Genomic DNA, 57671 nt, shown 5'->3' with positions numbered 1-57671 from the left:
GCTTTCCGTCCCCGGCCGCGCCGAGGACAACAAGGATTGCCTGATCACCCGCCTGCAGGAAAACGGCTACCCGGAAGCCCGCATCGTCCATCGTCTGGACTGGGAAACCTCCGGGATCATTCTGCTGGCCCGCGACCCGGATACACATCGCGAGCTGTCCAGACAGTTTCATGACCGGGAAACCGAAAAAGCCTACACCGCGCTGTGCTGGGGCGAACCGACGCTGGACAGCGGCAGCATCGACCTCCCCTTGCGTTACGACCCGCCTACCAAGCCCCGGCATGTGGTGGATCACGAAGCAGGCAAGCATGCGCAGACGTTCTGGAAGGTACTGGAGCGTTGCGGTCATTACAGCCGTGTCGAACTGACGCCGATTACCGGGCGCTCGCATCAGTTGCGGGTTCATATGTTGTCGATCGGGCATCCGTTGCTGGGCGATGGTCTGTATGCACATCCGGAAGCCCTGGCGGCGTATCCGCGCCTGTGCCTGCATGCGAGCATGTTGAGCTTTACCCATCCGCAGAGCGGCGAGCGGTTGCGGTTTGAGTGTCCTGCGCCGTTTTGATTACCTGAAGCGAGCTTCATATTTGCGGCGCCTGAATCGCGAGCAAGCTCGGCTCCCACATGAGATCGAATTCTCCCTGTGGGAGCCGAGCTTGCTCGCGATAAGGTCACACTGCCTTCAATGACTTGCCAACATCGCCCCGCCAATACGGTAAACTCCCGCCATTGCTGTCTGGAGTGACTTATGCGCGATGAGCTGAACAAAGGCCTGATTGATTTCCTCAAGGCCTCTCCTACCCCTTTCCATGCAACCGCTACCCTCGTCCAACACCTTGAAGCTGCTGGCTTCCAGCGCCTGGACGAGCGCGAAACCTGGGCCACCGAAACCGGTGGCCGGTATTACGTCACCCGCAATGACTCGTCTATCGTGGCGTTCCGCATGGGTCGTCAGTCGCCTTTGACCGGCGGCATCCGCATGGTCGGCGCTCATACCGACAGCCCATGCCTACGGGTCAAGCCACAACCTGAATTGCAGCGCCAGGGCTTCTGGCAACTGGGCGTCGAAGTCTACGGCGGTGCCCTGCTAGCGCCATGGTTCGACCGTGACTTGTCCCTGGCTGGCCGCGTTACTTTCCGCCGCGATGGCAAGGTCGAAAGCCAGCTTATCGACTTCAAGCAGCCGATTGCCGTGATCCCCAACCTGGCGATCCATCTTAACCGTACTGCAAACGAAGGCTGGACGATCAACCCACAAACCGAGCTACCGCCGATTCTGGCTCAGGTAGCCGGTGATGAGCGGGCCGATTTCCGCGCCCTGCTCACCGACCAACTGGCACGCGAACATGGTCTGAATGCTGATGTGGTGCTTGATTACGAGCTGAGTTTCTACGACACGCAAAGCGCCGCAGTGGTGGGGTTGAACGCCGACTTCATCGCGGGTGCACGTCTGGACAATCTGCTGTCTTGCTACGCCGGCCTGCAAGCGCTGCTCGGCACAGACACTGATGAGACCTGCCTGCTGGTTTGCACCGATCATGAAGAAGTGGGCTCGTCGTCGACCTGTGGTGCGGACGGGCCGATGCTGGAGCAGATCATTCAGCGCCTGCTGCCGGACGGAGCAGATTACGTGCGTACGATCCAGAAATCGTTGCTGGTCTCCGCCGACAACGCTCACGGCATTCACCCCAACTACGCCGAGAAACACGACGCCAACCACGGCCCGAAACTCAATGCAGGCCCGGTGATCAAGGTCAACAGCAACCAGCGCTACGCCACCAACAGCGAAACCGCAGGGTTCTTCCGCCATCTGTGCATGGCTGAAGAAGTACCGGTGCAGAGCTTCGTGGTGCGCAGCGACATGGCCTGCGGTTCAACCATCGGCCCGATCACCGCCAGCCACCTGGGCGTGCGCACCGTGGACATCGGCTTGCCGACGTTTGCCATGCACTCGATCCGGGAATTGGCGGGCAGTCAGGACCTGGCGCATCTGGTTAAGGTGTTGACTGCGTTTTATGCGAGTCATGAGTTGCCATAATTAAATATCGGGGCAGGCACGCGTTCTGTGCCTGCTTACCAAGGCCTGCCTTATATCAACGCGATAACGTCCAAACCCGCCTGGACTGAATCCATCAGTCTCTGAAAGTGGGACGTCATCGACGCCTTTTTCTCGACTCTGCTACCGATTCTCGCGGGTATGCTGCTGTTATGCATTGGTTACAGCTACCAGGAGCGCAACAGCGGCGTGTTCATGATCTGGCTGGGGATGATCGGGATTCTGGGCACTGTCGTTTTCAAGATTCTGGAGAAGCTTAGTTAAGAGGACGAACTCTGAGGAATATCTCAGCGAAACCAAGACCTGCTGGGGCGGTCCCGATGTCCGTGATCCCTCGTTAACTCGCGGCAAACAGCGACCTGTTGGAGCGAGGCTTGCCCGCGAAGAGCAACAACGCGGTGTGTCTGCGATACCGCGCCTTCTGTTTCGCGGGCAAGCCTCGCTCCAACAAAAAATCGATTTGATCAGGTAAGAATGCGTCGCTAGTGAGCTGCTACAGGTCCGGTTGAATGAGATTTACTATTTGGCAATCCCTCGATATCCCGCACCACCGCACTCACGTGTATCGCGTCATGTCGCCAATACTCCAGATCACAGTCAATCAAGCGCTCGTTCTGATCGAAGTTGACTCTCGCGATACGCAATCCAGGGCTGCCCAGTGAAACCTTGAGCGCCGCAGAGGCTTCGGCGTGCAAGGCGGTGGGAACCATTTCGAAGCGAACCTGACCGTAACGCAACTCATAGCGGCTGGCGTACAGCTCGGTCAGTGACTGATTGAGGTCGTAATCGAGGATGCCGGGGAAGTATTCGGGATTAAGGTAATGCTCAACGTACAACACCAGACGCCGATCAATGCGTCGCGCACGGCAAATCTGGATCACGCTGGACAGCGCAGGCAATTGAAGCATTTCGCAGATCTTCGCCGAGGCCGGTTGCAGACGCGCAGAGATAACCTGAGTGTCAGCGACTCGCCCCTGAGCACTGACCATTGCGTGAAAGTGGCTACGGCGCATCAAGTCGTATGCCAAGCGTGGCGGTGAAATAAACCACCCGCGCCGTTCCTCTCTATAGATAAGCCCCAACGCTTCGAGCTGTACCAATGCCTCACGCAAGGTGATGCGCGTGGTATCGAACACCTCACTCAATTTACGCTCGGCAGGCAACTTGCTGCCAGGCGGCAAAAGACCATGCTCGATCTGCTCTTGCAGGGCATTACAGATCGTTGTGACCGCACGGGGCACTTCTTCGCGCATCAGGCTTCCTTTCTGGACTAGACCAGCGCCAAAACAGCGCGCTGTTTATTCTCGTTGCACACGATGGTGCATGGAAACAGCCTACGGAGTGTAGATGACTGCTCCATGACAACGCCCATCACAAACCATGCCAGCCTCACGTAAAAAACCGCTGAAGGCCTTTCAGATCAAGGCTTGCATCTTGGTCTACGCTTACCCCGCGCAACGCTGACTGACCGCGCGCCAAGCGACCAATGCGCGTCGCCAACATAAAAATGTCATCGAAAAAGCTTAACTTGGCTCAGGTATTGCTGACCTAGACCAACCAACCCGCAACGATCACTTCTAAAAAGATCTTTCAGAAGTGCACAAGGAGCTTCGAATGAAACACCTTTTGCTGGCATCACTCCTCGGTTCCGCTATCGCTCTCAGCACGTCCGTCATGGCGGCAGACGCTGACCTGAAAACCCTTGAAGCAGCCGCGAAGGTTGAAGGCGCAGTCAACAGTGTTGGCATGCCGGACGACTGGGCGAACTGGAAAGACACCTGGGCTGACTTGCAGACCAAATACGGCCTCAAGCACATGGACACGGACATGAGCTCGGCCCAGGAAATCGCCAAGTTCGACGCGGAAAAAGACAACGCCAGCGCTGACATCGGTGACGTCGGCGCGGCCTTCGGCCCTATCGCAGCGGCTAAAGGCGTGACCCAACCGTACAAGCCAAGCACCTGGGATCAGGTCCCGGACTGGGCCAAAGACAAAGACGGTCACTGGGCACTGGCCTACACCGGCACCATCGCTTTTGTAGTCAACAAAAAACTGCTGCACGGTTCTGAAGTACCCACCAAGTGGGCTGACCTGAAGAACGGCAAGTACAAGGTTACTGTGGGTGACGTGAGCACCGCAGCCCAGGCCGCCAACGGCGTTCTGGCCGCTGCGATTGCCATGAAAGGCGACGAAAGCAATATCGCGCCAGGCCTGCAATTGTTCACTGAACTGGCCAAGCAGAAGCGTCTGGCCCTCAACAACCCGAACATCCAGAGCATGGAAAAAGGCGAAGTTGAAGTGGGCATCGTCTGGGACTTCAACGGCCTGAGCTACAAGGCCAAGATGACCAACCCGGATGACTACGTGGTGCTGATCCCGTCCGATGGTTCGGTGATTTCCGGCTACACCACCATCATCAACAAATACGCGAAAAACCCTAACGCCGCCAAACTGGCTCGAGAGTACATCTTCAGTGATGCTGGTCAGATCAACCTGGCCAAGGGCAACGCACGCCCGATCCGTGCTGAGCACATCAAACTGCCAGCAGACGTTCAGGCCAAACTGCTGCCAAACGAACAGTACAAAGGCGTGACGCCGATCAAAAACGCAGCAGCATGGGAGAAGACCTCCAAGGCGCTGCCACAGATGTGGAACGAGCAAGTCATCGTCGAAATGAACTGATGCACCAAAGGCCTCAAGGATGAGGCCATTTTTTTATCTTTACGCCCAAGTATCAGCCTGTGACACACCCTGCCGGAGCGATTGGCTCATGAAACACAATGTCATCCTCATCGTGCTCGACGGCCTTAACTACGAAGTGGCCCGACACGCGATGGGCCATCTGCAGGCTTACGCCAACGCAGGTCGAGCTTCGCTTTACAAGCTGGAATGCGAATTGCCGGCACTCTCGCGCCCGCTGTACGAATGCATCCTGACGGGCGTACCGCCGATTGAAAGCGGCATCGTCCACAACCAGGTTTCCCGGTTATCGAACCAACGCAGCATGTTCCACTACGCCACCGATGCCGGGCTCAGTACCGCCGCGGCGGCCTATCACTGGGTCAGTGAACTGTACAATCGCACGCCGTTCGATGCCGCCCGTGATCGCCACACGGATGACGTGAAATTACCGATTCAGCACGGACACTTTTATTACGCTGACCATTACCCCGATTCGCACCTGTTTGCCGACGCAGAGAGTCTGCGCGTCAGGCACACGCCGAATCTGCTGTTGATTCACCCCATGAACATCGACGACGCCGGGCACAAACACGGCCTCGACAGCCCGCAATACCGCAACAGCGCACGCAGCGTTGACATCATCATCGCGGATTACCTGCAAGGCTGGCTCGACGCCGGTTATCAGGTATTGATCACCGCCGATCACGGCATGAACAACGACCGCTCCCACAACGGCCTGCTGCCCGAAGAACGCGAAGTCCCACTGTTCGTGCTGGGCGATGCGTTCAACCTGAACCCTGAGGCGACGCCAAGGCAAACCGAGTTGTGCGGCACTGTCTGCGAACTGCTCGGTGTGCCCCACGACAAACCGTTATGCCGGGAGATTCTCAAGTGAGCACCCAAAATCGCGGTAAATGGCTCGGGCTTCTCTGCCTGCTGCCGTTTGCACTGTTCTTCTTCGTGTTTCAGATCGCGCCGCTCGGCTGGGTAGCGATCAACAGCCTGCATTCCGAAGCAGGCTGGGGCCTCGAAAACTTCATCAAGGCTTTCGACTCGCGGTTCTACCGTCAGGCCATGCAGTTCAGCCTGGAGATCAGCTTCTGGTCCAGCCTGTTCGGCATCATCATTGCGGTGCTGGGCAGTTACTCGCTGCGCAACGTGGACTCTCGCCTGCGGGACTTCGTCAATTCGTTCGCCAACATGACCAGCAACTTCTCCGGCGTCCCTCTGGCCTTTGCGTTCATCATTCTGCTGGGCTTCAACGGCGCTGTAACCTTGATGCTCAAGCAGGCGGGGATCATCGAAGACTTCAACCTGTATTCGAAAACCGGGCTGATCATCCTCTACACCTACTTCCAGATCCCCCTTGGCGTGTTGCTGCTTTACCCGGCCTTCGACGCGTTGCGTCAGGACTGGCGTGATTCGGCGTCGTTGCTCGGCGCCAGCAGCTTTCAATTCTGGCGTTACATCGGTTTGCCGGTACTGACTCCCGCCCTGCTCGGCACCTTCGTGATTTTGCTGGCCAACGCGCTGGGCGCTTACGCCACGGTGTACGCCTTGACTACCGGCAACTTCAACGTGCTGCCGATCCGCATTGCAGCCATGGTCGCAGGCGATATCAGTCTTGATCCGAACATGGCCAGCGCTTTGGCAATGATTCTGGTCGGCCTGATGACACTGGTCACCGTCGTTCATCAGTGGTTGCTTAAGAGGAGCTACCATGTCTCGCGCTGAAAGAGGCCCGGCACGGTTTTATCACCGGGCGGTCGTTTATCTATTGTTCTTCATCCTGCTGCTGCCGCTGGCCGGTACGCTGCTTTACTCACTGGCCACCAGTTGGTCGGCAAGCATTCTGCCCAGTGGCCTGACCTTCAAATGGTACATCGCGCTGTGGAGCGACCCGCGCTTCCTCGCTGCGTTTGGTCAATCGCTGCTGGTCTGTGTGGGCGCGCTGATTCTCTCGGTGGTGCTGATCCTGCCGCTGCTGTTCGTGGTGCATTACCACTTCCCGCGGCTTGATGCGTTGATGAACATCCTGATCCTGCTGCCCTTCGCGGTACCCCCGGTAGCGTCGTCCGTGGGCCTGCTGCAGCTGTATGGTTCCGGGCCGTTCGCGATGGTTGGCACGCCGTGGATTCTGATCGGCTGCTATTTCACCGTTGCCCTGCCGTTCATGTACCGGGCGATCAGTAACAACCTGCAAGCGATCAATCTGACCGACCTGATGGACGCGGCGCAGTTACTCGGTGCCAATACCTGGCAAGCAGCGTTTCTGGTGGTACTGCCCAACCTGCGCAAAGGTTTGATGGTCGCCCTGCTGCTGTCGTTTTCCTTCCTGTTCGGCGAGTTCGTGTTCGCCAACCTGCTGGTCGGCACACGCTACGAAACCTTACAGGTGTACCTGAACAATATGCGTAACAGCAGCGGTCACTTCAACAGTGCGCTGGTGATTTCCTACTTCCTCTTCGTGTTGCTGCTGACCCTGGCCGCCAATCGCCTGAATAAGGACAAAGACTGATATGAGTTTTGTCAGCGTCGAAAACCTGCAAAAAAATTACGGCAGCACAGCGGTGTTCAGTGACATCAACTGCACCATCGAGCGCGGTGAGTTCGTCACCCTGCTCGGCCCGTCCGGTTGTGGCAAGTCAACTTTGCTGCGCTGCATCGCGGGGCTGACCTCGGTCAACAGCGGGCGCATTCTGCTGGACGGTGTCGATCTGGTCCCAGTCACCCCACAGAAGCGCAACATCGGCATGGTGTTCCAGAGCTACGCGCTGTTCCCAAACATGACTGTGGAGCAGAACGTCGCCTTCGGCCTGCGTATGCAGAAGGTCAATGCCGACGACACCCACAAGCGGGTTGCCGAGGTGTTGAAGCTGGTTGAACTGACCGATTTCGCCAGCCGCTATCCGCATCAGATGTCCGGCGGCCAGTGCCAACGCGTGGCCCTCGCCCGCTCGCTGGTGACTCGCCCGCGTCTGTTGCTGCTGGATGAACCGTTGTCGGCGCTGGATGCACGGATTCGCAAGCACTTGCGCGAGCAGATTCGTGCCATTCAGCGTGAGCTGGGGCTGACCACGATCTTCGTGACCCACGATCAGGAAGAAGCGCTGACCATGTCCGATCGCATCTTCCTGATGAATCAGGGTCGTATCGTGCAGAGCGGCGATGCCGAAACCCTTTACACTGCCCCGGTGGATGTTTTCGCGGCAGGCTTCATTGGCAACTACAACCTGCTCGAAGCCGAAGACGCCAGCCGGTTGATGCAACGGCCGATCAACAGCCGTATCGCGATTCGTCCGGAGTCCATTCAACTGAGCCTGACCGGCGAACTTGAAGGGCAAATCCGCAGCCACAGCCTGCTGGGCAACGTGATCCGCTATCGGGTCGAGGCCCGCGGTGTGGAGTTGGTGGTGGACGTGCTCAATCGCTCGGCAGAGGATTTGCTCGCTGACGGGACGCGAGTGACGTTGAGGATTGATGCCTCGGCACTCTGCGAGGTGGCTTAGCAGCTACACCGCTCATATCAAACAAAACATAACAATCTGATTTGAAATGAGGTCTCTGTAGGAGTGAGCTTGCTCGCGATAGCGTCAGTTCAGGCAATATGTTCTCCAATTAACGAACCAAATCGCGAGCAAGCTCACTCCTACAGGTCCCCGTTTGCTGCGCAACAGCGCGGTGTCAGGGATACCAAGAGATCTTCTACGGAATAACCTGCACTTACTGAGGACAGCTTTAAATGGCTTTAGCAATTTTTGACCTGGATGAAACCCTGATCGCCGGTGACTGCGCCAGCCTGTGGAGCGAGCAGATGGCCAGGCTTGGCTGGGTTGACTCAGCGTCATTCATCAAACGCGACCACGAATTGATGCAGGCCTACAGCGAAGGCAAACTGGCGATGGAGGACTACATGGCCTTCAGCCTGGAGCCCATGCTGGGACGTACCCCGGAAGAAGTGGATCATCTGGTCGGGCCATGGGTCGAGGATTACATCGAGCCGATCATTTTCAGCGAAGCGACCAAGTGCATCGCCGAACACCGCGCTGCAGGTGACCGAATTCTGGTGATCTCAGCGTCCGGGGTTCATCTGGTGAAACCGATCGCGGAACGCATCGGCATTGATGAAGTGCTGGCCATTGAACTGGATGTGGCGCACGGCGTTTACAACGGCAAGACCGTGGGCACCCTGACCTACCGCGAAGGCAAGATTACCCGCCTCATGGAATGGCTGGACGCAGAAGGTGAAAACCTTGAAGGTGCGAGCTTCTACTCTGATTCACGCAATGATCTGCCGCTGCTGCTCAAGGTGGATCACCCGCATGTGGTGAATCCGGACCCGACCTTGCTGGAGCATGCGCAGAAAGCCGGTTGGCCGGTGCATAGCTGGAAGTAGCGCCTTTCACTGACGACCTCGCGGATAAATCCGGCCCTACGGATTCAATCGAATCCGGTAGGAGCGAACTTGTTCGCGAAGCGTCGGTTCAGACACAAAAGTGTTTGCTGACACACCGCCTCGCCAACAAGTTGGCTCCTACCGGTTCTGTGCACTGGCTTTAAACCAGGCTCTCGTCAATCACCAGCACCAGCTTGCCATTGACCTTGTTGCCTGCCAGCTCGGCATAAGCCGCTTCAGCGTCGTTGATCGGATAGCTGCGGGCCAGTTGGGGCTTGAGGCGGCCTTCGGTGAACAGTGGCCAGACGTGCTGCCCGAGATCATGCAAAAGATCAGCCTTGAATGTGTCGTCACGGCTGCGCAACGTCGAACCCAGTAACTGGATGCGTTTACCCAGAACCTGTGCCATGTCCAGTTGTGCCTCGCGGCCACCCATCAAACCAATCAGCACCCAGCGACCATCGACACTGAGCAGTTTGACGTTGAGCTCGGCATAGTTGGCGCCCACTGGATCAAGAATCACATCGAACGGCGCGAAATCCTTGAGGCTGTCCAGGCTTTCATTGCGCACGACGCCGCCCTGCGCGCCCAACTCGATGCAGTACTCCAGACGATCTGCCGACCCCACGCTGACCCAGACAGGGTTGCCAAACGCCTTGCAAAGCTGAATACCAGCTGAACCAACTCCACTTGCCCCTGCATGTAACAACACTTTCTCGCCGGGTTTGAGACCCGCGAGCTGAAACAGGTTGAGCCATGCGGTGGCATAAACTTCCGGAATGGCGGCGGCCTCGGCCAGTGACAACCCTTCAGGAACCGGCAGGACATGCCGCCCATCAACCACAGCTTCTTCGGCCATCGCCCCGCCAGCCAGCAGCGCACAGACTCTGTCGCCCACTTGCCAGGACGCGCCGGGACCGACTTCGGCGATCACCCCAGAACACTCCATTCCGAGAATTTCACTCGCCCCGGGAGGCGGCGGATAGAGCCCCGCACGCTGTAATAAATCGGCCCGATTCAAACCTGCAGCGGCAACTTTGATACGAACTTGCCCCACATCCAGAGCCGGACTTGGCTCATCGACCCATTCCACACGACCTTCAACGCCTTGCAATGCCTTCACAGTGCCTCCATAGTGAGTCTGGACTGAGCCCGAAGCTGAAACAGCACGGGCTTTCTTGCATTATGCGACCGGATCCGACGGAACCGGCGACTTCCAAAGACGGCCTAATATGCGTTATCAATTGTCCCCGCGTCGAATCAGCATGAAGCATTTCTTACCAAGTACCGCCCTCGCGCTGGTTGTGGGTCTCAGCATTTTGCCGATGTCCGCCAGCTCCTTCGCCGCCAACAGCTGGGATAACCTCCAGCCTGATCGCGACGAAGTGATTGCCAGTCTCAACGTGGTTGAGCTGCTCAAACGGCACCATTACAGCAAGCCGCCACTGGACGATAAACGTTCGGTCATCATCTATGAAAGCTACCTCAAGCTTCTGGACCCGGCGCGCAGCTATTTTCTCGCCAGCGATATCGCAGAATTCGACAAGTGGCGTACCCAGTTCGACGACTTCCTGAAAAGCGGCGATCTGAATCCTGGCTTCACCATCTACAAGCGCTATCTGGACCGCATCAAGTCGCGTCTGGATTTCGCCCTGGCTGAATTGAATAAAGGCGTCGACAAGCTTGATTTCACTGCCAAGGAAAGCTTGCTGGTGGATCGCAAGGACGCCGCCTGGCCGAAGAACGAAGCCGAGCTGGATGACCTGTGGCGCAAGCGTGTCAAAGATGAAGTCCTGCGCCTGAAGATAGCCGGTAAAGACCCGGCGAAGATTCAGGAAACGCTGACCAAGCGTTACAAGAATCAGCTGGCACGTCTGGGCCAGACCCGTGCTGAAGATATCTTCCAGGCGTACATCAACACCTTCGCCATGTCTTACGATCCGCACACCAACTACCTGTCTCCGGACAGCGCGGAAAACTTCGACATCAACATGAGCCTGTCGCTGGAAGGCATTGGCGCCGTGTTGCAGAGCGACAACGACAACGTGAAGATCGTCCGTCTGGTACCGGCCGGCCCTGCCGCCAAAACCAAGCAAGTCGCACCGGCCGACAAGATTGTCGCCGTCGCTCAGGGCGACAAAGAGATGGTCGACGTAATCGGCTGGCGTCTGGATGAAGTCGTCAAACTGATTCGTGGTCCGAAGGGCTCTGTTGTGCGCCTGGAAGTGATTCCGGCCAGCAATGCGCCGAATGACCAGACCAGCAAAATCGTTGCTATCACTCGCGAAGCGGTGAAGCTGGAAGAACAGGCTGCGAAGAAATCTATCCTGCACCTGAAACAGGATGGCCGCGACTACAAGCTCGGCGTGATCGACATTCCGGCTTTCTATCTGGACTTCAAGGCGTATCGCGCTGGCGACCCACAGTACAAGAGCACCACCCGCGACGTGAAGAAACTGCTGACCGAACTGCAGGCCGAAAAGGTCGACGGTGTGGTGCTGGATCTGCGTAACAACGGTGGCGGCTCGCTGCAGGAAGCGACCGAACTGACCAGCCTGTTCATTGACAAAGGCCCGACCGTTCTGGTGCGTAATGCCGACGGCAAGGTCGATGTACTTGAAGACGAAGACACCGGCGCCTTCTACAAAGGCCCGATGGCACTGTTGGTCAACCGCCTGTCAGCCTCGGCTTCGGAGATTTTCGCCGGCGCCATGCAGGACTACCACCGCGCGCTGATCATCGGTGGCCAGACCTTCGGTAAAGGCACCGTGCAGACCATTCAGCCGCTCAATCACGGCGAGCTGAAACTCACGCTGGCCAAGTTCTACCGGGTTTCCGGGCAGAGCACCCAGCATCAGGGCGTCGTGCCGGATATCACCTATCCATCGATCATCGACACCAAGGAAATCGGCGAGAGTGCGCTGCCTGAGGCAATGCCATGGGACAGCATCAAACCGGCGATCAAACCGGCTGTTGACCCGTTCAAGCCGTTCCTGGCCCAGCTTCAGTCGCGACATGAGACCCGTTCGGCCAAAGATGCAGAGTTTGTGTTCATCGAAAATCGTCTGGCCCTGGCCAAGCAATTGATGAATGAAAAAACGGTCAGCCTGAACGAAGCCGACCGTCGCGCCGAGCACGCCTCCATCGAAGGCAAGCAACTGGCACTGGAAAACGCCCGTCGCAAAGCCAAAGGTGAAGAGCCGCTGAAAGAGCTGAAGAAAGAAGACGAAGATGCGTTGCCAGTAGAAGACGAGAACGCCAAGCCGGAGGACGACGCGTATCTGTCCGAAACCGGTCGTATCCTGATCGACTATCTGGGCTTGAGTGCTTCGGTTGCCAAGAAGTAGACAGCCCGGTGATATAGGGCATGCAGTGTGGGAGCGAATTCATTCGCGAATTGGCAGAGCAGGCAAACCATCATTGCCTTGCAGGACGCTTTCTCGAATGAATTCGCTCCCACGGGAAGTCACGGTTCGAAATGGCTATTTGATGGCAATCGTCATCAAACAGTCATGAAGCTGTCGTGAAATAGGGGGCTCAAGCGTACCGTCGCTTGGCCCCCTTTTTCTTGCCTCGAGATTGCCATGACCATGACAGAACAGCTGAGCGCACTGAGCTCGATTCTCGCTCATAGCGATCTGCACAGCCTGTTCCAGCCAATCGTGTCGCTGACCGAACGACGAATTCTGGGTTATGAAGCCCTGACGCGCGGCCCTTCCAACAGCGCCCTGCACTCCCCTGTCAACCTGTTCGCGGTGGCCCGTCATGCCGGACGCCTGAGCGAGCTGGAAATGGCCTGTCGCGAAAGTGCATGCCGTCGGTTCAGCGAACAGCAACTTGAAGGCAAGCTGTTTCTCAATATCTCGCCGGAATCCCTGCTGGAGTCCTCACACCCACCCGGCCGCACGCTGGAGTTGCTGCAACGCTACGGCATTGCGCCTAACAAGGTGGTGATCGAGTTGACCGAGCAAACCCCCACGGAAGATTTCGAGCTGCTGTATACCGCTCTGCATCACTACCGGGACATGGGGTTTTCCATCGCCATGGACGATCTCGGGGCTGGGTATTCCAGCCTGCGTCTATGGTCAGAGTTGCGCCCCGAGTACGTGAAGATCGACCGTCACTTCATCGACGGCATTCATCAGGATGCGGTCAAGCGTGAATTCGTCGGTTCCATGCTGCAAATGGCCAAGGCCTCACGCGCTTCGGTCATCGCAGAAGGTATCGAGCTGCCGGAAGAACTCGCGGTATTGAGCGAAATGGGTGTAGATCTGGTGCAGGGTTATCTGCTGTGCCGGCCGCAGGAACAACCTCCCCGCGACACCCGCAAGCTGCTGCCAAAACTGGACGCTGTGGCGATGCCCACGTTGAACGACGAAGGCAGCGACCTGAGCGCTTTACTCAATGAGCAACCGGCCGTCGAGCAAAGCACTCCGACCGCTTCGGTGCTCGAAGCCTTTCGCAAGCAGGCGGCCTTGAACTCCATGGCCGTACTGGATGACCAGGGTCGACCGTGTGGCATCGTGCACCGGCATTCGCTGTCCGAAGTGTTGCTCAAACCCTTCGGCACCGAGCTGTTCGCGCGCAAGCCGATCAGCCGTTTGATGAGCGATGACTTCCTCGCGGTTGAACTGAACCAGTCACTGCAAAAAGTCAGTCGTTTATTGACCAGCCGCGCCCGACAGCGCATCGAGGAGGACTTCATCATCACCCTGAACGGCAGCTATCTGGGGCTTGGCCGGGTGATCGATGTGCTCAAGCTGATTACCGAGCTGAAGATCCAGCAGGCCCGTTATGCCAATCCGCTGACACTGCTGCCAGGCAACGTCCCGATCCAGCAATGCCTGACTCGCCTGCTACAGCAAGGGCGCGAGTCGATGATTTGTTACGTGGACATCGACAGCTTCAAACCTTTCAACGATATCTACGGTTACGGGCGTGGTGATGAGGTATTGCTGTGCCTGGCGCAGTGCCTGAATGACCGCATCGACCCTAGCCAGGACTTCGTGGGCCACATCGGCGGCGACGACTTCCTGATGGTCCTGGGCTCCGAGGACTGGCGCAAGCGCCTGAATTTGCTGCTGGAAGACTTTCAGAATCAGTGCCGCCGCTTCTATCGCGCCGAGCACCTGGAAGCGGGCTGCTTCATTGCCTCCAATCGCCAGGGCCAGCGCCAGGAGTTTCCCCTGCTGTCGCTGTCCATCGGCGTGATTCATTTACACAGCGAATCCTGCAGTGAACTCGATGCAAGCCAGTTGGCGGAGCTGGCTTCAGAAGCCAAGCATCACGCCAAAGACATTGTCGGGGCAAGCGTGCATGTGATTGATACGCGGGAATTGGGTTTGGCTCAGGTGGGCTGATGGGCTGATGGGCTGATGGGCTGCGCAAAATGCCCTGCGGAGGCGGTGCTTACATGGACCTACGCTATCCAGTGGGACCGAATTTATTCGGGAAGGCGACACTCCAGGCGATACACAGGCTGCGGATGTTCCGGCCTCTTCGCGAATGAATTCGCTCCCACAAGAACTGTATTTTCAGGCCAATACAGAATTCCCCACAGATGGATCTCATTCCAGCGTGGCAAATCCAGATCGCTACTCGGGATAACTGAACTCAAACACCCGAACCACTTCCGAAGCATGCCACGACGCGGCAGCAACGCCATCCGAAGGCCCTGAAAAACGCCCCAGACGCTCAACGCACTCAAAGAAACCGGTACGCGGCAACCGGCTCGCGCCCTGGCTGATCACCAGCGAACTGCGCAACGGCTGCTCGGCCTTGGCGTCGATAGCCGCGAGGTGTTCCAGCGCAGCGGTCAGGGTCTGCATGGCCGGGCTTGGCAACTGCAAGCGCTCCAGCAATGCACGATAGGTCAACAGATGACGCTGGCGGCGCGCTTGATCAAGCTCGGCCAGCAACCCGTCCCAATGCTGACGGCTGATGCGCACACTCATTGCTCACCTCGCCAGCCCGTCAAACCCATTTCCCACGCCAGGCTGCGAAGAATCGCGGCGTCAGGTATACGCTCGCCACGTTCGATCATTTCCAGATACGACGGGCTGATGCCGACGGTTCTCGCCAATTGCGCGACTTCAAGCCCTTTGGCGGCACGTAACACCGCTAACTGATCAAGACCCGGCAGTTCGGCAACCTCGCCAACAGAAACGGCCGGGGCGGGATTTGGCTGAGCCTGCGAGTGACCGGAAATACCGGCGGCCTTGAGCAACGCTTGATACTGAGCCCACGGCAGAACAGCGTACTCCGGCTCACCATCGCGAGAAATAACCTGCAAATCCATACAACCCCCATGTAGGACAACTACACACATCGAGTAGGTTTATTCCCATGGCCGCAGTTTAACAGCGGTCATAGGCGACTTGCCCACCCCGAATGTGCCCCCCAGCATCTGATCGGGTTGAGAGGACTGATCGGTCAATCCTTGGCTTTTTCCTGTTCAAGCAAAGCAGCAGTGGCAGGCAGACGCTCGACCACAATCAGCTTCTCCGGTGATTGACGTGCACGCCACTCGCGGAACGCATTCAACTCGCCATCAAGACTTTTCATGATCCAGGCCAGAACGGCAATGTCATCGAACATGCCCAGCCCGGGGATCCAGTCAGGTATCGCATCAAGCGGGCTCAGGAAGTACATCAGCCCTGCCACGATGGACAGGAGCGCTTTGGGGCTGATAGATCGATACTCGCCGCGCCAGTACGCCAGACACAGAGCCTGCAGCAGACGCAGGTCATCTTTTATCTTGCCAAGGCGACTGCCTTCAGCAGAGCCCTTGCGTGCAACGGCGAATAGCAAGGCCGGCAAGCGTCCGGCAGCGATCAATCGTCGCGCCATAGGTAGATATCGAAGCAAATTCCACGGTGCTTTCATGTCCACTCCCGTTGAACGACGTTTGTCGCCGATAAACACCGTCCCTACAAAAGTCGGTGCCTGATACTCAAAAAGGTTATCCACACATCTTGTGGATAACCTTGTGAACAGAGGCGTTTTTTCTGGCCACAACCCTTGTTTTACGGGGTCCGGAGTCAAATCGGGCGTTTTTTAGTCACATAAAAAAAGCTATAAAAATCGTTGACTTAAGCCTGCCCAGAAGTTACCCACAGCCACTGTCACAAAAATGTTGGATCGTCAGACAAAGCACTCGGCTTCTACAGCCCGTTCATCTTACTCGGACTGCGCTCATCCGAATCCGTTCGACCAGAAACGACAACGCCCCGTCGAAACGGGGCGTTGTGGTCAAACCGGTGCGTCGCTTACTTGGAAGCGGGAGCCGCCGGCTCTTCTTCGGCGTCAGGTGCACCTGCAGCAGCAGGGTCCTTGATGCCCAGCAGTTCCAGATCGAAAACCAGAACCGAGTTGGCAGGGATTGTCGGGCTTGGGCTCTGTGCGCCGTAGGCCAGATCGCTCGGGATGTAGAGCTTGATCTTCTCGCCAACGTGCATCAGTTGCAGACCTTCGACCCAACCCGGGATCACGCCGCTAACCGGCAGATCAATCGGGCTGCCACGCTCAACAGAGCTGTCGAAAACCTTGCCATCAGTCAGCTTGCCTTCGTAGTGAACAGTCACTACGTCAGTTGGCTTAGGCTGAGGGCCATCGGCTTTCTTGACGATTTCGTACTGCAGGCCAGAAGCGGTAGTTACTACACCTGCCTTCTTGCCGTTTTCTTCGAGGAATTTCTTGCCGGCTGCTGCCGACTCTTCACTCATTTTGGCCATCCGCTCTTCGGCACGCTTTTGCAGCGCTGCGAAGGCTTCAACCAATTCTTCGTCCTTCAGTTTCTGGTCTTTCTTGCCGACGGCATCTTCGATACCGAGGGCTACTGCTTTGGAGTCAAGGTCATCCATGCCTTCCTGAGCCAGGCTCTTGCCCATGTTCAGACCAATGCCGTAAGACGCTTTTTGTGCCGGGGTTTTCAGCTCAACAGTGCTGGCTTGCTTATCACAACCTGCGAGTACCAGACCGACCAGGGCAATCGCCGCTGCCAACCGATGCTGTTTCATTCTGATTCCTTGTTCATGCGCCAATAGGGCAAACGAGTAAAGCCGCGAGCTTATCAGGGTGCCGCGATCAATGGCTACCGGCATGAGAGGCAGAAAATGCAGATAAGTTCAGGTATCCAAAGGTTTTCTTGGCAAGAGCGTGGGATGTTCAGTTGGGGTTCAGGTCTGGGCGGCAATCTGGCTGGCAGAGGCCTCACGTTCGGATAGTGCATTTTGGTGTACAGATCCGTTTTGGGGTAACGGCTTAATATTGGTTGCGCTTCTTCAGCGCCTCACTTTTGATGGAGCCGGAAGCCGGCCCAGCCAAAAGTAAGCAAAACGCCCTTGCCCCACCACTGGGTGCCTCATTGTCGCTCGGCATACCCGACTCCCATTTTCAACATTGATTCTCATTAGCATTAAAACCTATACTCCTCCCCCCGCGATTCAATCGGTCTCAGGGTGACTTAATGTTCGATCTGGAAAACGTCAGCCTCGACGTCACCGAGCGCACTCTGCTCCAACCCCTCAGCATGCAACTGCCCCATGGCCAGATGATCGGCCTGATCGGTCACAACGGCTCGGGCAAATCGACCCTGCTCAAACTGTTGGCCCGTCAGCTACAACCTTCCTCAGGAACGATCAGCCTGGACGGCAAGCCGCTGAGCAGCTGGAACAGTCGCGATTTCGCCCGTCAGGTCGCTTACCTGCCCCAACAATTGCCGCAAACCGACAGCTTGAATGTCCGCGAATTGGTCGCTTTTGGGCGTTACCCCTGGCATGGGGCGCTGGGTCGCGTGACGCGCGAAGACAACATGCACATTGATCGCGCGCTGGAATTGACCGACACCGACACCTTTGCCGAACGGATGGTCGACCAGTTGTCCGGTGGCGAGCGCCAACGGGTCTGGTTGGCCATGTTGCTGTCGCAAAACAGCCGTTTCCTGCTGCTCGACGAGCCGACGTCTGCGCTGGACATCGCCCATCAGGTGGAAGTGCTCGGCAGGGTCAAGACCCTTAGCCGCGAACTCAACCTTGGGGTGCTGGTGGTCTTGCATGACGTCAATATGGCAGCTCGTTATTGCGACCATCTGCTGGCACTGCACGGTGGACGTTTGCTGGCCCAGGGCAGTCCGGGCCAACTGATGCGCAGTGAAATCCTGCAAGACATTTATGGCATTGCGATGGGCGTGCTGCCCAACCCTGTCGACGGCTCACCGATCAGCTACCCGATCTGACCGATTGAGGTGACTGATTGACGTGAACAACTGAGCGCTGCGGGGTGGTTTACCGCCCGGCAGCGCCAAGGGCGGCTAGAGGGTGATCATTTCCGGCGGCGGCTCGTCGATCAAAGGACAGTTATCACAATGAGCCAGCGTGTCCAGACGATAGCGAATGCAACAGACTCGCCGTTGACGCCAGCGTCCGTCGGCGCGCAGGTCACAGGACACAGGTTCGTAGCGAATCGGTAAAAACAGCGGATTGCGTGAGCCGTCAGGGCGCCATTCGGTTTCCAACAGTGCCTTGCCATCCGCCAATAGATGCGGCGGCAGCGGCACTCGCGCCATTTCACCGATAAACCACTCGAAATAGTTACCGGCGTTGCTCCACAGCACTTTGGGTGAGAGCTTGACCTCACTGGCCAGGCCCTGCACAAAAGGCTGCAAATGGGCGTCGATCAGGTTACTGAAACGTTGGAACGGATCGCTCGGCGGGCTACCGAACACCTCGCCGTCGCCCGTCAGCTTGAAGGCTTCAGGCAAGCCCTGTGCATCAAGCACCACCTCGACGTCAGCAAAGTCCAACGGCAGGCGACGGCCAAGTACCAGAGCAGCAGCCACCACCGGTGGAATCAGTTTGACCAGATAATACTTCGACCATTGTGACGCCAGGGCGCGACGATCCTGGCCCGCGTTTTCCGGTGAAAAACGCTGCAGCACAGGCTCCAGATACTCAGGCTGCAACAGCCGCGTGGAAGCAATCGAGGGCCGAGGGTCATCACGCGTTACCAGCACGTCGCGATAGCTTGCGAACGGCCCCATGAACAGCGGCGCGAGGGCAGCAATCATAAGTGCGCCCCGCGCTGCCTGGAGTCGGGAGTGATCACGGCCGGGGGAAATAACGTCAACATAACCGGCATTGCTCGAAGAACACTTCGCGGCTCTGCACCATCAGCGCAGCCAATGCCCACAGTGCGAAATCAAGCTGTGACGGCTCGCGATCATGCGGCACCCGCCAGACATCGCCGCCACGCGCCACTTCAAGCAGCGGCTTATCGTCGACCAGCAACATAAGGAAGCGCTCGCCTGCATCGGCGAACAGCCGGCGCCCGTCGGGCAGTAACAACGTTCCGTTGGTAGAGTTGCAAGACATGGCAGAACCACCTCGGGCCGCGAAGTAATGCGCATTGAAAAACAGCGCCCCCGGTTCGTATAACGCTCAGGGGCGCTGAGGATTTAGTCCGGATGTAAATCACACCTCAGTCACAGTCGCTCAGGCACTTTGTGCCGCCCGGCTCGTCGTATCGCGATTGATGCTTTTGCCACCCTGTGGCTGGTCGAAAATCGACGCAGCGATTTCCGCAGCACGCATCGGCAACACCGACAGCAGCGTGTCACTAAGGCCGTGGCTGTCCTGGCTGAAGCCCTGCATGTAGATGCCCGCACGCAAACGCGGATCGGTTTGCAAACGGTAATCGCGACCCACTTCATAGTCGCCAAGGTAATCCTTGAGCGGCGCGAGCAGCTCGCGATGGGAGCTGCGCTGATAACCGGTAGCGAGAATCACCACGTCATAACGGCGTTGCTCGGTCGCGCCGGTGGCGCTATCGCGCAGGGTCAGTTCGATGCCATTGCTGTCGGCACCGGCCAACTCGACAGTGCGCCGGCTAAGAAACGCATGACGCTGCTGATTGGCAACTTTCTGTCGGTAAAAAATCGAATAGATCGACTCGATCAGGTTGAGGTCCACCACTGAATAGTTGGTGTTGTGGTATTCCCGAATCAACTTTTCACGCTCTGCCTGCGGCTCGTTGAACACCAGATCGGTATAGCTCGGCGCGAAGATTTCGTTGACGAAAGGGCTGTCATCCGCCGGTTTTAGCACCGCTGCACGCAGAATCATGTCGACCTGCGCCGACGGGTAGCTGTCATTCAGGTCAATGAACGCCTCGGCCGCACTCTGCCCGCCGCCAATTACCGCAATGCGCATCGACGGGCTCTTCAGGCATGGCTGTTTGGCGATACTTTCCAGGTAGCGCGAGTGGTGGAACACGCGCGCGTCGTTACGCAAATGACTGAACGCCGCCGGGATGCGTGGCGTCCCACCGGTACTGACGACCACGGAGCGCGTCAGACGGAAACGCTCCTGACCCCGCACATCGGTGGACAGCACTTTGAGCAGTTCTATGCCATCAGGACCTTGCACGGGCTCAACGCGGGAAACTTCTTCGCCATAGGCGCACTGCTCGGAAAATTGTCGGGCTACCCAGCACAGATAGTCGTTGTATTCCATACGGCACGGATAAAGTGTGCCCAGGTTTATGAAGTCGATCAGTCGGTCGTGTTTGTGCAGGTAATTCACGAAACTGAAAGGGCTGGTCGGGTTACGCAAGGTGACCAGATCCTTGAGGTAGGAAATCTGTAACTCGCTCTGGGTGACGAGGGTGTTGCCATGCCAGCGGTAGTCGTGCTGCTTGTCGAGGAACAGCGCCTGATAATTGCGCCCCTGCTGCAGAGCCTGTTCCTGCAAAGCAATCGCCAGCGCCAGATTGGACGGACCAAAGCCAATGCCAAGTACGTCGTAGGTCGGTGAGATCAACTGAGTCATGATGCCAGTGTCCTGTTTCACGGTAGCTGTGGAGCACGACGCGGGCCGGAATAAATCTTCCTCACCCTGAGGGTGGCGTTACTCCGCCTTCACGGCGCAGCCTGCCTTTTCCAACACCTGCGCATCGGCCAGAAGAAGCGCTTTCAAAAGTGCATTCAAAGGTAGTGACGAGAGCGCTCAGAAAAACTTTAGTAATGTTTCTCATTTGCGTATCTGACCGCAGAAGTGAAGCGCTCAACCAAAGCGCAGTCGACCCGCCCTCGCAGGCAGTATCGGAAAGTGATTCGCTTTATCACTGGAAATGCCGACTTCCCGGATGAATTCGGTCCCGGTCAGGGCAGTGCCGGCTGCGCAACAGCGCGGAGTCAAAGACGCCGCTGCCCCGCTTATCAAACACAGCATAAGCCTTTGAATTAATGCTGTTTTCTTGCAGCAGCGAGACTGCTCATGACAGGGCTGGCTCAGACGAAGAATCCCGCACCAAAAAAGGCTAATTGCCAGTATGCAATTTTTCTTAAATTTTCCTTCGCTCACTCGTCTTAACAAAAATGATTCGGATTGGCTTTGCCTCTCAGGGCCAAAGCACCGATCAGCCCTTGAATTCCAGCGTGCCCGACGGTGGCCGCAGAGCCTAGGAAAAAATGATGCAGACTCCCCCACAAAGCACCCTTGGTGAGCTTTTCAAGCTACTGCGGCCGTTCTGGCCACAGTTGCTGATGGCGACGGTCCTCGGCATCATCGGCGGCGCCAGCATCACTGCGCTACTTGCCACCATCAACCACAGCCTGAATGCCGAAGGTGGCATGCAATCAGGCTTGCTGGCAGGGTTTGCCGGCCTCTGCGTGCTGGCGCTGGTGGGATCGATCATTTCTGACATCGGCACCAACTATGTCGGGCAGCACTCCATTGCACGGTTACGTAAAGAGCTGGGCAGCAAGATCATCTCCGCCCCTATCGAGCAGATCGAGCGCTATCGCAGTCATCGCCTGATCCCGGTACTGACGCACGACATCGATACCATCAGCGACTTTGTGTTCGCCTTTGCACCGCTGGCGGTATCGCTGACGGTCTGCCTGAGCTGCCTGGGCTACCTGGCGGTCTTGTCTCTGCCGATGTTCCTCACCACGGCGGTCGCCATCATCATTGGCAGCGCCATCCAGTTTCTGGTGCGCAGCCGTGGTATCCGTGGGTTCTTTCAGGCCCGCGAAGAAGAAGACGAACTGCAAAAGCACTACCGTGCCCTGGCTGAAGGCGCCAAGGAGCTGCGTATCAGCCGCCCGCGCCGCTTCCAGCACTACAACGAGCGCCTGCAAGGCACCATTGATCGCATCTGCGATATCCAGGTTCGTTCGATCAACCTGTTTGTGGTCGCCAAAGGCTTCGGCTCCACCCTGTTCTTCATCGTCATAGGCTTGGCTCTGGCCTATGAGTCAATCTGGCCGAGCACCGATAGAGCCACCCTCAGCGGCTTTATTCTGGTGTTGCTGTACATGAAAGGTCCGCTCGAGCATCTGGTCGGCAACCTGCCCATCGTCAGTCGTGCCCAAGTGGCTTTCCGGCGCATTGCCGAGCTGTCGATTCGCTTCTCTTCTCCGGAGCCCAACCTGCTGTTGCGCGACGATGAGCGCAAGACCCTGGACATTGAGCAGATCGAACTGCGTGACCTGAGCTACCACTACCCTACCGAAGACGGCAGCACTGGTTTTGGTGTCGGTCCGCTCAACCTGACCATCCAGCGCGGTGAGATTCTGTTTATTGCGGGCGAAAACGGCTGCGGTAAAACCAGCATGATCAAATTGCTATTGGGCCTTTATGTGCCACAGAGCGGCCAGGTATTGATTGATGGCAAACCTGTCGACGACAGCAACCGCGACGACTATCGCCAGCTGTTCACGACTATTTTTGCCGACTACTTCCTGTTCGAAGACCTGCTCAAGGACAGCGCTGAAATCCCCGCCGAAGCCAACCGCTATCTGGAACGACTGGAAATTGCCCACAAGGTCTCACTGAACGACCACAGCTACTCCACCACCGACCTGTCCACCGGGCAGCGCAAACGTCTGGCTTTGGTTCAAGCCTGGCTCGAGAAGCGCCCGGTGCTGGTATTCGATGAATGGGCCGCAGACCAGGACCCTGAGTTCCGGCGCATTTTCTACACCGAGTTGCTGCCGGAGCTGCGCGCCCAGGGTAAGACCTTGATCGTGATTTCTCACGACGATCGCTACTTCGATGTCGCCGACCGATTACTGCGGATGAGCGCAGGAAAAATCGTCGAGGTCCAGCGCAAGAACAAGGACACCTCGTCAACCAGCCCCGACGTCGCACTCACCTGATCCGTCACGGCGCCCCTGATTACAGTGGCGCCGTAGTTGTAAAAAAGCTGTCTGTCATCGCCAACACAAAAAACTAAAAAAACTAAAAAAGTTTTATTAAAAACCAGTATTCAGGAGCGCAAAATTTGATTGGTAAAAGCAAGACCCCAACCCTCAAACACCCGACCAGCCATCTGGCAATGTTGATCAGCAGCGCCGCCCTGGGTCTGGCGCTGACCGCCACCAACGCAATTGCCGCGCCGGTGCGCATCGATATTCCGGCACAACCTCTGGGTTCGGCGCTGATCAGTCTCGGTACACAGTCTGACTTGCAGATCGTGTTCAACCCGGATCAATTGCAAAACCTGCGCAGCCCCGAGCTGCACGGCGAAATTGAACCAACGCAAGCACTGAACTCGCTGCTCCGTGGGACGGGCATCCAGTATCAGATAGAAGGCAGCCGGGTCACTTTGCTTGCCGCGGCACCGACCAGCGGCCCACTGACCATGCCCGACCAGATCATTTCCGGTCGCGCGGCGGTGCCAGAGGGTTACGAGAGCTACGTTCCGAAAACCAGCAACAGCGCCAGCAAGACCAATACGCCGCTGATCGAGATCCCGCAGTCCATCTCCGTGGTCACCCGCAAGCAGATGGAAGACCAGGGAGCGCAAACCGTCACGGATGCGTTGCGTTACGTCCCGGGCGTCAAAGTCGAAGCTTATGGTCTGGATCCGAAAGGTTTCGACTGGCTGTACATTCGCGGTTTCAACGGTCAGTCCACCAGCGATTACCTCAATGGCCTGCGTCAGCAGAACAACAGCTATGCGTTCTTCCGCAGCGAACCTTATGCGTTTGACCGTATCGACGTGGTAAAAGGCCCCTCTTCGACCCTGTTCGGCCAAGGTGACGCTGGCGGCATCATCAACCGCGTCAGCAAGAAACCCGAAGTCAACCATGTCAACGAAGTACAGCTTTCAGTCGGCAACTATGACCGCCGACAAGGCCAGTTCGACCTCGGTGGCGCACTGGACGATCAGCAACACTTCCTCTATCGCGTCGTCGGTTCGGTACGGGACTCCAACACGCAGGTGGACTACGACGATGGCCACGAAGTCAAAGACGACCGCCTGTACATCGCGCCATCCTTCACCTGGGCACCGGACGAAGACACCAGCCTGACGTTCCTCAGCGACTTCCTGCGTGACCGTAACGGCGGCTCGCTGTTTGCTTACAGCACGCCAAACGGGCACACCACCGATACGCTGATGGGTGATCACAGCTTCAACCACCTGAATCAGGATCAGTACAGCTTCGGTTATGAGTTCCGTCATCGTTTCGACGACACCTGGGAATTCCGCCAGAACGCCCGCTATGGTCAGGTAGACGTGATCTTCCAGAACCTGCTGCCGTTCAGTGTTGATACCAGCACCGGAAACACCATTCGTGGCGCAGACCGTTTTGATCAGCACATGAACACTTTTGCGCTGGACAACCAGTTGCAGGCTGACTTCCAGACCGGCCCGTTCACGCACAAGCTGCTGACCGGCGTGGATTACACCTGGCAGGACGCCGACGTCACTCGCTGGCGCGTTCGCGGCCCGGACCTGAACGTCTACAACCCGGTCTACGGCCAGCCGGTGCCCCGCCCAACCCAGGCCAACAGCATCGGCTCGATCAACTATGACCAGAGCATCGAGCAGATCGGTGGCTACATTCAGGACCAGATCAAGTTCGACGATCACTGGATCCTGACCGCAGGCGGTCGCTACGACTATGTGCGCAATGACCTGGACAACTACGTCGGCGCCTCGTCGAACCAGAAAGACAATGCTTTCACTGGCCGTCTGGGCCTGACCTACCTGACCGAGTTCGGCCTGGCGCCGTACGTCAGCTATTCCGAGTCCTTTGCGCCTAATACTGGCCTGGACCGCGGCGGTAACGCCTTTGATTCGAGCGAAGCGCACCAGTGGGAAGCGGGTGTCAAATACCAGCCTACCGACGCTATCCTGATGACCCTGGCAGCCTACGACCTGACCAAGACCAACGTACTGACCCCGGAGCTGGTCAATGGCGTGAGCACCGGTTTCTCGGTGTCCAATGGCGAGCAGCAGTCGCGCGGTATCGAAGCCGAGGTCAAGGCCAAACTGGACCAGAACTGGGACCTGATTGCGTCCTACACCTACACCAAGGCCGAGATCACCAAGAGCAACCGTGGCGACGAGGGTAATCGTCCGGCCAACGTGCCCAAGCACATGGCTTCAGCATGGCTGAACTACACCTTCAACGACACGATCCTTAATGGCCTCAGCCTGGGTGGCGGCGCACGTTATACCGGCGTGCTCTACGGCGATAACGCCAACACCTTCCACATCGACAACTACACCCTGTTCGACGCGGGCGCGAGCTACCCGCTCAACAAGAGCGTGACTGTCTCGGTCAATGCCCAAAACCTGCTGGACGAGAAATACTCAGCCACTTGCGATGACTCGTACGAGTGCTACCCGGGCATGCGCCGCACCTTGCTGACCAGCGTGAAATACAAATGGTGATCAACGCCTGATCTTTCAGGGGTATGCGTCTGTCCGCGCAGCACAATGCTGCGTCGGGCAGGCAGCGCCTGTCAGTGCGTTGCTGAACCCTCAGCCGGGCTCCTTTGATCAAGGGGCCCGGTGTCGTTTTTGGAGGATCACGATGAGCCGTTACCACCGAGGAGGACGAACATGCCTCTGACCCGCCGTCACCTGATTCAGCGATTTGCCGTGGGCGGCCTTGCGCTGACCAGCGGTCTGCCCACCATGAGCCTTTTCGCCGCCCCGCTGCAACGTATCATCGCCATCAACTGGGCTGCCGCCGAAACGCTGTTGACGCTGGGAGTCACGCCACTGGCGATCTCCGACGGCAGTTATTACAGCCGACGCATGCCCACTGCGCCACTGCCTCCCGAAGTCCTCGACGTGGGCCCTTACTGGGAACCCAATCTTGAATTGATCAAAGAACTCTCCCCGCAATTGATCCTCAGCGATCAAATGCCGCCTGCCATCGCCCGCTCGCTGCAGGGCATTGCGCCCACCGAAGTGGTCGATGTCTACCCCAGCGCCCTTAGCGTCTGGACCAGCGCCACGGGCTTCATGACCCGGCTGGCAGCCCGTATCGACCGCCAGCAACAGGCCGCAAGCTGGATCGCGGCAGGTGAAACCCGTCTCGCTCAACTGCGCGCACAACTGGCGCAAAGCCCTCAGCCGCCGATCTGTGTGGCAGTGCTCAATCAGGACGGTCGCCATGCGACGGTCTACGGCAAGAACAGCATGATTCAGGACGTGCTCGACCGGCTTGGTCTCGTCAATGCCTGGCAAGGCCCAAGCAGCGCCATGGGCATTTCCCTGATTGGCGTCGAACGACTCGCCGAAACCCCGGACGCGCACCTGCTGTACATCGAAATTCCGACGACGTCGGCGCGCCTGCAGAGCCTGCGCCAGACCAACGCGCTGTGGGAAAACCTGCCCGCAGTACGACGTGGCAACACCCTTGCGCTGGGTAAATTCTTCCCTTACGGCGCGGCTGCCTCGGCACTCAACCTGGCCGAATTGATCGGCACGTACCTGAGCCATCGCGGAGAACAAGAGCATGCTTGAACCGGCTATCGGCCTGGCGGCCCCTCGCCCTGCGCTGTTCCAGGGACCTCTGCCCTGGGTTCTGGTGCTGACCTTGCTGGCGATGCTGATCGCGGTGCATGGCTTACAGGCCCTGCTGCCCAGCGCGCTGTGGTGGCAGGCACTGTGGACCCCAGACCTGGACGACGGCCGTCAGGTCCTGTTGCATTTCAGCTTCGCACCACGCCTGCTGGTCAGCCTGATGGTAGGGGCTGCGCTAGGGCTGGCGGGGACGCTGTTTCAGCAGATTCTGCGCAACCCGCTTGCCGAGCCGGTCACGCTCGGCGTGGCGGCCGGAGCCAATCTGGCATTGTCGATTGCCACTATCGCCGCACCTGCCCTGCTGCTGCATGGCCTGGAGGGAGTGACCCTGGTCGGTGCCGGGCTGGCCACGCTGGCGCTGTTCGCCTTCGCCTGGAGCCGCACGATGTCTTCGCTGCGCTTTATCCTCGCGGGCATGGTGATCAGCCTGTATTGCAACGCCATCAATTCACTGCTGGTGTTGTTCAACCATGACTACCTCGTCGACCTGCTGCTCTGGCAAGCCGGTTCACTCAACCAGAGTGGCTGGGAAGGCGTGACTTATCTGGCGCCTCGTCTGGCAGTCGCCGCACTGATTGCCGGTTTGCTCGCCAGGCCTCTGGCCGTGCTGGGGCTTGAAGACCAGAGCGCGGCCAGCCTTGGGGTTTCTCTGCGGACCACGCGCACCCTGGGGCTAGTAGTCGCCGTGGCACTCAGCGCCTTCGTTACCAGTGCCGTCGGCATCATCGGTTTTGTCGGCCTCGCAGCGCCAGCCATCGCCCGCCTCAGCGGGGCGCGCACGTTGCGCCAACGGCTGATATGGGCACCGTTGATGGGCGCAGCGCTGTTGTGCCTGGTGGACCAGTGCGCGCGTGAGCTTTCACGATTTGTCGGTGAAGTGCCGGCCGGCATTCTCACCGCCGTGTTTAGCGTGCCGCTGTTGCTTTGGCTGCTCAAGCGTCAGCGCAACGGCGGCATCGTCGCGCAGCAGGGCAGCACGTGGCGCAGGCTTCCCAACCCTGGCCGGTACATCAGCGTCGGTGCAGTACTGCTCTTGTTGCTGGTCATACCGGCAATCAGCCTGGGCATCGGCTTGCACGGCTGGAACTGGAGCGGCCCGGAGCAATTCGACGGCGCGTTGCAATGGCGATTGCCACGGGTAATGGGTTCGCTCAGCGCCGGAGTCATGTTGGCGGTGGCTGGTTTGCTGATCCAGCGCCTGACCGGCAACCCGATGGCCAGCCCGGAAGTACTGGGTGCCAGCTCCGGTGCAGCGTTGGGGGTGATGGTGCTGTTCCTGTTGGTGCCACAGCCACAGGCTTTGATGGTGCCAGCAGCCTGCGCCGGTACCCTGCTCACACTCGGCGCACTGTTCTGGTTCAACTGGCGCAGCGCCTTGAGCCCGGAGCGCCTGTTACTGACCGGGGTCTGCCTGACCACGCTGATGGGAGCATTGAGCACGCTGCTGATGGCCAGCGGAGACCCGCGCATGACCTTGCTGTTGAGCTGGATGACCGGTTCGACCTATCACGTCGACGGTCCGGCCGCGCTGACGGCGCTGGTGATCGCTGGCGTCATGCTGCTGGTCAGCCTGTTGCTTTCGCGGCCGCTGGACTTGCTGACCCTGGGTAGCGGCACGGCCTCGGCCCTCGGTTTGCCGTTGCGTCTCAGCCACCTGGCGATTCTCGGCGTGGCAGCAGTGCTGACCGCGACCGCCACGCTGATCGTCGGCCCGCTGAGCTTCGTCGGTTTGATCGCGCCGCACATCGCCCGCCAGCTCGGCGTGCACCGTACTGCGCCGCAGATCTTGCTGAGTGCAATCATCGGCGGCCTGATCATGCTCGTAGCCGACTGGCTGGGACGTAATATCGCTTACCCGTGGCCGGTTTCTGCAGGGTTGCTGGCAGCCTTTATCGGTTGCCCGTACTTCCTCTGGCTCATGCACCGCCAGCGGCGCTGACCGGTTGCGCTGCCAATCGTGGTGAAGCCTGAACAGAGGCCTGTTCAGGCTTCACTCGATGTTTACCAGTGACGCGAGAGAAACTGCGCCGCTTGCCGGAAGTAGCTGTCCACATCGGACACCAGCCCGCCCATCCTCAAAAAGTCATGGGTCATGCCATGACACAGCTGCGCGTGCACCGAGACGCCCTGTTCACGTAACGCCTCGGCATAGGCCAGGCCCTCGTCCAGCAGCGGGTCGTATTCCGCGGCATACAGCAAGGCAGGCGCACTGCCGCGCAATGCATCAGCCGCATACAGCGGTGAACAACGCCAGTCATGACGCTGTGCCAGATCCGCTGCGTAGTGGTGATAGAACCAGTCCAGGCTGGCGGTTTCCAGCAAATAACCTTCCGCAAACAGCTCTTGAGATTCGCTACGCCGGGTTGCGTCAGTTGCCGGGTAGAACAGCAACTGCGCTCGCGGCTGCGGCCCACCCTCGCTGGCCAATTGGGCGGCCAGCACACTGGCTAGAGTGGCCCCGGCACTGTCACCGGCGACAGCAATGCGCTGCACGTCGAGGCCGTAAGACGCGGCATTCTTTTGCAGCCAGTCCCAGGCGTCGCGGGTGTCATCCAGCGCTGCCGGGAATGGCGCTTGAGGCGCCAGCCGGTAACCCAGTGCAAGCACCGCACAGCCACAGGCCTGGGCCAGCGAACGGCACAGACCGTCGTGAGAATCCAGACTGCCCACCGTGTAACCGCCCCCATGCAGATACAGCAACACCGGCCTGAGTGCCGACGCGTCGGATACCGGTTGGTACAGACGCGCTGGCAATTCATGCCCTTGCCGCCCAGGCAACAGCAAACTCTCGACCGGCATCAGCGGCGCACTGGCCTTGAGCGCCTGCGAAGAGGCTTCGAACTCTTCCCGCGCCTGCGCGACGCTCAGCTCATGAAGCGCCGGACGTCCGGCCTGGCGGCCGTCGTCAACCATATCGAGAAAGGCAGAAATATCCGGGTGCAACATACTCACCTCATTAACTAGTGTCCGGCTCATACAGGCATCTGCTCGCGTTCAGCGACCTGTGCGCAACAGTGCTGGATCAGGCCTTGCAGTTCCTGGCGGTACATCGCCATCAGTTGTTCGACGGTCGTGGTGCGGAATACCCGACTACTGAACAGACAACGTAATGCCAGCTCACCGTCGTAAACCTGACCGATGATCTCCAGCCAGTTGTTCAGCGGTGCACTGGCGGCATACGCATCGCCGGGGCGCTCTTGCAGCGGCGCAAACAGCGCCTTGTCATCAAAGCTCTGGTCGAATTGCCCCAAGTAGTTGAAGGTCACACGCGGTTGCACCCTGCCGGCCAGCAAGCGGCGCGTCTGGGCATCACCCAGGTAGCGCAGCACGCCATGCCCGATACCTTTATCAGGCACCGCACGCAGTTGCTCGCGAGTGGCAACAACCGACTCGGCATAACCGCCCTGCCCCGGCGTCAGGCGCAACGGGAACAGACTGGTGAACCAGCCAAGCGTGCGACTGTGATCCAGGCCTTCGAAAATGTCCTCGCGGCCGTGACCCTCAAGACCGAGCAACACCGACTCGCTGTCACTGAAACGACACAGCACGCGGCCCAGCGCCGTGAGCAGCAAATCGTTGATCTGGGTGCGGTACGCCTCGGGTGCAACTTTCAGCAATTGCCCCGTCAAGTCGCGGTCAAGGCGTAACTGCACCTGTTGCATATGCGCTACACGCTGGCTGCCACGCGGGTTGTCCTGCGGCGGCTCGCCCAGGCCTGCAGGCTCGGTTTGCTGCAACCAGTACGGCAGCTCGGCCAGCAGACGCGGATGCGCGGCATACTCGCGCAAACTTTGCGCCCAGGCCCGATAGCTGCTGGTGCGCGCACTGAAGCGCGGCACCTGGCCGTTGCACAGCTGTGTGTAAGCCTGTTGCAGGTCTTCAAGCAGGATCCGCCACGAGACACCGTCGATACCCAAGTGGTGAGCCACCAGCAACAGCCGTTGACTGCCGTCGGCCAACTCACTGTAAACCGCCCGCAGCAAACGTCCGTTGGTAATGTCCAGACTGCGCTGGGCCTGGTTGGCAATCGCAAGCGCGGCCTCGCTGTCCAGTGCGTCACGCAGCCACAACACCGGGTCGGCGCGCAGTCCGTCCTGCAGTTCGCTCAGCTCGCAATAGCGCTGGCGCCACTGGCCATCGTTGCCGCGAACAAACGCCAGGCGCAGGCTGGCGTGCTCGCTGAGCACCGCTTGCAACGCCGCAGCCAGATGCACCACGTCCAGCGGTTCGCGGCACTGCAAGAGGATCGCCTGGTTGAAGTGCTCAGGTGCTTGCAGGTCCTGCTCGAACAACCATTGCTGAATCGGGATCAGCCCGAACGCTTCATCACCGACACTTTCGGCCACCGCCTGTGGCTCGGCAGCATCCGCTTCGGTGCTCCCTTGGGCGCGCTCCAACAGACCGGCAATGGTCTGGTATTGCAGAAGATCACGCAGACGGATATCAAGCCCAAGGTCTTCGGCCTGACGCACCCGGGAAATCACTTGCAGACTGAGAATCGAGTCGCCACCCAGATCGAAGAAATTATCGTGAATGCCGACTTGCTCAACCTGCAGCACTTCTTGCCAGATCGCGGCCAGAACATGCTCGGTGGCATTACGCGGTGCAACATACGAGCTGCCGCTGTTCCACTGCGGCTCCGGAAGCGCTTTGCGGTCGAGCTTGCCGGCAGGCGACAACGGCATGCGCTCCAGCAGCATGACCTGCACCGGCACCATGTAGTCCGGCAGCCGTGCGCGCAGGTAACTGCGCAAGTCGTCGCCACTCAACGCAACGCCTGGGTGGTTGACCACATAGCCGATCAGTTGCTTGCCGCTATGGCCGTCGCGGGCGACGACCAGCGCTTCACGAACCTGCGGGTGCTCCTGCAAACGCGCTTCGATTTCCCCGAGTTCGATACGGAAGCCGCGAATTTTCACCTGATGATCGATGCGCCCGACATAGTCGATCACGCCATCGACGCGGCCACGCACCAGATCGCCTGTGCGGTACAAGCGGCCGCCGTCTGTGCTGAACGGGTCAGCCACGAAACGCTCGGCAGTCAAGTCAGGACGCTGATGGTAACCGCGAGCAAGACCTTCGCCACCGATGTACAGCTCACCCGCCACACCTAATGGCACCGGGCGCAGGTCCGGATCGAGGATATGCAGTTGACGTGCACCTACGCCTTTACCAATCGGCGCATACGCCGCATCGCAAGCCGTGTTTGCGTCGGCTTTCCAGAGCAGCGGGGTCACCACCGTTTCGGTTGGCCCGTAACCGTTGGTGATGCACTGTGGACGCAGCGCCTTCTTGGCCAGTTCAAAGCTCGCGTTTGGCACAGCATCACCACCGAAGCAGTAGATCCGCACCGGCGGCGGATTACCGTCACGCAGGGCGTGCTCGGCCAGTTGTTGCAGATAGGCCGGAGGGAAGGCAGCCACATCAATGCGCTGTTCGTGCAAGACCGTGTAGACCTGCTCCGGTGTCCACAATTCTTCACCACGCAGCACCAGACTGCCCCCGTGTACCAGCGTGGTCAGCCAGCGCTCGTGAGCACCGTCGAACGCAAACGACATGAAGTGCAGCTCGCGCGTCGAGCAGTCCATTTCGTATAGCTCGCCAATCGCGGCACAATGCATCGCTAACGGTCCGTGGGCCACGCTGACGCCCTTCGGCTGCCCCGTGGAGCCTGAGGTGTAAATGATGTAAGCGAGGTTTTCAGGCTCCAGTTTTACCGACGGCACATCGCTGCGTTCGGTGCTCAGATCCAGCGTGTCGAGCTCCAGACACAGCACGCCGTCGGGCAGCGGCAAGCGCTCACGCAGTCGGCTGTCGGTAATCAGCAACGCAATTCCGGCATCGGCCATCTGGAACGCCAGACGCTCACGCGGGTAGTCCGCGTCTAGCGGCACGTAAGCCCCGCCCGATTTGAGCACCGCCAGCAGTGCCAACGGAATCGCAACCCCGCGAGGCAACACCACACCAACCCGCACTTCAGGCCCGATACCCAGGCTGATCAAATGATGCGCCAATCGATTGGAGCCAAACTCCAGCGCAGCGTAATCAAGCTGTTCGGTGCCGCACAGCAAGGCAGTTGACGACGGACGCAGGCGCGCCTGATCTGCAATCGCCAGATGCACAGGCGGCGCTGGCAAGCGAGCCTGATGCGGGCCACGGCAATTGCTCAAGGCACTGCGGTCAGCCTCGGACAGGCATTGCAGATCGCCAATAAAGCGCGCCTGACCAGCGACCATGGCGTCGAGTATCTGCTCCATGTTGCCGCGAATACGCTCGACCGCCACCGCGTCGAAATGGCTGCGCAGGTACTGGTACTCAATCTCCAGGCCTTCACCCACACGTATAGCCAGGTCCATCGGCACGTTGGTCACGTCTTTCAGGCTCAGCTCGCCAAAGCGCGGGCCGTTACCGGTATCACGGCGCAGAGCCTCGTCTACCGGGTAGTTCTCGAACACGATGATGCTGTCGAACAAGGCCTGACCGCTGTGCCCGGCCCAACGCTGAATGTCATACAGCGGCGTGTGTTCAAACTCGCGTACTTCGGCGTTGTAAGCCTGCAACTGACGCAGCCATTCGCCCAAATCATCCTGAGCCTGGGGTGCCTGGGCAATCGGCAAGGTATTGATGAACAGCCCGAGCAGGCTGTCGATACCCGGCAGTTGTGCCGGACGCCCTGCCACCGTGGCACCGAACACTACCTGTTGCTGCCCGGTGTAACGCTGCAAAAGCAACAGCCAGGCACTTTGCAGCAAGGTATTGAGGGTGATGCGCTGGCTGCGCGCATAGGTTTTCAGGCGTTCGGTAGCGGTCGCATCGTAGTGGCTGTAACTCAGGCCGTGACCCTCACCTTCTGCCGGGCGCGAGAGGCTGTCGGCGAGTAGTGTCGGCTGCTGCACCTGGGCCAGATGAGCACGCCAGAACGCTTCGGCGGCCACACCATCCTGGCGTTGCAGCCAGCCGATGTAGTCCGCATAACGCGCACTGACCGCTGGCAATTCAGCGCCTGCATACAGTTGCAGCACCTCTTTGATCAGTTGCGCGCCGCTCCAGCCGTCCATCAGCAAGTGATGAGTGGTCCAGATCAGATGCTGGCGACCCTCACCCAGATCGATCAGCGTCAGGCGTTGCAGTGGCGGCCGGGCCAGGTCGAAACCTTCCAGACGATCCGCTTCTGCGAAGGCGACGATATCCTGCACATCGTCACGCAGGCGCAACTGCGCCGGGGCAGTGGCATACACCACCTGCAACGGTTCACGCAGGCCGCTCTGCCAGATGAAACCACTGCGCAGCGTGTCGTGGCGAGCTACGGCGCGGCGCCAGGCCTGGGCGAAGCGCGTGCTGTAGAGGCCTTCTACCGGCACGCTGATCTGATTGACGTACAGACCGGACCCCGGATTGTCCAGCGCATGGAACAACATGCCCTGCTGCATCGGTGACAGCGGGTAAAGGTTCTCGACCTGATTCAGGTCCAGTCCCAGCTTCTCGATCTGCCCGGCGTCCAGACGCGCCAGCGGGAAATGCCCAGTGTGTGCAGGCGTCGAGTCGCTGACACTATTCCCTGCAGGCGCGCCCACAGCAGTGATCACCTGTGCCAGCTGGGCGACGGTGGGGTGCTCAAACAGTTGTCGCGGGCTGAGTTGCAGCCCGGCCTGGCGTGCGCGGCCAGCCAACTGGATAGACACGATGGAGTCGCCACCCAGCTCGAAGAAGTTGTCGTCGATGCCAACCTGTTTTAGACCCAGTACCTGTTGCCACAGCTCAGCCAAACGCAGTTCCAGCTCGCTGCGCGGCGCCTGATAACGCTGTTGCAAACTGCTGAAATCCGGGTCTGGCAAGGCCTTGCGGTCGAGCTTGCCATTCGGCGTCAGTGGCATGCGTGTCAACACCATCACCTGTGCAGGCACCATGTAGTCCGGCAATTGGGCCTGCAACGCAGCGCGCAGCTCTTCGGGCCCGATAGCGGCCTCGCCGTCAGCGACGACGTAGCCCAGCAGTTGCTTGCCCAATGGAGTTTCGCGGGCAATCACTACCGCTTCACGCACCCCGTCGCACGCCAGCAGGCACGACTCGATTTCGCCCAGTTCGATACGGAAACCACGCACTTTGACCTGATGGTCGATACGCCCGAAATACTCCAGCACACCGTCCTGACTCCAGCGCGCCAGATCACCGGTGCGGTACATACAACCGCCCTGCGCGTTGAACGGATCTGCTACAAAGCGCTCGGCAGTCAGCCCCGGCCGTGCGTGATAACCACGTGCCAGGCCGTCACCGGCGATATAAAGCTCCCCGGCGACACCTGCTGGCAGCGGGTGCAGTGCCGCATCCAGAACGTACAGTTGGGTGTTGGCAATCGGCTTGCCGAGCAACGCCCGACCGCCACGAGGGATACGCCAGGCCGCTGACCAGATGGTGGTTTCGGTCGGACCATAGAGGTTCCACAGCTCATCCGCCTGGGCACTGAGCACCGCCGCCAACTCGACTGACAGCGCCTCACCACCGCAGAAGAAACGGCAGCCCTGCAGGCGCGTGAAATCCTCATGGGCGCTGAGCAGCGTCCAGGTCGACGGCGTCGCCTGAATCACTGTCACACCTTTTTCCAGCACGGTGGCCAGCAGCCGCGTCGGGTCACGGGCGCAATCACGGTCCACCAGTTGCACGCTGCCACCCACCAGCAACGGCAGGTACAGTTCCAGGGCGAAAATATCGAAGGACAGCGAAGTCAGCGCCAGCACCCGGTCGCGGCCTGTCAGGCCCGGTTCCCGAGCCATGCTTGACATGAAGTTGACCACCCCGCCATGACGCACGGCCACGCCTTTGGGCTTGCCCGTGGAACCGGAGGTGTAGATCACATACGCCAGGTCGTCGATGTTCACTGGCCGTTGCAATTCGTCCGGGCGCAGGTCGTGCTCGGCCAGACTGTCCAGTTGCGACCAGTCGCGGTCAAGGCAGAATACCTGCGCCTGGCTGTCCGGCAGTTCGCTCAATAAATGCTCTTGGGTCAACAGCAAGCGCACTTCGCTGTCGGCCAGCATGTGCGCCAGACGCTCAGCAGGGAACTCAGGGTCCAGCGGCACATACGCAGCGCCAGCCTTGAGCACCGCCAGCAACGCCACAGGCAACTGCACAGTACGTTCCAGTGCAACACCGACCGCACAATCCGGGCCTGCACCCTGAGCACGCAACCAGCGGGCCAGACGATTGGCCCGCGCATTCAACTGCGCGTGGCTGAGCCGGGCACTGCCGTCGTCCAGGGCCAGCGCCTGGGGATTGAGCGCAGCCTGTTGCTCGATCAAATGATGCAGGCAGGCCTGACGCGGATAGTCCATGGCGCTGGCGTTGAAATCACGCAGCACGCGCTGACGTGCGCTGCTGTCCAGCAAGCCGATTTCCCCCAGCGGCTGGCGACCGTCGGCACAGAACTGCCAAAGCAGGTGCAACAGTTGGTCGCCGATGCTCTGCACGGTGTCCCCGTGGAAATGGCTGCAACGGTAGTCAAAGTTCAAGCGCAGTCGCTCGCCCTGAGCAACCATCAGCGTCAACGGGTAGTTAGTATTTTCCTGCGCCTGCATGCCGGAAAAACTCAAACCGCCCGGAGCCTGACGCAAGGCCTCGGCAACCGGGTAGTTTTCGAACACCAGCAGGCTGTCGAACAGCGCCTCGCCGCCCTGTGCAAAGGCTCGCTGGATGTTGCTCAGCGGGGTGTGTTCGTGTTCACGCAGTTGCAGGTTCTGTACCTGCAAAGCTTGCAGGTAATCTGCCAATGGCTGTTCGGCACGCGGGCTGACCACCACTGGCAGGCTGTTGATGAACAGGCCCAATTGTTGCTCGATCCCGGCCAGCTCAGCCGGACGCCCGGCCACGGTCGCGCCAAAGACCACAGTGGACTGGCCACTGTAGCGCTGTAGCAGCAACGCCCAGGCCGCCTGCAACACGGTGTTGACGGTGACTTTGTGCTGACGGGCAAACGCACTCAGGCGTGCGCCCTGCTCAACGGTCAACAAGCGTTGTACCTGGCCAAAACCGTCCTGCGCAGTGCTCTGCGGCACACATTCTGCCAAGCGGGTCGGCGCGTCCAGCACCGCCAGTTGCGTCTGCCAGAAAGCCTCGCTGGCGGACGCATCACGGCCCTGCAGCCACTGAATGTAATCGCGGTAATGACCACTGGCTACGACGGCTTGCCCGGCGTAGCGCTGCAACACTTCGGCAAACAGCTGCGCGTTGCTCCAGCCGTCCATGAGGATGTGGTGATGGGTATAGATCAACTGGTAACGCTGCTCGTCACACCGCACCAGCACCAGCCGTAGCAATGGCGGCTGATCAAGGGCAAAACCTGCGGCGCGTTGCGCCTGGGCCAGCGCCTCAAGGGCGATGGCCTGATCGTCGCGATGGCGCCAGTCGAGCACTTCCAGCGGCAGTTTGAGTTGCCGATGAATCAATTGCAGCGGTTGCGCCAGACCTTCCCAAAGGAAGCTCGCGCGCAAATTGTCGTGGCTGTCCAGCGCAGCCTGCCACGCCGTACGGAAGCGCTCGGCATCAACACCGTCGATGTCGACGCGTAACTGGTTGACATAAACCCCACCCTCGTTTTCATACAAGGCATGGAACAGCATGCCCTGTTGCATTGGTGCCAGTGGGTAAAGGTCTTCGATTTGCCGAGCGGCCAGCGGCAAGGCATCAAGCTGCGTTTGCTCCACGCCTGCCAACGGGAAGTCAGACGGTGTGACACCGCCCGCGCCTTCCTCCAGGCACAGTGCAATCAAACCCTGCAATTGCTCGAGATAAGACTGAGCCAGCGCCTCGATAGCTGTGTCATCGAACATCGCTGTGCTGTACGTCCAGCGCAGGCTCAACTTGCCGCCAAAGACCTGGCCATCGACGCTCAGCCAGTTGCTCAGCGCACCCTCGGCATCACGGTTGGCGCCCGATTTTTCGCTGGCAGGCTGGAACAAAGCATCGCTGCCAAAACTGTGGTCAAACTGCCCCAGATAGTTAAACGTGACCCGCGCCTGCGGCAGTGCGGCCAGGCTTTGCCCTTCGCCACCCAAGTAACGCAGCAGACCATAACCCACGCCACGCTGCGGTACGCCACGCAGTTGTTCCTTGACCGACTTCAGCGTTGCTATCGGCTCACCTCCGTCGTGCAGGCGCAGGGCAAACAGGCTGGTGAACCAGCCGACCGTACGGCTTAGATCGAGGTCGTCGAACAGTGCTTCGCGGCCATGTCCTTCGAGCTGCACCAGCGCCGAGGTTTCGCCCGTCCAGGCGCACAGACTGCGGGTCAGGGCGGTGAGCAGCAGGTCGTTGACCTGCGTGCGGAACACCGCAGGGGCCTGCTGCAACAAGGCGGCGGTGGTCGCGGCATCCAGCTCAACACGGTGCGTGCGCGCATGGCGTCCGCTCAGGCTGGCCTGTGGGTCACGCGCTGGTAAATCACCGCTCGGACCTTGCAGGCTGGTCTGCCAGTATTTCAGTTCGGCGCTCATTTCGGCGCTGTGGGCATGGGCCGCCAGCCGCTCGGCCCATTGCTGGAACGAGCTGCTGCGCGGTGGCAGTTGCACGCTGACTCCGCTCGCCAGTTGCCGGTAAGCCGTCTGCAGGTCTTCCAGCAGTACTCGCCAGGAAACGCCATCTACCACCAAGTGATGAATCACCAACAGCAAGCGCTGGCTGCCATCAGCCAATTCCACCAGCAGCGCACGCAACAGTGAGCCCTGGCTTAAATCCAGGCTGCGCTGGGCCGCCTCGCAGTGCATCAGCAATTCGTCGGCATCTGCGGCCTGACGAATCCACAGCAGCTCGGGATCGTGTTCGTAGACGGCATATTCGGCACTGCTCGGCTCAGTGCCGAAACGCAGGCGCAAACCATCATGCAGTTGGCAGACGTGCCCGAGGGCGCGCTCCAGCACGGCGCTGTCCAGTGTTTGCTGGCAACCAAGCAATACCGACTGGTTCCAGTGTGCGCGATGTGGCAGTTGCTGTTCGAAGAACCAGTGCTGGATCGGCAGTAACGGCGTGCGGCCGCTGGCAGGTGCGTTGACCACGGCCACACTGTCACCCTGACGCGCAACGGCGGCCAGGGCTTTGAGGGTCTGGTGCAGGAACAGGTCTTTCGGGCTCAGTTGCAGACCAGCCTGACGGGCACGGCTGACCACCTGAATCGAGACAATGGAATCGCCGCCCAACTCGAAGAAATTGTCGTCGATACCGACCCGCTCAATGCCCAGAACCGACTGCCAGATCTCTGCCAGCAGGGTCTCGCGCTCATCACGCGGCGCCTGGTATTGCTTCTGTTGCTGGCTGAGGTCAGGCTCCGGCAAGGCCTTGCGGTCCAGCTTGCCGTTAGGCGACAGCGGCATGGCGGGCAGCACTAGAATCTGCGCAGGCACCATGTATTCCGGCAGGTGCTCCAGCAGTTCACGGCGCAGGCTCTCGCTGTCGTTGCCTTCAGTGCCATGAACCACCACATAGCCCACCAGTTGCTTGCCTTGCGGCGTGTCGCGGGCAATCACCACGGCCTCTTCGACCGATTCCAGCCCTTGCAGGCGGGCTTCGATTTCACCCAGTTCGATACGCAATCCGCGGATCTTCACTTGATGATCGATACGCCCGACGTATTCGATGGCGCCGTCTGCGCGCCAGCGAGCCAGGTCGCCGGTGCGATACAGCCGTTCGCCCGCAGTGAAGGGGTCGGCCACGAAGCGCTCGGCGGTCAGCCCCGGCCGCAGGTGGTAACCCCGCGCCAGGCCCACGCCGCCGATGTACAACTCGCCTGCCACGCCTTGCGGCACGGGTTCCAGGAACGCATCAAGGATGTACAGCCGCAGGTTGTCGATAGGTCGGCCAATCGGTACCTGATGCCGATCATTTTCTTCATCGCAGGCCCAGTAACTGACGTCGATGGCCGCTTCGGTCGGGCCATAAAGATTGTGCAGGTGTGCTCTGTGGCGCTGGCGGAACTGCTGTTGCAGCTCGTAAGGCAGCGCTTCGCCGCTGCACATCACCTGTTTCAGTGACGGGCAGTGTTCCAGCTCGCCGGAGATGACAAAGGCTTGCAGCATCGACGGCACAAAGTGCAGCACGCTGACCTGACCTTCGTTGATCACACGACGCAATTCCAGCGGGTCGCGATGCGCACCCGGTTCTGCCACCACCAGCGCAGCGCCGGTCAGCAACGGCCAGAAGAACTCCCAGACCGACACGTCGAAACTGAACGGAGTCTTTTGCAGGATGCGGTCGGTGTGATCCAGCTGATACGCCTTCTGCATCCAGTGCAGACGGTTGATCAGCGCCGCATGGCTGTTGCCTGCACCCTTGGGTTTGCCGGTGGAGCCGGAGGTGTAAATCAGATACGCCAGGTTTTGCGGGCTGCCGAGGGTTGGCAGGTCGCCGGGATCCAGCGCCTGCAACTCAGGCCACTGGCTGTCCAGGCAGAAGGTCTGCGCGGCACTGGTGGGCAGTTGCTCAAGCAAGTGCTGCTGGGTCAGCAACAGTTGCACACCGCTGTCGCCGAGCATGTGTTCCAGACGTTCACGCGGATAGTCCGGGTCCATCGGCACGTAAGCACCACCCGCCTTGACGATGGCCAACAAGGCCAGCACCAGTTCCAGCGAACGCTCGGCGCACACACCGACCAGCACGTCCGGGCCTACACCCTGCTCGCGCAGCCAGAGAGCCAGTTGGTTGGCGCGTGCGTTGAGTTCGCGGTAGGTCAGTTGCTGATTGCCGAACTGCACGGCCAAAGCATCCGGCGTTGCAGCGACTTGCTCTTCGATCAGACTTTGCAGTTGCACCTGATCAGGGAAGTCCGCGGCAGTGTCGTTCCAGCCGTGGAGCAACTGTTCGCGATCATTGCCCGAGAGCATCGGCAAGCGGCCCACGACCTGGCGTGGATCTGTGAGCAGCGCCTGCAGCAGGTGCAGGAAATGCTCGCGCATCTGCGCAATGCTCGCGGTATCGAACAAATCGGTGGCGTAGCCAAACTGACCGCGCACCAGGCCATCACGGCTCTCTTCGGTGCTCAGCATCAGGTCGAACTTGGCGATGCCAACGTCCAGTTCGAGGCTTTCCAGGGTCAACCCGCGACCATCGGCTGAAGGCAGTTCGCGCAAGCCGTCGCGCTGACTTGGCAAATGGTTGTAGGCCACCTGAAACAACGGGTTGTAGCTGAGGCTGCGCTCTGGCTGCAAAGCCTCCACCAGACGCTCGAACGGCAAGTCCTGATGGGCCTGAGCACCGAGTACCGCCTGCCGGGTGCGGTCCAGAAACGCGACGAAGGTTTCGTGCTCGTTCATCTCCGTGCCCAACACCTGAGTGTTGACGAAGAAGCCGATCAGCCGTTCACTCTCCCCCCGACCACGGTTGGCCACGGGCACACCGACCCGCAGTTCACGCTGGCCGCTGTAACGAAACAGCAGCACTTGATACGCCGCCAGCAACAGCATGAACAGCGTTGCGCCCTGGCTGCGAGCCAGTTCGCGCAGGCCGCTGCTCAAGGCTGCCGGCAGCTGGAAGTCCAGCGCCGCGCCACGGTAGCTCTGCACAGCCGGGCGTGGGCGGTCACTGGGCAGGGTCAGCACCAGCGCTTCGCCGCCCAGTTGACGGGTCCAGTAATCCAACTGGCGATCACCTTCACCGGCCGCCATCCACAAGCGCTGCCAGCGCGCATAGTCGGCGTACTGCACCGGCAAGGCTTCCAATTGTGCTGCCGCACCGCTGACGTGCGCGGTGTACAGACTGGCGAACTCGTCAGTCAGCACGCCCATTGACCAACCGTCAGAGACGATATGGTGCAGTGTCAGCAGCAGGATGTGTTCGCGAGCATCGAGCCGAATAAGCGCCAGACGCAGCAGCGGCCCAGTGCTCAGATCAAAGGGTTGCCGGGCCGCGTGTTCCAGTTGTTCACGGGCACGCGGCTCGCGCTGTTCAACGGGCAGCGCACTCAGATCAAAGCGTTGCAGCTCGGGATCAAGGCTCGGCAGTATTACCTGAACCGCTTGCGAGCCGTGCTCTCCCTCTATTTCGCGAAACAGCGTGCGCAGGCTTTCGTGCCGGGCGATCAGGGCCGCAAAGCTGCGTTGCAACGCATCTTCGTCCAGCTCACCGCGCAGCCGGACTGCCGCCGGGATGTTGTAGGCCGCGCTGTGCGGTTCCATCTGCCACAGAAACCACAAGCGACTTTGCGCAGCCGACAGCGGCGCCTGTTCACACGGCTGACGCACAATCGGCAGGCGCTCCAGGCGCACACCTTTTTCGCCCAGTTGACGCAGGAAAATAAGCTGGCGGTCTTCCGGCAGAGCGGCCAGGCGTTCGGCAACCTGCTGCAACTTCTGTTGTTCGGTGTTACTCATCAAAAATTCTCCAACTCGCCCAGCAACTCGTCCATCAGGTCCAGATCAACCTGTTTATTTTGCGCAGCGTCAGGCTGAGCCTGCAGGTGAGCGGCCAACGCCTGGATGGAGCTCAATTCGAACAATCGGTGCAGCGGCAACTCCACATTCAGACGCTTGCGCAGGGTCATGCCGACCTGAGTGAGGAGCAGCGAGTGCCCGCCCAGTTCGAAGAAGTCGTCAGTGATGCCGACCTTTTCGATCCCCAGCACGCTCTGCCAGATATCAACCAGTTGCTGCTCAAGCTCAGTGCCCGGCGCGACATAACCACGCGGGCTGGAAGCGAATTCCGGTGCCGGCAAGGCCTTGCGGTCCAGCTTGCCGTTAGGCGACAGCGGCATGGCGGACAGCACTAGAATCTGCGCAGGCACCATGTATTCCGGCAGGTGCTCCAGCAGTTCACGGCGCAGGCTCTCGCTGTCGTTGCCTTCAGTGCCATGAACCACCACATAGCCCACCAGTTGCTTGCCTTGCGGCGTGTCGCGGGCAATCACCACGGCCTCTTCGACCGATTCCAGCCCTTGCAGGCGGGCTTCGATTTCACCCAGTTCGATACGCAATCCGCGGATCTTCACTTGATGATCGATACGCCCGACGTATTCGATGGCGCCGTCTGCGCGCCAGCGAGCCAGGTCGCCGGTACGGTACAGGCGCTCGCCCGACGTGAAGGGGTCGGCCACGAAACGCTCGGCGGTCAGCCCCGGACGCAGGTGATAACCCCGCGCCAGGCCCACGCCGCCGATGTACAACTCGCCCGCTACACCTTGCGGCACGGGCTCCAGGAACGCATCAAGGATGTACAGCCGCAGGTTGTCGATAGGTCGGCCAATCGGTACCTGATGCCGATCATTTTCTTCATCGCAGGCCCAGTAACTGACGTCGATGGCCGCTTCGGTCGGGCCATAAAGATTGTGCAGTTGTGCACTGTGGCGCTGGCGGAACTGCTGTTGCAGCTCGTAAGGCAGCGCCTCGCCGCTGCACATCACCTGTTTCAGTGACGGGCAGTGTTCCAGCTCGCCGGAGATGACAAAGGCTTGCAGCATCGACGGCACAAAGTGCAGCACGCTGACCTGACCTTCGTTGATCACACGACGCAATTCCAGCGGGTCGCGATGCGCTCCGGGTTCTGCCACCACCAGCGCAGCGCCGGTCAGTAACGGCCAGAAGAACTCCCAGACCGACACGTCGAAACTGAACGGGGTCTTTTGCAGGATGCGGTCGGTGTGATCCAGCTGATAAGCCTTCTGCATCCAGTGCAAACGGTTGATCAGCGCCGCATGGCTGTTGCCTGCACCCTTGGGTTTGCCGGTGGAGCCGGAGGTGTAAATCAGATACGCCAGGTTTTGCGGGCTGCCCAGGGTTGGTAGATCGCTGGCGGCCAGCGCCTGCAACTCAGGCCACTGGCTGTCCAGGCAGAAGATCTGCGCGGCACTGGCGGGCAGTTGCTCAAGCAAGTGCTGCTGGGTCAGCAACAGTTGCACACCGCTGTCGCCAAGCATGTGTTCCAGACGTTCACGCGGGTAGTCCGGGTCCATCGGCACGTAAGCACCACCGGCCTTGACGATGGCCAGCAAGGCCAGCACCAGTTCCAGCGAACGCTCGGCGCACACACCGACCAGCGAGTCCGGGCCTACACCCTGCTCGCGCAGCCAGCGAGCCAGTTGGTTGGCGCGTGCGTTGAGTTCGCGGTAGCTCAGTTGCTGATTGCCGAACTGCACGGCCAAAGCATCGGGCGTTGCAGCGACTTGCTGTTCGATCAGGCTTTGCAGTTGCACCTGATCAGGGAAGTCAGCAGCGGTGTCGTTCCAGCCGTGGAGCAACTGTTCGCGCTCAGTCGCGGCCAGCATCGGCAAGTGCGCCACTGCTTGCTCGGCGCTGCCACAAAAGCTCAGCAGCAGGCACTCGAAATGCTCACGCAGACGCTCGACCTGGCTGGCGCAGAAGCGCTCGGACCGGTAGCCGTAACGCACATCCAGGCACTCACCGGCACTGGCGACCAGGGTCAGCGCGTAGTTGGTGGAGTCCACCGGCTGATGACCGAGGATACGCAGGCCGTCTTCACCTGCCGTCGAATGCGTGAGTGCGGCATCCATTGGGAAGTTCTCGAACACCAGAATGCTGTCGAACAACGCCTGACCACCACGCCCGGCCCAGCGCTGAATGTCGTACAGCGGGCTGTGTTCGAACTCGCGCACCTCCAGGTTGTAGGCCTGCAATTCACGCAGCCAGTCACCCAGTGACTGAGCGGCCTGCGGTTGCTGGACGATGGGCAGGGTATTGATGAACAGCCCGAGCATGTCCTCGGCACCCGGTAGATTTCCCGGACGCCCGGCCACAGTGGCCCCGAAGGCTACCCGCGACCGACCGCTGTAGCGTTGCAGCAGCAACAGCCACGCCCCTTGCAACAGGGTATTGAGGGTCACGCGCTGTTGCTGGGCAAACTGCTGCAAACGCTGACTGGCGACGGCATCGAACTGGCTGCGCACCTCGCGCGTCGGTTCCACGACATAGCTGCCCGCGCAGGCAGTCGCCAACAGCGTCGGCTCGTCAAAACCCGCCAGACGCTGACGCCAGAAGCGCTCACCGAGGCTGGCATCCTGCACCTGCAACCACGCGATGTAATCACGGTAACGGCCCGCTACCGGCGGCAGGCTGCTGCCCTGATAAGCGGCCAGCACTTCACCGATCAAGCGGGCGCTGCTCCAGCCGTCCAGCAACAGGTGATGACAGGTCCACAGCAAGTGGAAGCGCCGCTCACCGAGACGTACCAGTGCCAGACGCTGCAAGGGCGGACGCGTCAGGTCAAAGCCGCGTTGCCGCTGACTGTCAGCCAATGCGTCGAGCGCTGCCCGGTCGGTGCTGCGCTCGCGCCAGTCGAAATGCTCCACCGGCAGTTCGGCGTGGCGCAACACGAACTGCAACGGCACTTCAAGGCCTTCAGTCAGGAAGCCACTGCGCAGCGTGGCATGGCGACTCAGAACCTGCTGCCAGGCCGCCACGAAGCGGGCTTCGTCGAGGTTGTCCAGGTCCACGCGCAGTTGGTTGACGTAGAGCGCCGAGCCCGGCACATCAAGGGCGTGGAACAGCATGCCCTGCTGCATCGGAGCCAGCGGATACAGGTCTTCCAGGTTGCTGGCGTCGACTGGCAAGCTGTCCAGCATGGCCTGATCCAGGCCCGCCAGTGGTACGTCACTCGGGGTCAACGCCGGAGCGGCTTGCAGACAGTGCTGCAACAAACCTTGAAGCTCTGCCTGCAGCACGCTCAACAATTGATCGATCAGTGCGGCGTCGAACATCTCGCGGCTGTAATGCAACTCCAACTGCAGACAACCGCCGAGCACTTTGCCGTTGAACACCAGCCAATTGCCCAATTGCGCGTCATCGGCATGGCTGCGGCCGACCGACTCTTTGGCCGGGAGGAATGCCGAATCAGTGAACTGCTGGTCGAACTGCCCCAGGTAATTGAAGGTTACTCGTGCTGGCGGCAGCTCTTGTAACTGCGCCCCCAGTGGGCTGAGGTAGCGCAGCAAGCCGTAACCGATGCCGGCACGTGGCACGCCACGCAACTGCTCTTTGATGGCTTTCAACGATGCAGCGGCATCGCCTTGAGGGCTAAGGCGCACAGGGTAAAGACTGGTGAACCAGCCCACGCTGCGGCTCAGGTCCAGTGCCGCATGCTGATCAAAAGCATCTCGGCCATGACCTTCCAGTTCGATCAGAGCCTGTTCGGCACCGCTCCAACTGCACAGCGCACGGGCCAGTGCGGTAAGTAACAGGTCGTTGATCTGGGTGCGGTACGCCTGCTGAGCCGGGCCAAGCAGTTGCCGGGTAGCTTCGCTGTCCAGGCTGAAACTCGCCTGCGCAGCTTCACGCCAAGTGGTCCGGGCATCGCTACGCGTCTGCGGCAACGCCGGAGCGTCTTGCAACTGCGCCTGCCAGTACCCCAGTTCGGCGTGCAACTCGGCGCTGTTGGCGAAGGCATGCTGACGCTGGGTCCAGGCCTGATAGCTGTCACTTTTAACCAGTTGCGCCGGAGCCTTGCCTGCCAGTAATTGACGGTAGGCGCTTTCGAGGTCTTCCAGCAGCACCCGCCACGACACACCGTCTACCGCCAGGTGATGAATAACCAGTAACAGGCGCTCGCTGCCATCTTCCAGGCTGACATGCATTGCTCGCAGCAACGGGCCTGCGTTCAGGTCAAGGCTGCGTTGCGCCTGGTCACACAGGCGTTCCAGAGTCTGCTCATCACTGGCACGGCGACGCCACAGCAGCGTCAGGTCCAGCAAACCCGGCTCGGCATAGACCTGCCGCACAGGCTGGGTGTGACTGTCGAAGCGCAAGCGCAGGCTGTCGTGCTGACCGAGCAACCAGTGAAGCGCACGCGTCAGGTTGTCCAGGTCCAGCGGCGATTTGGGCTGCAGCAAGATTGCCTGGTTCCAGTGATTGCGTTGATCACTGTGAACACGCTCGAAGAACCGCGCCTGCACCGGCGCCAACGGCAACTCGCCACTGACGGCCACCGCAGCTGCGGCTGCTGTCGCCACCGGTTTGGCCGGGCCGCGACTTTCCAGCCACTGCGCCAGTTGGCGGACGCTTTGACGCTCGAAGAGCTGTTTGGGGCTGAGTTTGTAACCCAGCTTGCGAATGCGCGAAATGATTTGCAGGCTGAGAATCGAGTCGCCGCCCAGTTCGAAGAAGTTGTCTTCGGCACGCACCGCTTCGATCTTCAGCACGGCTTGCCAGATGTCGGCCAACTGGCTTTCCAGTTCGCTCATCGCCGTTTCCTGCGCACTGCCAGCCTCCACCACCGGGCCACGCGGCAGCGCCTGGCGATCAACCTTGCCGTTGGCAGTCAATGGAATGCTCGGCAGCAGCATCAACTGTGCAGGCAGCATGTATTCCGGGACTTGCTCCGCCAGTGCCTGACGCAGGCTTTCAGCGTTACCAGCACTGCTGACGCACCATGCCAACAGGCGCAATGGCCCCTCGGCTTCGCGCTCGGCCAGTACCAGCGCGGCACTGACGCCGGGCAGCGCTTTCAGGGCCTGGGTAATTTCCCCCAGCTCAACCCGGTAACCGCGAATCTTGACCTGCTCATCGAGACGTCCGAGGAACTCGATCAGGCCGTCATGGCGCAGGCGCACGCGGTCACCGCTGCGGTACAGACGCTTACCGTCGATGTGCACAAAATACTCGGCGCTCAACTCAGGCTGGCTCAGGTAGCCATCAGCCAACCCGGCACCTCCAATCAACAACTCACCCGGCACGCCAACCGGCAACGGGTTGCGGTACTCGTCGACAATCCGCACGTGGCAGTTGGGCAATGGTCGACCGATTGCCAGCGCGCCCAACGGCAGTTCGGCGTCATGCGTCAGTTCATGGGTCAAGACACCAACCGTCGCTTCGCTCGGGCCATAGTGATTGACGATGCGGCAAGCCGGTGCCAGCTCCCGCACCTGTTGCAACAGACTGCGGTCGCACGCTTCGCCGCCCACTATCAGCAGTTGACGCGGCAGCAGACGGGCTTCGGGCAGTGCGGCGAGCAAACCGCTGAGATGACCGGGAACAATTTTCAGTACATCCACCGCATGCTGTTGCATGAAGGCGGCAAAACATTCGGCATCCGCTACATCATCCTGGCTGGCCAGACACAGGCGGCCACCGGAGCACAGCGCCCCGAACAGCGTGGTGTTGCCCAGGTCAGCGGCCACGGATGAGACCATCGCCATGCCCTGCCCGGGCTGCAGATCCAGACGTGCCTGAATACCTTGAACGTAGTTGGCCAATGCGCCGTGGCTGACCACCACGCCCTTGGGTTGTCCGGTCGAGCCGGAGGTAAAAATCACGTAGGCTGCGTTGGTAACATCGACAGGCAGTGACAGTGCGGCGTCGGAGAAACCGTTCTCGCTGCCAGCATCGACCAACAGTGCCGCATCGCCGAAGCTGGTCAGCCGCGCAGGATCACCGAGCAACACACAGCGTGCGTCGCTCTCGACCACCAGACGTTGCAGTCGCGCCAGCGGCAGCGCCGGGTCCAGTGGCACGTACGCCGCCCCCGCCTTCATGACGCTCAACAACATCAGCACCCACTGGCTGCTGCGCGCCTGACACAGCGCCACGCGGTCGCCCGGTTGCACACCGGCAGCCTGCAAGCGGTGCGCCAGCCGATTGCTCGCGGCATCAAGCTGGGCATAACTCAACTGACCATCCCAGGCCTGCACGGCAATCGCCTCTGGCCGTGTCACGACCTGAGCGGCGAACCCGGCCAACACATCGCTGAACGGCCACTCCTGCAGTTCGCCGCGCAACTCGGCAGCCTCGCCCAATACCGCCAGCGGCAGCTCGGACAACGGACATGCCGGTGCTTCGCAGAGACGGACGAGCAACTGGCGGAAGGTCTGCGCGATGGCCGCCACGCTTGGTGCATCAAACAAGTCGCTGGCATAGACAAAGCTGCCGCGCAGCACATTGTCCTGCCCTTCGGCCATGTCCAGCGCGAGGTCGAACCGTGCGCCGTATTGCTCTTCACTGAACAGCTCAAGCCGCAGGTCGCCGGCATTCGGCAGGACGCTCACATCGAAGCCGAAGTTGAACTTCACCTGCACCAACGGGTTATGCGCCAGGCTGCGTTCGGGCTGCAAGGCTTCTACCAGTTGTTCGAACGGCAAGTCCTGATTGGCCTGGGCGCCGAGTGCCAGTTGACGGGTTTCGGCGAGCAGCGCAGCAAAGCTGGCTGAGTCGTCTATGTGGCACGGCATGACCTGAGTGTTGACGAAGAAGCCGATGAGGCCTTCGGTTTCCATCTGCTGCCGACTGGCCACCGGCACCGCAATACGCAGGTCACGCTGACCGCTGTAGCCCCTCAGCAAGACACCGTAAGCGGCCAGCAGCAGCATGAACAACGTCACGTCATGCGCTTTGGCCAACGCCTTGAGGTGAGTACCAAGCTCGCCGTCCAGTTCAAAGCCCAGGCTTGCGCCACGGTAGCTTTGTACGGCAGGGCGCGGACGATCGGTCGCCAGTTCGAGCACGATCTGGTCAGTGCCCAGCCGCTCCTTCCACCAGGCAAGCTGCCGCGCGCCCTCGGCGCTGGCCAATAGCTCGCGTTGCCACTGGGCATAGTCGGCGTATTGAACCGACAACGGAGCCAGAACCGGTTCGCGCTGCGCCGTGAATGCGCCATAAAGCTCGCTGAACTCATTGACCAGTACCCGGATCGACCAGCCATCGGAGACCATGTGGTGCATGGTCAACAGCAACACGTGGTGATCGTCACCCAAACGAATGAGGCTTAGACGCAGCAACGGTCCCTGGCGTAAATCGAAGGGTTGCATCGCTTCGGTTGCCGCCAACTGTCGTGCTTGCAGTTCAGCATCAACGACGCCAGACAGGTCGTGTTCGACCAGCGGCAAAGCTTGCGCAGGTTCGATGACCTGAAATGGATGGCCGTCGATTTCGTCGAAACGAGTACGCAGGGTCTCGTGACGCTGTACCAGCGCTTCGAAAGCGCGACGCAGCGCGGCAAGATCCAGCGCACCGCGCAAACGCAGCGCGCCGGGCACGTTGTAGGCCGCGCTTTGCGGTTCCATCTGCCAGAAGAACCACAGGCGGCTCTGAGCGGCTGACAGCGGCATCGCGCCATTGCGCGGCAGGGCTCGCAGCACTGAGTGGGTGCTGACCGAGACATCCTGGGCAGCCAGTCGCGCCGCGAACTCGTTCAACCGTGAGCATTCGAACAGGGTACGCAACGGGCACTCCAGGCCCAGGTCACGCTTGATCCGCGACACTACCTGAGTCGCCAGAAGCGAGTGCCCACCCAGATCGAAGAAATCATCCTGACGACCGACACGCGCCACGCCGAGCACCTCACTCCAGATCGCAGCGACCTGGCATTCGATGCCGTCCAGTGGCGCAACGAATTCGGCACCCTGCCCTTGCGGTTCCGGCAGCGCGTTGCGGTCCAGCTTGCCGTTGATGTTCAGCGGCAGGCTGTCGAGCAACAGAATGTGTGCAGGCACCATGTAGTCCGGCACCTGATCGCGCAGGGCCGTTTTCAAGCTGTCGGTACTCAATGGCTGACCGCTTACGGCAACTACGTAGCCCACCAGTTGCAGGCCCTGCACCGACTCACGGGCGCATACCGCCGCCGCATGAACGCCCGGCAGCGCTTGCAGGCGCGCTTCGATTTCCCCCGGCTCGATCCGGAAGCCACGAATTTTCACCTGTTGGTCGACACGCCCCAAATAGTCCATGGCGTTGTCTTCACGCAGTCGAACCCGGTCACCGGTCCGGTACAAACGGCCGCCAGCAGCGCTGAACGGATCAGCAATAAAACGCTCGGCGGTCATTGCCGGACGCTGGTGATAACCCCGCGCCAAGCCTTCACCGCCGATGTACAGCTCACCTGCGACGCCACGTGGCAGAGGCTGCAACTGATCATCGAGCACATACAGGCGACGCGCGCCGACCACTTCGCCAATCGGCGCATACGCCGCGCCGCACTGGGCGCTGGCATCGGCCTTCCACAAGAGAGGCGTGACCACTGTTTCTGTCGGGCCATAGCCATTGATCAGATGTTCAGCCTTGAGGTGCCGCCGAGCAAGTTCGAAACTGGCTTCGGGCACGGCGTCGCCGCCAAAGCAATAGATCCGCATGCTCGGCACAGGACCTTGGCGAGCGGCCTCCTCGGCCAACTGCAACAGATAAGCCGGAGGGAAAGCCGCCACGCTCACCGAATGGTCACGCAGTTGATTCAGGGTTTGCTCGGCGGTCCACAGCTCGTCACCACGAATCAACACACTGGCCCCGTGCGACAGCGCCGTCAGCCAGCGCTCGTGAGCACCGTCGAACGCAAAGGACATGAAAATCAGCTCACGGTCGGCAGCGCTCATCGCATAACGCTGACCAATCGCCTGGCAATGCATGGCGATTTCACCGTGGGCGACCGCCACCCCTTTTGGCTGGCCAGTCGAACCCGAGGTGTAGATCAGGTACGCGAGGTTTTGCGTCTCGACGGTGACTGCCGGGCGCTGCGTCGATTCGCGGGTCAGGTCCAGTCGATCAAGCTCCAGACTCAGCACCCCGTCCGGCAGAGACAACCGGTCGCGCAAGCTGCTGTGGGTCAGTACCCAGTGAATACCGGCGTCCTGTATCAACCACGTCAGACGTTCACGCGGGTAGTCGATATCCAGCGGTACATAGGCGCCCCCGGCTTTCATGACCGCCAGCAGGGCCAGAGGGATTTCCACTCCACGCGGCAGGGCCACACCGACGCGTACTTCGGCGCCAATGCCTTGGGCGATGAGGTGATTCGCCAGTGCGTTGGAACGCGTTTCCAACTGGGTAAAACTGAGCTGATGCTGCGGATCAATCAGGGCTGGGCGGTCGCCCAGCGCCAGACACTGCTCGGCAATCCGTTCGCTCAGCGGGGTAAAAGCCTGCACTGGCCAATCGGCGGTGTCATGCCATTCGCTTTCGGGCAGCCATGCCGAGGCTTGCAGCGGCTGATCAGCAGGCTGCTGCAGCAGGGTTTGCAGCAGGCGCCGGAAGTTACTCGCCAGACGCTGCATGCCTGCGGCGGCATAGCCCTCGCTGGCATAGCAGAAGTTCAAACGCAGGCCATCATGGCTTTCACGCACACGCAACACCAGATCGAACGGCGTTTGCAGGTCGATCTGCTCCAGCGCGTCGACCTGCAAGCCGCTGAGGTTGTCCGCGGCACGGGTTTGCCACTGATAATCGAAGGCCACCTGGCACAGCGGATGACGGCCGTGACCACGCTCCGGGTGCAAGGCCTCCACCAATTGTTCGAACGGCAAAGACTGATGCGCCTGCGCCTGCAGCACGTTGTCTCGCACCTGATGCAGCAGGTCTGCCAGGGTAAGACCCGCAGGCAGTTCGCAACGCAAAACCAGCAGATTAACAAAGAAACCTACCAACGCTTCGCTGTCCAGACTTTCGCGTCCCGCCTGGGTCAGGCCCACGCGCAAGTCGTGGGTTGCGCTGTAGCGCTGCAACAACAGATTGAAGGCGGCCAGCAGCAGCATTGCCGGGGTAACGCCATGGCGCAGTGCCAACTGGCCGAGTCTGGCACTCAAATCAGCGCCCAGTTCATCGTCAATGAACGCGGCACGGCGGCTTTGCTGTGGCTGGTAAGGCAAGGCAAAAGGCAGCTCCAGCGGCACATGCCGGGTGCCGAGGCGCTCTTTCCACCACTGCAACTGACGCTCGCCCTCACCGGCTTGCAGTTGCTGGCGCTGGGCCTCGGCGACGTCCAGGTATTGGCGTGACAAGGGCGCGATAGTGGCTTCACGACCTTGCAGACGGGCACTGTACAGCTCGGTGAATTCCCCGAGCAGCAGGTTCAGCGACCAGCCATCGGCCACGATGTGATGCACACACAGCAACAGCTGCTGGCGGTCAGTGTCCAGCTGCTGCAAACGCAGACGCAGCAACGGACCGTTGGCCAGATCGAAGGGCTCAGCGATAAAACGCTCGGCATCGGCACGGGCTTCGATTTCAAGCTCGGCGTCGGCTAGGGAACCGAGGTTGACCTCGCTGAGCGGGACCGCACCGGGCGCGGCAAACTGCAGCGTTACCTCGCCGTTTTCGGACTCGACAAAACGACTGCGAAGCACTTCATGCCGTTGCAACAAGGCCGTAAAAGCCTCCTGCAATACAGCCAGATTAAGCTGACCACGCAGCCGCAAGCGGCCGCCAATGTTGTACACGGCGCTGTGTGGTTCGAGCTTCCACAGGAACCACAAACGCTGCTGGGCAGCAGATGGCAGCAATGGACCCTGACGGTCGAGCAGCGCGACGGGGACGACCGAGTGCTGTGGCTGGCTGTCCAGCGCGGCGACGAAAGCGTCCAGTTGTGGCGCCTCGAACAACAGGCGCAACTCCACTGCGCGACCTTCGCGTTCACGCAGTCGAGCCATCAGTTGCGCGGCCTTGATCGAGTTACCGCCCAAGGCAAAGAAGTTAGCTTCACGCTGCGTCACAGGCGCATCCAGTACCTGCGCCCACAGCTCGGCCATGGCCTGCTCGGCAGCGCTGAGCGGCGTATTGTCCTGCTTCGAGTCGTCGAGCATCTGCCCGGCACGCTGTACGGCATAGCTGGCGACACTGCCGTCGGCCAGACCCTGGCGACAGGCTGAGCGTTGCAGTTTGCCGCTGGACGTTTTTGGCAAGGCACCCGGCTCAAGCAGCGCGATCAACACAGGGACTTCCTGAAAACGCTCTGCCACAGCCTCACTGATGGCCTTGATCAACGCCTCGGCAGGCACCAGCTTGCGCACGCTGCGGCCGATTTCTGCCGCGATGCCAATCCCTTCATTGCCATCATGCTCAATGGCGAACGCCGAAACGCGGCCCTTGCGCACCACGTCCACTTCTTCTTCAACGCAGCGTTCGAGATCCTGCGGGTACAGATTCTGGCCACGAATAATGATCATGTCTTTCAGGCGACCGGTGATGAACAACTCACCGCCGTGCATGAAACCCAGGTCGCCGGTGCGCAGCCAGACACGGCCGTCACGCTCGATGAAGCTCTTGGCGGTGGCTTGTGGGTTGCGCCAGTAGCCGCTGGCCACGCTCGGGCCAGAGCTCCAGACTTCGCCGACACCGCCCTCCGCTACTGGCTCAGTGCTGACCGGATCAACCAGCATCAACGGATGCTGTGGCTGGCCCCAGCCACAGCTGACCAGACGGCTGCCGGAGCCCGGGCGACCGAGGTTATCGGCCAGCGCGCGGGTATCCACCTCAATCTGGGCAATACCTTGACCACGCCGACTGCCGCTGACGAACAACGTGGCTTCCGCCAGGCCGTAACTGGCGAACCAGGCGTCTTCGTCGAATCCGGCCACGGCAAACTGGCTGGCAAAGCGTTCCAGCGTGTCGGGCCGGATCGGCTCGGAGCCGGAATACGCAAGTCGCCAGCAGCTCAGGTCGAGGCTTTTAAACGCGGATTCCTTGAGTCGCTCGCAGCACAGACGATAGGCAAAGTCAGGGCCGCCGCTGATGGTCCCCCGGTACTTGCTGATCGCTTCGAGCCAGCGCTGCGGCCGTTCGAGAAAGTAACGGGGCGACATCAATACGCAGGGAAAGCCGCTGTAGATCGGTTGCAGCAGACCGCCAATCAGGCCCATGTCATGGAACAGTGGCAGCCAGCTGACCATCACATCGTCATCGCTAATCGACAGCCCGTGGCGAATCAGCCGCTCATTGGCCAACAGGTTGCCCTGAGTGACCTGTACCCCCTTGGGAGTCGACGTGGAGCCAGAGGTGTATTGCAGAAAGGCGATGTCGTCGTCACGCAGCGTCGGTAGTTGCCATTGTTCGGCCAGCGCGCTCGGCACCTGATCGACCGCCAGCAGCAGTGGCGACTCACCGTTGCTACGCTCGCAGGCTGGGCGCAGAGCCTCGATCAGAGTCGAATCGGTCAGTACCAGGCTCGGCTCGGCATCGTCGAGAATAGCGCGCAGGCGCATCAAATGCTGCGGGCGTACCGATTCTGGCGGATAGGCCGGAACGGCAATAATGTTCGCATAGAGGCAAGCGAAAAAAGCGGTGACGTAATCTGGACCACTCGGCAGCAACAACACCGCCCGCGCTCCCGAAGCGGCATGCTGGCGCATCTGTACAGCCAGGGCTCGTGCACGCTCGTCCAGCTCCCGGTAACTGAGCGGTTGATCGCCGTCTTCGGCTATGAAACGCAGTGCGATCTTTTCAGGTGTCTGGGAGGCACGCTGCTGCAACACCTCAACCAGGTTGACGGCTTCGTAGGGGTCATTCATGGCATCACCTGTTATGGACGACGGGCAGTGGCCCGCCCGCCGGGGCAGTTCTGAAAAAAGAAAAAAGCCGCGTCAGCCTTGCCTCAAGCGCTGAAGAGCCAGCGCTAAAAAGCTGACGTGGTAATCAACGCGTCAGGAAAGCGTGCTGACTTGATGACCTTCAGCCATAGCCACCACTACTTTGCGCGGTCCGCTGAACGGCGAGCGGGCGTGGGCAGCCAGCATGTTGTCGAGCATCAGGACGTCGCCGCTGTACCACGGGAAAACCACTTTGGTTTCCTCCAGCACACCGCGCACTTCATCGAGCAGCGAATCTTCGATAGGGCTGCCGTCGCCGTAGTACACATTGCGCGGCAAGTCCTCCTCGTCGACCACCTCCAGCAGGTTTTCCCGTACTTCCTGTGGCAGGTTGGAGATGTGAAACAGGTGCGCCTGGTTGAACCAGACCCACTCCGCAGTGCGCGGATGACGCGCCACCGCCTGGCAGAGTTGGCGCGTGCGCAGTTCGCCGTCGTCTTTCCACTCGCACTCGATACAGTGCTGACGGCAGTAGGCTTCGACTTCCTGCTGGTTATCGGTGTTGAACACTTGTTCCCACGACACATCCAGACCGTTGCCGAAATTGCGCACATACATCAGGCCGCGTTCGGTGAAGCGCTCGCGAATAGCCTGCGGCACACGCCGATAGACCTCGCGGCTGTCCGCCACTGGGGTTTCACCGCCGACCAGCGCGGCCTGCACGCAATAGAACCAGATTCTCATCGGCCATTCGCGGGTGTAGGCCTGCTCGTTGTGCAGCGGAATGTGCTGATGGGCCGGATACTCGGTGGACGTATAAACACCGGAGGTCACATTGCTGCGCGGCGTTGAACCGAACTCGTAGTTGAGCAGCGGATGACCAAAGCCTGCCGCGAACTCTCTGAAGCGCTCCGCACCGCCGACGTGAAAACCACGCAGCAACAGGCCGCCGCACTTTTCCAGGCGCTCGGTGCTCAACACGCGCAAATCGGCGAGCGCATCCTGCAGATCAATGCCTTCGTGGCGCGCCTGGACCAACAACGGCAGGTCGCCGCGAACGCCGGGCAATGTCTCAAAGGTAAACAGTTGACTGGAATCCATCGCGCATTCTCCGCTCAAGCCGTGACCGGCTGTTGCACTGGCCCGACTGGCTGCAGGCGCTCGACCATCAGCTCGAGCAGGTGCGCTTCATGGGCATTGATAAAAAAGTGGTCGCCGTCAAACATCTCCAGGGAGAAGCCTTCAGCGGTTTCGTTCTGCCACGCCGACAAAGCCTCTACCGACATGCGGTCCTGCTTGCCGCCAAACACATGAATCGGGCTAATGAGCAATGCCCGGCGGTCATAGCGATAACGGCCACACAAGAGAAAATCGGCGCGCAGTACCGGCAGAGTCAGGAGCAGCATTTCCGGGTCCGCGAACACCGCCTCGTCGGTTCCGCCCAACTGACGCAAACGGGCCAGCAACTGCTCATCGCTCTGCTCTGCCTGCAAGTCAGTGTGGTATTCACGGTGGGCGGGAGCCGGTGCGCCGGAGACGAACAGCGCGCGCGCAGGCGGTGCACCCTTGCGCCGCAAGGCGTGAGCCAACTCAAAAGCGAGCAACGCTCCCAGGCTGTGACCGAACAGGACGTAAGGCAGATCAAGGCGACCTTCCAGTTCGACGGCAAGCTGCGCCACCAGCGCTGGCATATCGGTTTGCAGCGGCTCGTTAAAACGTCGGCCACGACCGGGCAACTCAAGCGGACAGACTTCTATCCATGCTGGCAGCGAGCGACGCCAGCGCAGATAAACCATGGCGCTGGCACCGGAGTAAGGCAGACAGAACAGTCGCAGGGCAGGACGCTGCATGGCTTAACGCGCCTCCGTCTGCCCGTCCATCTTTTGCCGCAGGCTCAGGGGCCGCATGTCGGTCCAGACCTGCTCGACGTAGGCCAGGCAGTCAGCCTTGCTGCCCTGCTTGCCCGCCTCACGCCAGCCGGCCGGCACGGCCTTGTAGTCGGGCCACAGCGAATACTGTTCTTGCTGATTGATCAGAACCTTGTACAGCGCGTCTTCGCGATCAAATGCCATCGGACTTACTCTCCTGTCGCCAGCGAATAGAACGGTAGAAGGCCTTTTACGTCGGCCTTCTTACCTGCTTTCCAATAAGACGAAGGGGGGATGAGAATAATTATGATTAAGTGAGAGATTGTTTCAGCCTGTGCCGCAGCCGGCATTGCACCGTGCTGCGGGTGTTGTTGCGACGGACGATCAGCGCAGCGTGCCGAGCAAGCGCGCGACCCGCTCCCGAGCCAGTTCCGGTGTCGAGGCATCAACGGGCAATGCTGGCCCGGCCATCCGCGCGTTCATCTCAAGGGCTTTGGCGGGATCTCGTAGGACCGGCCGGGCATATCACTAAAACCCAGACAACAAAGCCCGCACCAGGCGTAATGCTGTTCACTTAAGCATTTGAGTCCAAGCCGGGCTTTATAGAGAATCCGATGTCAGACCCCCGGCATCGGA

Annotated in this window: 30 protein-coding genes and 1 pseudogene (1 of these 31 running past the window's edge); 16 read left to right on the top strand and 15 right to left on the bottom strand. The window is 60.1% G+C overall.

Features of this window, described 5'->3' with window-relative positions; genetic code table 11:
• The 3 genes from RX972_RS20005 to RX972_RS19995 form a co-directional block, all read left to right on the top strand.
• Window positions 1-565, top strand: partial view of an RluA family pseudouridine synthase gene (locus RX972_RS20005; protein ID WP_027898646.1) — the 3' portion only. The gene continues 71 nt to the left of window position 1, outside the view; only the last 565 of its 636 coding nucleotides appear in the window; its start codon lies off the left edge, out of view; it ends in the stop codon at window positions 563-565.
• Between the two features lie 183 nt (window positions 566-748).
• Window positions 749-2038: a M18 family aminopeptidase gene (locus RX972_RS20000; RefSeq protein WP_231675168.1), complete on the top strand. Its 1290-nt coding sequence runs from the start codon at window positions 749-751 to the stop codon at window positions 2036-2038.
• Window positions 2039-2197: 159 nt separating this feature from the next.
• Window positions 2198-2320, top strand: a complete 123-nt coding sequence (locus tag RX972_RS19995) for a hypothetical protein (RefSeq protein WP_316877786.1) — start codon at window positions 2198-2200, stop codon at window positions 2318-2320.
• 218 nt (window positions 2321-2538) lie between these two features.
• Here the strand turns inward: RX972_RS19995 and RX972_RS19990 are convergent, their stop codons facing one another.
• A complete protein-coding gene (locus tag RX972_RS19990) occupies window positions 2539-3309 on the bottom strand; it encodes a UTRA domain-containing protein (RefSeq protein WP_316877784.1) in 771 nt (256 codons plus the stop codon).
• Window positions 3310-3670: 361 nt separating this feature from the next.
• On the opposite strand from RX972_RS19990, the gene RX972_RS19985 reads away from it, so the two are divergent.
• From RX972_RS19985 to RX972_RS19960, 6 genes are all read left to right on the top strand, one after another.
• A complete protein-coding gene (locus RX972_RS19985) occupies window positions 3671-4738 on the top strand; it encodes an ABC transporter substrate-binding protein (RefSeq protein WP_122708407.1) in 1068 nt (355 codons plus the stop codon).
• Window positions 4739-4826: 88 nt separating this feature from the next.
• Window positions 4827-5633 carry an alkaline phosphatase family protein gene (locus RX972_RS19980; protein ID WP_122708408.1) on the top strand — a complete coding sequence of 269 codons (807 nt, stop codon included), beginning with the start codon at window positions 4827-4829 and terminating at the stop codon, window positions 5631-5633.
• On the top strand, window positions 5630-6472 hold the full coding sequence (locus tag RX972_RS19975; RefSeq protein ID WP_027899626.1) for an ABC transporter permease: 843 nt from the start codon (window positions 5630-5632) through the stop codon (window positions 6470-6472). Before RX972_RS19980 ends, RX972_RS19975 begins: the two co-directional genes overlap by 4 nt.
• Window positions 6459-7256 (top strand): ABC transporter permease, encoded by a 798-nt coding sequence (locus tag RX972_RS19970; RefSeq protein ID WP_095093461.1) that lies wholly within the window; start codon window positions 6459-6461, stop codon window positions 7254-7256. The genes RX972_RS19975 and RX972_RS19970 overlap by 14 nt, the downstream gene beginning before the upstream one ends.
• Window position 7257: 1 nt before the next feature.
• Complete coding sequence (locus RX972_RS19965; RefSeq protein WP_099269565.1) at window positions 7258-8247, top strand: ABC transporter ATP-binding protein; 990 nt, start codon at window positions 7258-7260, stop codon at window positions 8245-8247.
• Window positions 8248-8480: 233 nt separating this feature from the next.
• Window positions 8481-9134, top strand: a complete 654-nt coding sequence (locus tag RX972_RS19960) for an HAD family hydrolase (protein ID WP_122396381.1) — start codon at window positions 8481-8483, stop codon at window positions 9132-9134.
• A 160-nt stretch (window positions 9135-9294) separates the two neighbouring features.
• On the opposite strand, the gene RX972_RS19955 is transcribed toward RX972_RS19960, so the two are convergent.
• Complete coding sequence (locus tag RX972_RS19955; RefSeq protein ID WP_316877774.1) at window positions 9295-10257, bottom strand: NAD(P)H-quinone oxidoreductase; 963 nt, start codon at window positions 10255-10257, stop codon at window positions 9295-9297.
• 142 nt (window positions 10258-10399) lie between these two features.
• Here RX972_RS19955 and RX972_RS19950 point away from each other — a divergent pair, with 142 nt between their 5' ends.
• The gene (locus RX972_RS19950) at window positions 10400-12481 is read left to right on the top strand and encodes a carboxy terminal-processing peptidase (protein ID WP_176560645.1); all 2082 of its coding nucleotides are present in this window, start codon (window positions 10400-10402) and stop codon (window positions 12479-12481) included.
• A gap of 237 nt (window positions 12482-12718) precedes the next feature.
• Window positions 12719-14494 carry a bifunctional diguanylate cyclase/phosphodiesterase gene (locus tag RX972_RS19945; protein ID WP_316877769.1) on the top strand — a complete coding sequence of 592 codons (1776 nt, stop codon included), beginning with the start codon at window positions 12719-12721 and terminating at the stop codon, window positions 14492-14494.
• A 234-nt stretch (window positions 14495-14728) separates the two neighbouring features.
• Here the strand turns inward: RX972_RS19945 and RX972_RS19940 are convergent, their stop codons facing one another.
• From RX972_RS19940 to RX972_RS19925, 4 genes are all read right to left on the bottom strand, one after another.
• Window positions 14729-15088, bottom strand: coding sequence for a hypothetical protein (locus RX972_RS19940; RefSeq protein ID WP_027899633.1), 360 nt, complete (start codon window positions 15086-15088; stop codon window positions 14729-14731).
• Window positions 15085-15432 (bottom strand): helix-turn-helix domain-containing protein, encoded by a 348-nt coding sequence (locus RX972_RS19935; RefSeq protein WP_099269563.1) that lies wholly within the window; start codon window positions 15430-15432, stop codon window positions 15085-15087. The genes RX972_RS19940 and RX972_RS19935 overlap by 4 nt, the downstream gene beginning before the upstream one ends.
• 134 nt (window positions 15433-15566) lie before the next feature.
• Window positions 15567-16019 (bottom strand): YkvA family protein, encoded by a 453-nt coding sequence (locus RX972_RS19930; protein WP_027899635.1) that lies wholly within the window; start codon window positions 16017-16019, stop codon window positions 15567-15569.
• Between the two features lie 383 nt (window positions 16020-16402).
• A complete protein-coding gene (locus tag RX972_RS19925) occupies window positions 16403-17152 on the bottom strand; it encodes an FKBP-type peptidyl-prolyl cis-trans isomerase (protein ID WP_087265420.1) in 750 nt (249 codons plus the stop codon).
• Window positions 17153-17601: 449 nt separating this feature from the next.
• Between RX972_RS19925 and RX972_RS19920 the strand changes: the two genes are divergently transcribed.
• Window positions 17602-18369: an ATP-binding cassette domain-containing protein gene (locus tag RX972_RS19920; RefSeq protein WP_122708413.1), complete on the top strand. Its 768-nt coding sequence runs from the start codon at window positions 17602-17604 to the stop codon at window positions 18367-18369.
• Window positions 18370-18444: 75 nt separating this feature from the next.
• On the opposite strand, the gene fhuF is transcribed toward RX972_RS19920, so the two are convergent.
• From fhuF to RX972_RS19905, 3 genes are all read right to left on the bottom strand, one after another.
• Complete coding sequence (gene fhuF / locus RX972_RS19915) at window positions 18445-19200, bottom strand: siderophore-iron reductase FhuF (protein ID WP_316877762.1); 756 nt, start codon at window positions 19198-19200, stop codon at window positions 18445-18447.
• Window positions 19201-19255: 55 nt separating this feature from the next.
• Window positions 19256-19504 carry a hypothetical protein gene (locus RX972_RS19910; RefSeq protein ID WP_231675161.1) on the bottom strand — a complete coding sequence of 83 codons (249 nt, stop codon included), beginning with the start codon at window positions 19502-19504 and terminating at the stop codon, window positions 19256-19258.
• Between the two features lie 120 nt (window positions 19505-19624).
• Window positions 19625-20959: a lysine N(6)-hydroxylase/L-ornithine N(5)-oxygenase family protein gene (locus tag RX972_RS19905; protein WP_316877757.1), complete on the bottom strand. Its 1335-nt coding sequence runs from the start codon at window positions 20957-20959 to the stop codon at window positions 19625-19627.
• Window positions 20960-21603: 644 nt separating this feature from the next.
• Here RX972_RS19905 and RX972_RS19900 point away from each other — a divergent pair.
• From RX972_RS19900 to fhuB, 4 genes are all read left to right on the top strand, one after another.
• Window positions 21604-23292 (top strand): cyclic peptide export ABC transporter, encoded by a 1689-nt coding sequence (locus RX972_RS19900; RefSeq protein ID WP_164581711.1) that lies wholly within the window; start codon window positions 21604-21606, stop codon window positions 23290-23292.
• A gap of 179 nt (window positions 23293-23471) precedes the next feature.
• Window positions 23472-25820 (top strand): TonB-dependent siderophore receptor, encoded by a 2349-nt coding sequence (locus tag RX972_RS19895; RefSeq protein WP_316877792.1) that lies wholly within the window; start codon window positions 23472-23474, stop codon window positions 25818-25820.
• Window positions 25821-25991: 171 nt separating this feature from the next.
• A complete protein-coding gene (locus tag RX972_RS19890; RefSeq protein WP_316877754.1) occupies window positions 25992-26903 on the top strand; it encodes an ABC transporter substrate-binding protein in 912 nt (303 codons plus the stop codon).
• Window positions 26896-28902 carry a Fe(3+)-hydroxamate ABC transporter permease FhuB gene (gene fhuB / locus RX972_RS19885; RefSeq protein ID WP_316877752.1) on the top strand — a complete coding sequence of 669 codons (2007 nt, stop codon included), beginning with the start codon at window positions 26896-26898 and terminating at the stop codon, window positions 28900-28902. Before RX972_RS19890 ends, fhuB begins: the two co-directional genes overlap by 8 nt.
• A gap of 62 nt (window positions 28903-28964) precedes the next feature.
• On the opposite strand, the gene RX972_RS19880 is transcribed toward fhuB, so the two are convergent.
• The 6 genes and pseudogenes from RX972_RS19880 to RX972_RS19855 all read right to left on the bottom strand — a co-directional run bounded on the left by RX972_RS19880 (window position 28965) and on the right by RX972_RS19855 (window position 57239).
• Window positions 28965-29909 (bottom strand): alpha/beta hydrolase, encoded by a 945-nt coding sequence (locus RX972_RS19880; protein ID WP_099269555.1) that lies wholly within the window; start codon window positions 29907-29909, stop codon window positions 28965-28967.
• 26 nt (window positions 29910-29935) lie between these two features.
• A complete protein-coding gene (locus RX972_RS19875) occupies window positions 29936-42313 on the bottom strand; it encodes a non-ribosomal peptide synthase/polyketide synthase (RefSeq protein ID WP_316877749.1) in 12378 nt (4125 codons plus the stop codon).
• Window positions 42314-42363: 50 nt separating this feature from the next.
• Window positions 42364-55149: pseudogene (locus RX972_RS19870) on the bottom strand (non-ribosomal peptide synthase/polyketide synthase); the annotation flags it as partial.
• A gap of 132 nt (window positions 55150-55281) precedes the next feature.
• On the bottom strand, window positions 55282-56268 hold the full coding sequence (locus tag RX972_RS19865; protein ID WP_231675155.1) for a TauD/TfdA family dioxygenase: 987 nt from the start codon (window positions 56266-56268) through the stop codon (window positions 55282-55284).
• Window positions 56269-56282: 14 nt separating this feature from the next.
• On the bottom strand, window positions 56283-57017 hold the full coding sequence (locus RX972_RS19860) for a thioesterase II family protein (RefSeq protein WP_122708424.1): 735 nt from the start codon (window positions 57015-57017) through the stop codon (window positions 56283-56285).
• A 3-nt stretch (window positions 57018-57020) separates the two neighbouring features.
• The gene (locus tag RX972_RS19855) at window positions 57021-57239 is read right to left on the bottom strand and encodes an MbtH family protein (RefSeq protein WP_122708425.1); all 219 of its coding nucleotides are present in this window, start codon (window positions 57237-57239) and stop codon (window positions 57021-57023) included.
• Between the last annotated feature and the right edge of the window lie 432 nt (window positions 57240-57671).

Origin of the sequence: Pseudomonas syringae group sp. J309-1, assembly GCF_032582135.1 — a bacterium.
In the GTDB taxonomy this organism is placed as follows: domain Bacteria; phylum Pseudomonadota; class Gammaproteobacteria; order Pseudomonadales; family Pseudomonadaceae; genus Aquipseudomonas; species Aquipseudomonas quasicaspiana.
Note: the sequence above shows the minus strand (reverse complement) of the source record. Positions and strands in the feature narration are given on the sequence as shown.

Bases quoted from the DNA above. Each gene is read 5' to 3' on its own strand.
- RX972_RS19920 (WP_122708413.1), top strand. From the start codon at position 17,602: ATGTTCGATCTGGAAAACGTCAGCCTCGACGTCACCGAGCGCACTCTG.
- fhuB (WP_316877752.1), top strand. From the start codon at position 26,896: ATGCTTGAACCGGCTATCGGCCTGGCGGCCCCTCGCCCTGCGCTGTTC.
- RX972_RS19950 (WP_176560645.1), top strand. From the start codon at position 10,400: ATGAAGCATTTCTTACCAAGTACCGCCCTCGCGCTGGTTGTGGGTCTC.
- RX972_RS19945 (WP_316877769.1), top strand. From the start codon at position 12,719: ATGACCATGACAGAACAGCTGAGCGCACTGAGCTCGATTCTCGCTCAT.
- RX972_RS19935 (WP_099269563.1), bottom strand. From the start codon at position 15,432: ATGGATTTGCAGGTTATTTCTCGCGATGGTGAGCCGGAGTACGCTGTT.
- RX972_RS19895 (WP_316877792.1), top strand. From the start codon at position 23,472: ATGTTGATCAGCAGCGCCGCCCTGGGTCTGGCGCTGACCGCCACCAAC.
- RX972_RS20000 (WP_231675168.1), top strand. From the start codon at position 749: ATGCGCGATGAGCTGAACAAAGGCCTGATTGATTTCCTCAAGGCCTCT.
- RX972_RS19860 (WP_122708424.1), bottom strand. From the start codon at position 57,017: ATGCAGCGTCCTGCCCTGCGACTGTTCTGTCTGCCTTACTCCGGTGCC.
- RX972_RS19980 (WP_122708408.1), top strand. From the start codon at position 4,827: ATGAAACACAATGTCATCCTCATCGTGCTCGACGGCCTTAACTACGAA.
- RX972_RS19960 (WP_122396381.1), top strand. From the start codon at position 8,481: ATGGCTTTAGCAATTTTTGACCTGGATGAAACCCTGATCGCCGGTGAC.
- RX972_RS19930 (WP_027899635.1), bottom strand. From the start codon at position 16,019: ATGAAAGCACCGTGGAATTTGCTTCGATATCTACCTATGGCGCGACGA.
- RX972_RS19865 (WP_231675155.1), bottom strand. From the start codon at position 56,268: ATGGATTCCAGTCAACTGTTTACCTTTGAGACATTGCCCGGCGTTCGC.
- RX972_RS19965 (WP_099269565.1), top strand. From the start codon at position 7,258: ATGAGTTTTGTCAGCGTCGAAAACCTGCAAAAAAATTACGGCAGCACA.
- RX972_RS19880 (WP_099269555.1), bottom strand. From the start codon at position 29,909: ATGTTGCACCCGGATATTTCTGCCTTTCTCGATATGGTTGACGACGGC.
- RX972_RS19995 (WP_316877786.1), top strand. From the start codon at position 2,198: ATGCTGCTGTTATGCATTGGTTACAGCTACCAGGAGCGCAACAGCGGC.
- RX972_RS19910 (WP_231675161.1), bottom strand. From the start codon at position 19,504: ATGTCTTGCAACTCTACCAACGGAACGTTGTTACTGCCCGACGGGCGC.
- RX972_RS19990 (WP_316877784.1), bottom strand. From the start codon at position 3,309: ATGCGCGAAGAAGTGCCCCGTGCGGTCACAACGATCTGTAATGCCCTG.
- RX972_RS19970 (WP_095093461.1), top strand. From the start codon at position 6,459: ATGTCTCGCGCTGAAAGAGGCCCGGCACGGTTTTATCACCGGGCGGTC.
- fhuF (WP_316877762.1), bottom strand. From the start codon at position 19,200: ATGATTGCTGCCCTCGCGCCGCTGTTCATGGGGCCGTTCGCAAGCTAT.
- RX972_RS19985 (WP_122708407.1), top strand. From the start codon at position 3,671: ATGAAACACCTTTTGCTGGCATCACTCCTCGGTTCCGCTATCGCTCTC.
- RX972_RS19900 (WP_164581711.1), top strand. From the start codon at position 21,604: ATGCAGACTCCCCCACAAAGCACCCTTGGTGAGCTTTTCAAGCTACTG.
- RX972_RS19875 (WP_316877749.1), bottom strand. From the start codon at position 42,313: ATGAGTAACACCGAACAACAGAAGTTGCAGCAGGTTGCCGAACGCCTG.
- RX972_RS19905 (WP_316877757.1), bottom strand. From the start codon at position 20,959: ATGACTCAGTTGATCTCACCGACCTACGACGTACTTGGCATTGGCTTT.
- RX972_RS19855 (WP_122708425.1), bottom strand. From the start codon at position 57,239: ATGGCATTTGATCGCGAAGACGCGCTGTACAAGGTTCTGATCAATCAG.
- RX972_RS19890 (WP_316877754.1), top strand. From the start codon at position 25,992: ATGCCTCTGACCCGCCGTCACCTGATTCAGCGATTTGCCGTGGGCGGC.
- RX972_RS19940 (WP_027899633.1), bottom strand. From the start codon at position 15,088: ATGAGTGTGCGCATCAGCCGTCAGCATTGGGACGGGTTGCTGGCCGAG.
- RX972_RS19925 (WP_087265420.1), bottom strand. From the start codon at position 17,152: ATGAAACAGCATCGGTTGGCAGCGGCGATTGCCCTGGTCGGTCTGGTA.